The sequence below is a fragment of the Sporosarcina sp. YIM B06819 genome (assembly GCF_033485175.1).
Taxonomy (GTDB): Bacteria; Bacillota; Bacilli; order Bacillales_A; family Planococcaceae; genus Sporosarcina.
Genome location: NZ_JAWLIQ010000008.1, coordinates 115344 through 173014 on the forward strand (window position 1 = coordinate 115344; position 57671 = coordinate 173014).

The 57671-nt window shown below is 39.6% G+C and carries 48 protein-coding genes (2 of these 48 cut by a window edge); 6 read left to right on the plus strand and 42 right to left on the minus strand.

Annotated elements, in window-relative coordinates; genetic code table 11:
• The 15 genes from R2B72_RS06820 to R2B72_RS06890 form a co-directional block, all read right to left on the minus strand.
• Positions 1-498, minus strand: partial view of a metallophosphoesterase family protein gene (locus R2B72_RS06820; RefSeq protein WP_318615675.1) — the 5' portion only. 369 nt of this gene lie to the left of the window's left edge; 498 of the gene's 867 nt are visible here — the first part of the coding sequence; it begins with the start codon at positions 496-498; the stop codon falls past the left edge of the window.
• 44 nt (positions 499-542) lie between these two features.
• Positions 543-2288: a beta-galactosidase family protein gene (locus tag R2B72_RS06825; RefSeq protein ID WP_318615677.1), complete on the minus strand. Its 1746-nt coding sequence runs from the start codon at positions 2286-2288 to the stop codon at positions 543-545.
• Positions 2289-2375: 87 nt separating this feature from the next.
• Positions 2376-3521 carry a Gfo/Idh/MocA family oxidoreductase gene (locus R2B72_RS06830; RefSeq protein ID WP_318615678.1) on the minus strand — a complete coding sequence of 382 codons (1146 nt, stop codon included), beginning with the start codon at positions 3519-3521 and terminating at the stop codon, positions 2376-2378.
• Positions 3522-3551: 30 nt separating this feature from the next.
• A complete protein-coding gene (locus tag R2B72_RS06835) occupies positions 3552-5921 on the minus strand; it encodes a glycoside hydrolase family 95 protein (protein ID WP_318615679.1) in 2370 nt (789 codons plus the stop codon).
• A 152-nt stretch (positions 5922-6073) separates the two neighbouring features.
• Positions 6074-7132, minus strand: a complete 1059-nt coding sequence (locus tag R2B72_RS06840) for a Gfo/Idh/MocA family oxidoreductase (protein WP_318615681.1) — start codon at positions 7130-7132, stop codon at positions 6074-6076.
• 30 nt (positions 7133-7162) lie between these two features.
• Positions 7163-8425 (minus strand): alpha-L-fucosidase, encoded by a 1263-nt coding sequence (locus R2B72_RS06845; protein WP_318615683.1) that lies wholly within the window; start codon positions 8423-8425, stop codon positions 7163-7165.
• A gap of 310 nt (positions 8426-8735) precedes the next feature.
• Complete coding sequence (locus R2B72_RS06850) at positions 8736-10406, minus strand: DUF4091 domain-containing protein (protein WP_318615684.1); 1671 nt, start codon at positions 10404-10406, stop codon at positions 8736-8738.
• 143 nt (positions 10407-10549) lie between these two features.
• Positions 10550-14566 carry a glycoside hydrolase family 2 TIM barrel-domain containing protein gene (locus R2B72_RS06855; RefSeq protein WP_318615686.1) on the minus strand — a complete coding sequence of 1339 codons (4017 nt, stop codon included), beginning with the start codon at positions 14564-14566 and terminating at the stop codon, positions 10550-10552.
• A 353-nt stretch (positions 14567-14919) separates the two neighbouring features.
• Positions 14920-17004: a DUF5054 domain-containing protein gene (locus tag R2B72_RS06860; RefSeq protein ID WP_318615687.1), complete on the minus strand. Its 2085-nt coding sequence runs from the start codon at positions 17002-17004 to the stop codon at positions 14920-14922.
• Positions 17005-17043: 39 nt separating this feature from the next.
• Entirely contained in the window at positions 17044-19434 is a 2391-nt protein-coding gene (locus tag R2B72_RS06865; protein ID WP_318615688.1) for a glycosyl hydrolase, read from the minus strand.
• Positions 19435-19462: 28 nt separating this feature from the next.
• On the minus strand, positions 19463-20371 hold the full coding sequence (locus tag R2B72_RS06870; protein WP_318615689.1) for an ROK family protein: 909 nt from the start codon (positions 20369-20371) through the stop codon (positions 19463-19465).
• Between the two features lie 14 nt (positions 20372-20385).
• Positions 20386-22125 carry a class I mannose-6-phosphate isomerase gene (locus R2B72_RS06875; protein WP_318615690.1) on the minus strand — a complete coding sequence of 580 codons (1740 nt, stop codon included), beginning with the start codon at positions 22123-22125 and terminating at the stop codon, positions 20386-20388.
• A 142-nt stretch (positions 22126-22267) separates the two neighbouring features.
• The gene (locus R2B72_RS06880; protein WP_318615691.1) at positions 22268-22993 is read right to left on the minus strand and encodes a GntR family transcriptional regulator; all 726 of its coding nucleotides are present in this window, start codon (positions 22991-22993) and stop codon (positions 22268-22270) included.
• A 185-nt stretch (positions 22994-23178) separates the two neighbouring features.
• Complete coding sequence (locus R2B72_RS06885; protein WP_318615692.1) at positions 23179-24147, minus strand: sugar phosphate isomerase/epimerase; 969 nt, start codon at positions 24145-24147, stop codon at positions 23179-23181.
• A gap of 221 nt (positions 24148-24368) precedes the next feature.
• The gene (locus R2B72_RS06890) at positions 24369-25454 is read right to left on the minus strand and encodes a Gfo/Idh/MocA family oxidoreductase (RefSeq protein ID WP_318615693.1); all 1086 of its coding nucleotides are present in this window, start codon (positions 25452-25454) and stop codon (positions 24369-24371) included.
• Positions 25455-25704: 250 nt separating this feature from the next.
• Here R2B72_RS06890 and R2B72_RS06895 point away from each other — a divergent pair, with 250 nt between their 5' ends.
• Positions 25705-26688 (plus strand): LacI family DNA-binding transcriptional regulator, encoded by a 984-nt coding sequence (locus R2B72_RS06895; RefSeq protein ID WP_318615694.1) that lies wholly within the window; start codon positions 25705-25707, stop codon positions 26686-26688.
• Positions 26689-26797: 109 nt separating this feature from the next.
• Here R2B72_RS06895 and R2B72_RS06900 read toward each other — a convergent pair whose 3' ends face one another.
• The 5 genes from R2B72_RS06900 to R2B72_RS06920 all read right to left on the minus strand — a co-directional run bounded on the left by R2B72_RS06900 (position 26798) and on the right by R2B72_RS06920 (position 32690).
• Positions 26798-27556 carry a sugar phosphate isomerase/epimerase gene (locus R2B72_RS06900; protein WP_318615695.1) on the minus strand — a complete coding sequence of 253 codons (759 nt, stop codon included), beginning with the start codon at positions 27554-27556 and terminating at the stop codon, positions 26798-26800.
• 175 nt (positions 27557-27731) lie between these two features.
• Positions 27732-28715, minus strand: a complete 984-nt coding sequence (locus tag R2B72_RS06905; RefSeq protein ID WP_318615696.1) for a Gfo/Idh/MocA family oxidoreductase — start codon at positions 28713-28715, stop codon at positions 27732-27734.
• An 85-nt stretch (positions 28716-28800) separates the two neighbouring features.
• Positions 28801-29886, minus strand: a complete 1086-nt coding sequence (locus R2B72_RS06910; protein ID WP_318615697.1) for a Gfo/Idh/MocA family oxidoreductase — start codon at positions 29884-29886, stop codon at positions 28801-28803.
• A gap of 494 nt (positions 29887-30380) precedes the next feature.
• Positions 30381-31622: an MFS transporter gene (locus R2B72_RS06915; RefSeq protein ID WP_318615698.1), complete on the minus strand. Its 1242-nt coding sequence runs from the start codon at positions 31620-31622 to the stop codon at positions 30381-30383.
• A 147-nt stretch (positions 31623-31769) separates the two neighbouring features.
• Positions 31770-32690 carry a metallophosphoesterase family protein gene (locus tag R2B72_RS06920; protein WP_318615699.1) on the minus strand — a complete coding sequence of 307 codons (921 nt, stop codon included), beginning with the start codon at positions 32688-32690 and terminating at the stop codon, positions 31770-31772.
• A 1176-nt stretch (positions 32691-33866) separates the two neighbouring features.
• On the opposite strand from R2B72_RS06920, the gene R2B72_RS06925 reads away from it, so the two are divergent.
• The 5 genes from R2B72_RS06925 to R2B72_RS06945 all read left to right on the plus strand — a co-directional run bounded on the left by R2B72_RS06925 (position 33867) and on the right by R2B72_RS06945 (position 37074).
• Positions 33867-34856 (plus strand): Gfo/Idh/MocA family oxidoreductase, encoded by a 990-nt coding sequence (locus R2B72_RS06925; RefSeq protein WP_318615700.1) that lies wholly within the window; start codon positions 33867-33869, stop codon positions 34854-34856.
• A gap of 13 nt (positions 34857-34869) precedes the next feature.
• Complete coding sequence (locus tag R2B72_RS06930) at positions 34870-35802, plus strand: aldo/keto reductase (protein WP_318615701.1); 933 nt, start codon at positions 34870-34872, stop codon at positions 35800-35802.
• Between the two features lie 273 nt (positions 35803-36075).
• Complete coding sequence (locus R2B72_RS06935; protein ID WP_318615702.1) at positions 36076-36345, plus strand: hypothetical protein; 270 nt, start codon at positions 36076-36078, stop codon at positions 36343-36345.
• A gap of 261 nt (positions 36346-36606) precedes the next feature.
• Positions 36607-36774 carry a multicopper oxidase domain-containing protein gene (locus R2B72_RS06940; RefSeq protein ID WP_318615703.1) on the plus strand — a complete coding sequence of 56 codons (168 nt, stop codon included), beginning with the start codon at positions 36607-36609 and terminating at the stop codon, positions 36772-36774.
• Between the two features lie 57 nt (positions 36775-36831).
• Positions 36832-37074 carry a hypothetical protein gene (locus R2B72_RS06945; protein ID WP_318615704.1) on the plus strand — a complete coding sequence of 81 codons (243 nt, stop codon included), beginning with the start codon at positions 36832-36834 and terminating at the stop codon, positions 37072-37074.
• On the opposite strand, the gene R2B72_RS06950 is transcribed toward R2B72_RS06945, so the two are convergent.
• The 22 genes from R2B72_RS06950 to R2B72_RS07055 form a co-directional block, all read right to left on the minus strand.
• Complete coding sequence (locus tag R2B72_RS06950; protein ID WP_318615705.1) at positions 37071-37424, minus strand: hypothetical protein; 354 nt, start codon at positions 37422-37424, stop codon at positions 37071-37073. The genes R2B72_RS06945 and R2B72_RS06950 overlap by 4 nt on opposite strands.
• Before the next feature lie 21 nt (positions 37425-37445).
• The gene (gene rpsN / locus R2B72_RS06955) at positions 37446-37715 is read right to left on the minus strand and encodes a 30S ribosomal protein S14 (RefSeq protein ID WP_318615706.1); all 270 of its coding nucleotides are present in this window, start codon (positions 37713-37715) and stop codon (positions 37446-37448) included.
• A 56-nt stretch (positions 37716-37771) separates the two neighbouring features.
• The gene (gene rpmG, locus R2B72_RS06960) at positions 37772-37921 is read right to left on the minus strand and encodes a 50S ribosomal protein L33 (protein WP_318615707.1); all 150 of its coding nucleotides are present in this window, start codon (positions 37919-37921) and stop codon (positions 37772-37774) included.
• A 31-nt stretch (positions 37922-37952) separates the two neighbouring features.
• On the minus strand, positions 37953-39059 hold the full coding sequence (locus R2B72_RS06965; RefSeq protein ID WP_318615708.1) for a GTP-binding protein: 1107 nt from the start codon (positions 39057-39059) through the stop codon (positions 37953-37955).
• Positions 39060-39075: 16 nt separating this feature from the next.
• Positions 39076-40098 (minus strand): metal ABC transporter solute-binding protein, Zn/Mn family, encoded by a 1023-nt coding sequence (locus R2B72_RS06970; RefSeq protein WP_318615710.1) that lies wholly within the window; start codon positions 40096-40098, stop codon positions 39076-39078.
• 156 nt (positions 40099-40254) lie between these two features.
• The gene (locus R2B72_RS06975; protein ID WP_318615711.1) at positions 40255-41190 is read right to left on the minus strand and encodes a TIGR03943 family putative permease subunit; all 936 of its coding nucleotides are present in this window, start codon (positions 41188-41190) and stop codon (positions 40255-40257) included.
• Positions 41191-41198: 8 nt separating this feature from the next.
• Entirely contained in the window at positions 41199-42191 is a 993-nt protein-coding gene (locus tag R2B72_RS06980) for a permease (RefSeq protein WP_318615712.1), read from the minus strand.
• A gap of 64 nt (positions 42192-42255) precedes the next feature.
• Positions 42256-43215 carry a GTP-binding protein gene (locus R2B72_RS06985; protein ID WP_318615713.1) on the minus strand — a complete coding sequence of 320 codons (960 nt, stop codon included), beginning with the start codon at positions 43213-43215 and terminating at the stop codon, positions 42256-42258.
• A gap of 294 nt (positions 43216-43509) precedes the next feature.
• A complete protein-coding gene (locus tag R2B72_RS06990) occupies positions 43510-44274 on the minus strand; it encodes a dipeptide/oligopeptide/nickel ABC transporter ATP-binding protein (RefSeq protein ID WP_318615714.1) in 765 nt (254 codons plus the stop codon).
• Positions 44249-45319, minus strand: coding sequence for an ABC transporter ATP-binding protein (locus R2B72_RS06995; RefSeq protein WP_318615716.1), 1071 nt, complete (start codon positions 45317-45319; stop codon positions 44249-44251). Before R2B72_RS06995 ends, R2B72_RS06990 begins: the two co-directional genes overlap by 26 nt.
• A 21-nt stretch (positions 45320-45340) precedes the next feature.
• Positions 45341-46156: a nickel transporter permease gene (nikC, locus tag R2B72_RS07000; RefSeq protein WP_412177804.1), complete on the minus strand. Its 816-nt coding sequence runs from the start codon at positions 46154-46156 to the stop codon at positions 45341-45343.
• 41 nt (positions 46157-46197) lie between these two features.
• Positions 46198-47142 (minus strand): nickel ABC transporter permease, encoded by a 945-nt coding sequence (gene nikB / locus R2B72_RS07005; RefSeq protein ID WP_318615718.1) that lies wholly within the window; start codon positions 47140-47142, stop codon positions 46198-46200.
• A gap of 1 nt (position 47143) precedes the next feature.
• Positions 47144-48715: a nickel ABC transporter substrate-binding protein gene (nikA, locus tag R2B72_RS07010; RefSeq protein ID WP_318615720.1), complete on the minus strand. Its 1572-nt coding sequence runs from the start codon at positions 48713-48715 to the stop codon at positions 47144-47146.
• A gap of 951 nt (positions 48716-49666) precedes the next feature.
• Positions 49667-51127, minus strand: a complete 1461-nt coding sequence (locus tag R2B72_RS07015; protein WP_318615721.1) for an arylsulfatase — start codon at positions 51125-51127, stop codon at positions 49667-49669.
• 82 nt (positions 51128-51209) lie between these two features.
• Positions 51210-52601, minus strand: a complete 1392-nt coding sequence (locus tag R2B72_RS07020; RefSeq protein ID WP_318615722.1) for a leucyl aminopeptidase family protein — start codon at positions 52599-52601, stop codon at positions 51210-51212.
• Positions 52602-52697: 96 nt separating this feature from the next.
• Entirely contained in the window at positions 52698-53570 is an 873-nt protein-coding gene (locus tag R2B72_RS07025; protein ID WP_318615723.1) for a sugar phosphate isomerase/epimerase family protein, read from the minus strand.
• Between the two features lie 44 nt (positions 53571-53614).
• Positions 53615-54607 (minus strand): asparaginase, encoded by a 993-nt coding sequence (locus R2B72_RS07030; protein ID WP_318615724.1) that lies wholly within the window; start codon positions 54605-54607, stop codon positions 53615-53617.
• A gap of 17 nt (positions 54608-54624) precedes the next feature.
• Positions 54625-55050, minus strand: a complete 426-nt coding sequence (locus R2B72_RS07035; RefSeq protein WP_318615725.1) for an RbsD/FucU family protein — start codon at positions 55048-55050, stop codon at positions 54625-54627.
• 19 nt (positions 55051-55069) lie between these two features.
• Positions 55070-55963 (minus strand): fumarylacetoacetate hydrolase family protein, encoded by an 894-nt coding sequence (locus R2B72_RS07040; RefSeq protein ID WP_318615726.1) that lies wholly within the window; start codon positions 55961-55963, stop codon positions 55070-55072.
• Between the two features lie 64 nt (positions 55964-56027).
• Positions 56028-56801: a glucose 1-dehydrogenase gene (locus tag R2B72_RS07045; protein WP_318615727.1), complete on the minus strand. Its 774-nt coding sequence runs from the start codon at positions 56799-56801 to the stop codon at positions 56028-56030.
• Positions 56798-57613, minus strand: a complete 816-nt coding sequence (locus R2B72_RS07050) for a 3-oxoacyl-ACP reductase family protein (RefSeq protein WP_318615728.1) — start codon at positions 57611-57613, stop codon at positions 56798-56800. Before R2B72_RS07050 ends, R2B72_RS07045 begins: the two co-directional genes overlap by 4 nt.
• Before the next feature lie 32 nt (positions 57614-57645).
• Positions 57646-57671: the 3' portion of a UxaA family hydrolase gene (locus R2B72_RS07055; RefSeq protein WP_318615729.1), read on the minus strand. The gene runs 1135 nt beyond the window's last position; 26 of the gene's 1161 nt are visible here — the last part of the coding sequence; its start codon lies off the right edge, out of view — the gene reads right to left on this strand; it ends in the stop codon at positions 57646-57648.

The window sequence follows — 57671 nt, forward strand, 5'->3', positions numbered from 1 at the left end:
AGGTTGGTGTAGACATACAAAAATAGGTCCTGCTGATTGGGCATGTTTCTTCAACCTGGAATCCAACCAATCCAATTGTGTCTCCGATAATACAGCACAATCCTGAGTCGGTGATCCCATAGGTCCCGCACCTTCCGAGCCTAAGAAAATGAATGGAATTCCTTTCATTATTTTCTCGTAGTATACGCTGTCGACACCCGCGAATTTGAAATAGCGTTGGATAGCTGCCTCGTTGCCATCATTATTAAAAAATTCATGATTGCCGATTGCAAAAAAAGCTTCTTTTTGAAGATGTTCATCTAACAACTCTGTCAATTTTCCGTAGCTTTCTTCCCTACCATCATTAATCATATCGCCATTGACAATAATGGCATCATAGTCAGGCACTATTTGCTGCAAATCTTGTAGCGCATGTACGAGCTTTTGGTGAGCACCTACATCTTTCTCCGAAATATGAACATCACTAATTACTGAAAAAGAAAATATGGGTTTTGTCATGTATAATCCCCCTGTAAAGCTAGAACTTCATAAAATCCATTATTTTAGCCAAGCTTATGTGTATCTATTAACGAGATTTCTAGCTGTTTTGCCGCATGCAATTCAAAAATCACAATCTCGTTATCCCCTTTTTTTAACAGTGGACCTGGGAGATACAACGTTTCTTGTGGTCCTTTTTCCCAGTACCTACCGATATTGAAACCATTGACAACAACAAAACCTTTCACCCATCCTGGCAATTCCACAAATGTATCGCCAACTTCATTTACTTCAAATGTCCCTTTATAAAATACAGGGCCAGTTTGTTGTTCCTTGTTGTCATTAAATGAAAGGGATTGCAAATTGTCCATCGGTAAAGGATAGATCTCCCAATCGAATAAAAATTGATAGTCGAATCGGACCCCTTCCGTAATACCTTTTGGCTCATTCATCATCCGTGGTCCATAATTGATACGGCCCATATTTTCAACTAAAATATCAATCTGCACGCCTTCTTTTGGTACCGCAAAGGAAATGGTTTGATTCTCCCAGCGATCGATGACACCTAGATATTCCTTGTCGACAAACACTAGCGCACGGTCACGAACATGTTGAATGCTTAAAGGTGCCTTACTATGCGGTCCTTTTAAAAACGTACGATACAGTGTAAAACCGTAATCTTGCCCCAACTTCTCCATTGTTTCTGGATTAGCTTTTCGAATAGGATTACTAATCATTCCTAAAGCATCGAATAATGGAACCGACACTATCATCTTCACTGCACCATAATTCATTTTTGCAATCGGCTCTGGCAATTGTAATTCTCCAATATCTTTGTACTTGGCAATCACATCACGCACCGCAAGATATTTAGGCGTAATATCACCCGCTTCACTTACAGGGCAGTCATAATCATAACTCGTCACAGTTGGTTGATAATTATCTCCATAGTTAGCACCGTTATAAAAACCGAAGTTTGTACCACCATGGAACATATAAAAGTTAACCGAATCCCCGCGTTCCAGTATTTCATTTAGGGTATTAGCTGTATCAGCCGGTCCCCGTTCATGGTGCTCTTCTCCCCAATGGTCAAACCAGCCATTCCAAAATTCCATACACATATTAGGCGTGTTCGGGAAATTATGTTGCAGGACTTGGAATGCTTCCGTAGGATTTGAACCGAAGTTGGCTGTCGCTAATACTCCTTCGACAGTACCACCTTGAAGCATTAAGTGGGTAGGACCATCCGATGTAAATAGTAGAACATCGATTCCTCTTGCAATCATTGCATCTTTAATATAATTCAAATACTGTTTATCATTGCCGAAACTGCCATACTCATTTTCGATTTGCATGGCAATAATAGGTCCACCATTGGTTTGTAAAAGAGGCTTTAGTTTGCCAAGTAATACATCATAATAATTGTCCACTTTCTCTAAATATGGTTCATAAAAGGATCTTAATCTCATGTTACTGTCTGCCATGAGCCATGATGGTAAGCCTCCGAACTCCCATTCTGCACAAATATAAGGACTAGGTCTGACAATGACATGTAGTCCAATACGCCCCGCAATGCGAATGAATTCTTCAATATCGGCAATCCCCTCGAAATTGAACTGCCCTTCCTTCGGCTCATGCAAATTCCACGGCACATACGTTTCAACAGCATTAAACCCACAGGCTTTTAATTTGAGTAAACGATCTTCCCAATATTCAGGTACAACTCTAAAGTAATGAATAGCCCCAGAAATAAACTGGATAGGTTCGTTGTTTAAAATAAATTGACCTTCTTCAACTTTTAATTTTGTCAAAATGAACGACTCCCTTTAGTAGTTTTAGCACTTATCAAACAATCAATAGAATTATAGTAAGCAAATAAACACCTATAGCTCTTTTACTTATGATTCGTGTCGTCCTAAATCAATTTCCAACATTTTACCGCCTGATCTGATGGATTCTGTTGCCGCACACCCCACCGCAACACTCATACGTGCTGCAAAAGTAGTTGTAAGTGGTTGTTTATTGTGTAACACAAGGGCTATAAAATCTTGGCAAATACGAGGATCCGCGCCACCATGAGTTCCCGGTAAATCCTTCATGTTATACGTAATATCACTCATCTCATGCCATGATCCAGATTTTCTCGTTTTTACATAAATTTTATCATTCACATCATCATTTTCGAGACGCCCCTTTGTCCCAATAAACGTATAGTTCCGCGAGTAATCAGGTGTAAAATGGCATTGCATGTAAGACGCTTTAATGCCACCTTCTAATTCCATGATGACCATGCTATTATCTTCCACGTCGATTTCTTTCCTAAATGCGCATTGCGTCAGCCCCGTTAAACTAACTTCCGGACAAGTATCTTTTTTATTACAAGCTGGACAGTGTAGATCATTCGGCTGATCCCCACCATAGTAATCTAGACTTCCAAATGCAGATACTTTTGTCGCATAACTACTTGTCAACCAATGAATAATATCAAAGTCATGGGACGCTTTCTGAAGTAGCAGTGAGGTTGTGTTTTCCGCAGTTCCATGCCAGTCATGATAATAAAAATAGCCACCTAGCCCGACAAAATGTCGCACCCAAACTGCTTTGATATCGCCAATCACACCAGAATCAATAATTTCTTTCATCGTTTGATACATACTCATATAACGCATATTGAATCCAATCATGAGATGTTTGCCTGATTTCTTTTCCTCATCTAAAATACGGTCGCAACCTTCAACGGTTATAGCAAGTGGTTTTTCGCAATAGACGTGCTTACCCGCTTGTAGCGCTGCGATGACATGTTCTTCATGCAAAAAATCGGGTGTTAAAATGGCAACCGCATCAATATCTTCCCTGGCTAATAACTCGTGATAATCAGTTGTAACAAATGCTTCGTTATTCACGCTTTGTTTAAATTGTTCTAGCCTTGCGCGCGACACATCCGCCGCTGCTACAATTACCGAATCACCACTTGGTTTATGCCAGTATTCCATGATGGAACTCCTTCCACCAACTCCGATAATGCCCATTCTTACCTGTTTCATAAGGTTCTCCTTTTTTATCCAATAGGTTATTTAAAATCGTAGACTGTATGTTTGACCTTCACACATCTGCAGTGCTATCAATCCATCAACAGCGCCGACTTCCCTGTCTTGTTGCCCTTCTTCACGAAGCAAGACCGTACCAGTTGTTTTCAAAACAAAGCGATTAGTCGCTGTACATGTAACTGTTAGTTCACGTACTTTCATGCGATCCCAAACGACATCTATCTCAAATCCACCACGCACACGGACACCAGCCAATGTTCCTTTAGCCCATGTCGATGGCAGAGCTGGTAGTAATTCAACAAAGCCTTGATGCGATTGGACAATCATCTCAATGACGCCTGCTGTATAGCCGAAATTCCCATCAATTTGAAATGGTGGATGTGCACCAAGAAGATTTGGATACAATCCCCCACCAACAACAAATTCAATGTTCCCGCCAACGATGTTAAATAATTTTTGCAGCAAGCCATAAATTCGTTCTCCGTCTTTCAACCGCGCCCAAAGATTCATTTTCCAACCGAGACTCCAGCCAGTACCGTCGTCTCCCCGTATATTTAACGTTTGACGAGCTGCCTCTAACAAGGTACCCCCAAAAATTTGGTTACCTGGAAACACACCATACAAATGGGAAACATGTCGATGCTGCGGCTCAACATCAGCATAATCCTTCAACCATTCTTGTAATTGACCTTGTTGACCGATTTGCAGCGGATACAAACGCGCTTTCGCTGTCTTTACTTGATCAACCCACTCATCATCGATACCAAGAACTGCTGCAGCCTCTATACTATTTGTGAATAGATCCCAAATGATTTGCAGATCCATCATGGCACCTTTCGTCACAGAACCAATTTGACCATCTACTGATCGAAATAGATGTTCAGGCGATGTCGATGGCGACGTAAGTAGATAGCCATTACCATCTTCAACTAACCAATCTAGGCAAAATTCTGCTGCTCCTTTCATGATAGGGAGTGCTTCTTCCGCTAGAAAAGTACGATCTTGTGAAAACATATAATGCTCCCAAAGATGACGACAGAGCCATGGTCCTGACATTGGCCAAAAAGCCCAAATTGGATCTCCTTCTCGATCACCACCAACCGGTTCAGCATGTCTCCAGACATCCGTATTATGATGGGCTGTCCAACCTTTCATGCCGTAGCGTTCACGAACCATCTGGTGCCCATTCACGGATAACTCTTGAATCGCATGCAATAAAGGCTGATGACATTCAGCTAAATTCGCGATTTCAGCCGGCCAGTAATTCATTTCTGTATTGATATTTAGCGTATAGTTAGATGACCAAGGTGGTCGTGTCGAGTCGTTCCATATCCCTTGTAAATTTGTTGGTTGTGTCCCTTCCCGTGAAGCAGCTATCATTAAATAACGACCGTATTGAAATAATAGCTCCACCATTCCTAAATCATCCGTGCCAAATTTATGAACTCTTTCATCTGTATCAAGTGAGCTTTCAGCCCGTTCATGGCCAATAGACAGCTCAACACGGTCGAAAAGATTTTGATAATCTTCTATATGCGCTTGTTTTAAACGCGCATATGGTAGACTCATCGCCTTTGATAAACAAAGTCGATTTTTCTCCGTTAGCACATTGAAATCTTTACCCGGCTGCTGATTAAACCCATTAAAAGATGTCGCGATTGACAAATAGATAACGGCTTTCGTCGCATGTTGAATAGAAAGTTTGCCATAACATGATTCTACTTGTCCCCCCTCAACTGTAACACCTAGCCTACCTTCAAAATGGATGGCTTTACTCTCACCCATCTCTCCATAGTGAATCGGTTGCTCGTTGCTGTCATGATAAACAGGTGCACATCTTTCCGGGCATATGCCTTGTAATGCTAATTCTTCGTCCATATGTACCGTTTTGCTTTTCAATAAACTATCTAGTGTAATCATTACATTTAGTTGGTGATCTACAGAACTCGTTAATTCAATCGCCAATACTTGATGTGGCTGGGAAATAAAAGCCTCCCGTTTATACGTCACTTGTCCGACTGTATATTCGACACTCGAAAGTGCTTGTTTAATATCTAGCTCTCTCTTATAGCCCTTCGCCACTGCGCCATGCAAATATGTGATTGTTAGATCCCCTAAAGGCATGTAAGCTTGCGTATAAGGACCAAACATATTTTTAGTTTCATCAGCCGCCTGCTCATACTGCCCTTCATCAATCAACTTTCGGACTTTTTGAAGAGATTCTACATCCTGTTGCGGCGCTTTATTTCTTGGTGGACCTGACCATAAACTATCTTCATTCAATTGAAAGCGGTCGACCTCCACTCCCCCAAAGTGCATTGCGCCTATCCGGCCATTCCCCAATGGCAAAGCTTCTGTCCACTTTCCTGCTGCACGTTTGTATGACAGTATATTCATGTTATCTTCTCCCTAACGTTATCCAATATTGGTAGACCTATCGAATAAATGATTACAGCATTGCTTATGACTATAAAAGAAAAGAAAGTCTAGAAGTCGACTTTCTTTTCTTTTCAGCCATTATTTAAACAACTACCTTATTAGATTAGCCATTAGTCAAATACGATTTCTTGTTGTTTGTCTGCCGATTCATAAATCGCAGTTAATATTTTCATCATTTCTACACCATCATCAATGCCACCAATTGGGTCTTCTCCTGTTAGACAGCAGTTGACAAAATGGTTGATTTCATTTTGGAATGCTTCGCCAAATTCAAAATGAGGGTTACTAATCTGTGGCGAGCTATTCAAAATAATATCATTCGCTTCATGAACAATTGTTAAATTCGGTTCTACTTCTGCTCCACCTTTATCCCCAAAAATTGTGACTCCGCTTTGATCATTTTTGATATGCAAAGCGAAGCTGACATCTACCATTAAAGAGGCTCCATTGTCAAAACGGATTAAAGCATTGGCCAAATCCTCCACATTATTTTCCGGGGAATAATCAGCCGCTTTATAAAACGATAATGATTTTATGTTTGAGCGATTTCCAAGTTTATGGTACGTATTAGCACTGACTGATTTCACTTTCGGTCTGCCCATCAAATACCACGACAAGTCAATGACATGCACACCAAGATCAATTAGTGGACCGCCACCCGAACGTGACTTATCAGAGAACCAACCACCAGGATTTCCAAGTCTACGTAAAATGGATGCTTTTGCATAATAGATTTCACCTAACTTTCCTTGATCGATGAATTCTTTTAATACAATTGCACTCGAAGCATGGCGGCGAACATAGCCAACCATAAACTTTTTATCGCTACGCTCTGTAGCTGCTTTAATTTCTAACGCTTCCTCATGGTTCATACAAAGTGGCTTTTCACAAAGAACATGCTTCCCTGCGTCAAGAGCTGCGATTGAAATTTCCTTATGTGTATTATTCCAAGTGACAACACTAATCGCATCCAATTCGGGGTTTTTCAGCATTTCATGATAATCCGTATAGACATTCTCAATATCGTACGTTTTCGCCTTCGCTTGTGCTCGTTCTTCAATCAAATCACAGATGGCAATTAACTCGACATCGGGATTATTCTTATAAGCACCCAAGTGACTTTCTGATAATGAACCTGCACCTACAACACCAATTCTTAATTTTGACATTTTTTCCACTCCCTATAATGTTTTCGATTTTTAAAACTGCTCGCCTACATGATACAGTGACATTTCTCTGATGATAGGCTCACCATCACTTTTCGTAATTTCAAGCGTGACTCCTTTTACACGAATCGGCGGAACTCTGATAATCGCTTTATGCCCGATATTAATACCATGATAAATCGTCGTTGGCCGCTGCGTTTTCGCTGTCGTAACGGTAATGGTAAATTGCTGAACACTTTCACCATTCGTTAAATCTTCTTCTATTACAATGTGGTCTATCAAATGAGATTTCTCTCCCCAATACTCCCACTTACCTTCTCGCAACTGACAATCTTTTAATGTCGCAAGTGGATTAGCAAAACGTTTGCTGATGGCTGCTCCAAACTCTAGTAAACGTTGCTCATCCTTTTTCGGCAGTAACCCTTCTCGATCTGGACCAATGTTGAGGAGTAGATTAGCTCCGTGACCTACAGAGTGATAGTACAGACCCATTAACTCCTCTAAACTCTTCACCGTATGTTCATCGCTATCACTATAAAACCAGTTAGCGCGCATTTGCACATCACATTCCGCCGGCAACCATAGGTCTTTCGCTAATTGTTCTTGCTCATCTTTATAAATCGAATAATCAATATTATCGACAACATTCCAACATGGAATTGGTGCAATACCATCTTCATTGCCAACCCATCTAAAATCTGGATCCGCCATATTGAAAATCAAGATATTCGGTTGTAATGTACGAATCGTCGTCACAATGCGTTTCCAATCGTATTCATGCCCTTCAGATCCCGCACCATCAAACCACAACACTTTAATATCACCATAATTGGTTAACAACTCAGTAATTTGATTGACAAAATAATCGTCATAGGCTTTCGGGTCTTTGTTGCTGTAAAAATCTGCTGCACCGTCATAAGGTGAATAGTATAGGCCAGGCTTAATATCATACTGTCGGCATTGCTCGACAAATTCTCGAACGACATCTCCTTGTCCATCTTTCCACGGTGACTGTGCTACTGAAAAATCTGTATACTGAGAAGGCCAGTTGGAAAATCCATCGTGATGCTTCGCAGTCAACACCGCGTATTTCATGCCCGCTTGTTGTGCCGTTTTTGCCCATTGGCCACAATCTAAATTAGTTGGATTAAATTCGGTTGGAGACATGGATCTTTCATCAAAATCAACATACCCTTCATAAAAAGTCCGCAATCCAAAATGAATAAACAATCCAAACTCCCAATCTTGAAATTCAAGCTGTCTTGCTGTTGGTTTTAACCGTTGTTCTGTTATCATTGTCATCCTCCAAATAATGCAACATGGTCATAAGCGCTTCCAATTCCTCATAGTTATAAATGTTCAGTCTTTTGAAAGTGGAAATAGATTAATATGATACTAGCTTTATATACCAAATATTTATCAAACATCTCCTCCAATTTCCGATACAGTTCCTCTTGGGGAACCGCTTTCATCGAACGCTAATACTGCCAACTATTTGATGAAAGCCATCTCAAGGCAGTTAAGTTAATTAAACTAATTAACTTAATCGAATGATAATATAACATGGTGATTTTGCTTCGTCAATGGTTATCCGAATTTTTAATTATTAATCCGCAATTGCTTTATGTGCTTCCCAAATAGCTCGATTGACCTCTTCACGTTTTGCCAACAACAATTCACTGTCGCGAGGATAGTCTTTAAAAGTAATTGGGCTTTCTAGTGTCCCTTCAAGTAATTCGATGACACTTTCTCTACCGACTAATTTTTCTAGCAACTGCAATGCTCTTAAATCTTGTAGCACATCATAAAACACTTCTAATCGGATCGATTCAATCGGACCATCTTCTCCAGGATAAACTAGAAAAGAATCTCCTGATGGGAAACCTTTGTCTGCATCTGTATTGTTGAATGGATCGATTTGACTCTTTGACTGTCTTGAATACCAGAAGTTATAGCCCCAATGTAAGAAACCAGCAATATTAAATTTATAGAACTGCATCCCACTTATGCGGTTACGGGCAGATGGAAAACAGAAAAAACGATTGGATACTTCTTTGTATTGTGCACAGCAATAATACGTCCATAATTCGGGTACATCATGTTGTAAAAAATCTTCAAGACAATCGTTGGCAGGAATCGGCTTCTTCACAAGTCCTTGTTCATAAAATTGATAATCTGACAGAGCATCGATGATTGGGTAGTCAGATAAATAACGATGGAGTAAATCACTAGCCTTTTTATAAGCATCCAATGATTCTATACTCGGTTCGTCCGACACATGAAAATACACACGTTCTTCGAGTTGATGTAGTTTAATAAAATCAACTAGACTAGGCAAAAACTGCATCAAAAATTGTCGGTACTGTTCCCCTTGAGCTTCTGTTTCCCAACCAAATATTTTCTTTAATTGACCATCTTCATAGGCTACGATTTTTGGTGCATGCGCTACGCCCCACTGGGTAAACAGATGTGAAAACTCAATGTATTTAATTCCTCTTTCTGTAGCCATTTGGACCCATCGAAGTAACTTATCAAACCCAAAAGAGTAGTCGTCGCCATCTTTCTCTACATCCACCAATTGCACTGTCGGACGTTCTCCACCTATTTCAGTATCTAGTGGTAACGTAAATAATGGCGTTAACAACATATTCATCCCATGATCAGCCGCCGTCGCAACATATTGTTCAATCAGTTGCCAGTGTCTTTCACTGAATACCTCCACATCATATTGCGTTGCTATACAATCACTATGAAACCAATGAGTACAAGTGAGTTGCTGCTCTGGCAGCAATGCTGGGATCACTTCAAGTTCAAACGTTTCTTCTCCTAGTACATCTCCAGATGGTGATTCAAATAGTACGCTAATAGGATGTAACCCAGGCGATACGCCCGCGTTAAGTTTGACTGTCATCCACACCGCGTGCCATTGCTCATGAACGATAGACAATTGATTATTCTCTAATGGCAACAATGGATCTGGAAATAAACCCGGTGTTGTCCTTAATACATGTTCATCATGATCGGCATAAATAGGAAATTGTGAAGGTGCAAGCCCTACAGCCCTACTCGTTATCAAGTCTTGTAAATCACTTTCGATTCGGATGGTCAAATTTTCTACTTGCTTATCGTTTACGCGATAGGCAACTTGAAAAGAATAGGTTTCATTTAATAAAGCCGAAGCTTTGTTGAAAACTGAATCCACAATTTCCTCATCTGCAAATACTTTTGCCAATGAACTTAAACAACGTGTGTCCATTTTCTGATTTACTATCGTCATTATGATCATTTCCCCCTCAGACTATCATCACTTTTTTTGTCCCATAGCGGCTTGTATACATTTGCTAATATCAATTGTTTTAACTTTACATCAGCGTGTCACTCGAAGCACTCGCTGATGTAAAGACTAAAGTTCGAAGACAGTTATTCAGCGACGGAGAAATGAATTGCGTATACCGCCATTTTTTTACCGTCTTCTGATTTCACTAACACTTTAGCGGTTCCAGGCAATGTAACGGCAGGTATGATAGTCGTACTTGCATTGTCTTCTCCTGCGGCTGTAATGACTGGTATTTCTTTAAAACTTTGTAGTTTAACATAGTAGTCATAATTACCATCCCCGCCAACAAAATCAGCGAGAATATTTTTGTCGTCTATTTTAATAGTAGTAACTGCTGGCTCTATCTTCAGTTTAGGCCATTTCGAAAAGATTTTTAACTCTGTTATCGCAATAGCCATTCCAGCTTGTGCGGTCATATCCACTCGGATTGCAGATGTTTTCACCCTATCAAAGCTATGCATATTGGCTTGTCTTATTGCCGTTGTCGCAGGATTGCTTTGTAAATTCGCTACATCTATCCAATGGTCCCCCGATTTATACTGTATCTTATAAGAGGCTGGATAAGATGCATGCTGATCAGCATACCAATGAAGCTCAATATTATCGACATCATAGTCGACTGGTTCATAATCGCCAAAAGTTACCGATACCCAATCATTTGGACGATGTTCAAGTTGCCAATTTGTCCATCGATTATGAGGATGTTCGTCGTAAGATATCAAGTCATCATGAATAGCTTCAATTTTATCATTGGAAGATGCTTCTTTATTCGTAAAGGAGGCATCGACCTTTGGATAATCGTAACCATTTTTCGCCCTGCTAATATTCTGTTCACTACCGATTTCATCGGTCACCCTAATTTGTGCATTTACTGTCATATGCGTCGAGTCAACAAAACCATTTACAGTGAACAAGCCTACTTCTTTAAGTCTTTCCATAGGAACTTCATCCCATTTAACTGCCGATTTACGCTCTGTCTCGTCACTGAAATAGACGGTTACTTCTTGCGGTAATTGTGGCAATTGATTTTGCAGGACAGCTAATGTGATATGCTCCACCGCGATAGCTCGTCTAACCGTCACTTCCGCTATTGTTGTGAGGTCAGTACCTTCAATACGTCCCACGATCGAAAATTGATTTGACTTCCCAACTTGTTCTGCATCAATATCGTCCCATTGTACCTGAACATCTCTAGGCATTCCGACAGTATAATAAGCCTTAATAGTAGTTGGAAGTGAAGGTTGTTGTCCTTCGTCAACCGTCAAAGAAACAAATTCTAAACGCTCAATCGATTTCTTCACTGGATTTTTTCGAATCGTCACTAGCCATTTTGGTGTAGTGAAAAGAGCCCCTTTATGGCTAATTGTTGCTGTTATGTTCACTCGTCCTTCTTCAAGGGCATACAGCTTGTTATTGTCAATTTGAATAATCGGATTGTCAAATTCATAGATTGGTGAATTAGTTAAGACATCGATCCATTCATTGTTTTCTAACCGACCTTGGATAGTGAGCTCTATTATATCGTCCTCGACTATCTCTGCACGATCCGAGACAAGCTCAACAGCTACCAATTTGGATTCTTCACAATCCGCATCAGCAATCATCTGACTATCGCCTTGCGTCGTCACAATATGGACCGTATCTCCTGTAAGCCCTAGTGCAGATGCCTTCAATGTAATCGTGCCTGGTTGTTTACTCGATTGTACGATTGCAAGAGCCTTGCCGTTAAAGGCTTGTCGCTCATTTGCCTTGTATCTTTCAACGCTAGCTGCATCTCCATTGTCGACGCCCGCCAGTTGACCATTGCCTTCTATAGTAAATGACACCAAGTGATTAGCAGTTGGAACAATATGCCCTTCGCCATCTACAATATCAACAGTTATAAAAGATACATCCTTACCATCTGCACGAATGACTTGCTGATCTGTAGTTAATCGCACACCTGCTGGTTCGCCAGCCGTAATGATTTTATCTTCTGCAATGACCTGGCCGTGTTCGTCCTTACCGATTGCGGTTAATACACCTGGCTCAAAAGGTACTGCCCATTCCAGGTACGTAGCCCCTTCTGCTGTTTCTTTATAAGACGATCCCCAAGCAGTGCTCTTCACTACGTAACTTCGCTCACCTATGGATTGCCCATTTAACAATAAGTCAACAGTATGCGCATTGGTATACGCTAGCACTCGCACCGTTTCTCCTACTGTCCAGTTCCAATGAGGTAAAATATGTAACATTGGTTCTTTACTCCATTGGCTTTGATAATAATAATAAATATCCTTTGGAAAACCTGCCGTATCAACCGCGCCAAAATAGGAACTTTTCGCAGGGAACACATTGTAATACGGAGTAGGCTCGCCAATATAGTCAAAGCCTGTCCATATAAATTGTCCCGCGATATGCTTGAGGTCTCTGTCATATTTCCACGCATCCTCAGCTGTTCTACCCCACGCTACATAATCATTATCATAAGAGGATTGTTGCAAATCTGGGTACTGGGTGCTTTGATTAAAAGTATACGGATGTGTATAAACACCTCGCGAACGTGTTGCTGAAGATGTTTCGGCCCCGTAAATCTTCCACTCCGGATGTTGCTCGTGGTAACCTAAATAATTATTTTCACTGTAGTTCAACCCAACAATATCAACCGCATCGAAAATGTCTTTGATATGCTCATTAAGTGGTGTAACATTCACTTTATCTGCTCGCGTTTTGTCTTCCCCAATGGTAGTCGGTCTAGTTGTATCGATTTCTTTAATCCAACGAACTAAATCCTTGGCAATTGTAACGCCACTTTCGCTTGTCGTATCATAAATCTCGTTGCCAATTGACCACATAATAATGGAAGGCTCATTTTTCCCTCTATTGACCATTTCCTTCACATCATGTTCTGCCCAAGTAGAGAAAAACTGACTGTAATCGTACGTTTTCTTCGACTGATTCCAGCTATCGAAAGCTTCTTCCACCACTAACAAGCCTAATGCATTGGCGGCCTCTAGAAGCTCTGGCGAAGCCGGATTATGAGTAACTCGTATCGAATTGACACCCATGTCCTTCATGATTTGTAATTGCCGTTCAACTGCCCGTGCATTCGTAGCGGCTCCAAGTGCCCCCAAATCATGATGCATACAAACACCATGTAATTTCATATACTGGCCATTTAAAGAAAACCCTTCATCCGCATCAAAGTCAAAATACCGGACCCCAAATAGCGTTTCATATGTATCAACAACCTCTTCATTAACAACGACCTCGGTCACAAGTTTGTATCTGTAAGGGTTGTCAATCCCCCATAATTGCGGCGCTTCAATAACTGCATATTCTTCAAAATCGATGACCGCTCCCTCTGCTACACTTCTCTTTTCAGACCATACTGTTGAAACAACCATGCTAGCTGCATCATAGATAGTCGACTTCACTTTGATGTCTTGAAGTGCATCCGACTCATTATGAATCGAAGTCTTGATTGTTACATCAGCCCGGCCCAAAGCATAGGTCTGTTTGAGAGCAGGTGTTGTCACAAAAGTACCGTATCTTGCTACATGAATCGGGTCAGTGACAGTTAGATAGACATGTCGATAAATTCCGCTCCCTGAATACCATCGACTGCTTGGTTGCGTATTATTGACCTTGACCACCAGCACATTTTCCCTACCATCTAGGTAGAGTTTATCTGTAATATCATAGGAAAAAGCATTGTACCCAAAAGGATATTTCCCGATCAATTGCCCATTGAGATACGTAGTGCTATCCATGTAAACACCGTCAAAATCAATAGATATTCTTTTCCCTTTCATAGAGGAAGGCAATGTAAACGTTTTCCGATACCAACCAATTCCACCATCTAAGTAGCCTGCTTCATGTGTAGCGGGTGAATTTGGATTAAAATCTAACTCAACGCTCCAATCATGCGGTACATTTACTTGTCGCCATGTATCATCATTAAAAGTAAGCGCCGGAACGTTTGCAATACGTCCATCTACTTCCCGTTGAAAACGCCAACCATCATTAAAATCAACCCGTCTTTCGCCTTTATAAACAAAAGAGCCTTCCTCTTCAAACGAGCGCACACTTGCTCCTTTTACAATAGCCCCCATTGTCATGCCTAAATCCCCCTTCGTAATTTCTATGAAAGTATCAACTATCCTCATAAAACCACACTTAATTAATTTAACTTTCTAAGTACTATAATATCATTATTCATGGAATAATCTAGTGTTATTTGAACTATCACACATTTCCACAATCTCATTGAGAAAAAATTTTGCTGAAGTATGTGAATCTAGTGATAAATATGCTCTTTGTTCCCTGTCACCGCCGCTTCAATTGTCAACACATTCTTTCCCAAAATTCAATTTTCCGGATACAGTGTTTCGGATATTCATCCACAAGAATATTAAAATCGCCCCGATGCTTAGGAATAATTTTCCTCATGGCACCAGGGCGATGTAATCCTTTATTCAATTGCTAGTGTAGCACCAAAATGATAACAGATATCCCCTTCAAACCAAGCTGGGAAATTGGTTCCCCACACATTGTTAAATAGATTAATATAAATCCCATCATTCAATGAAGGCTGCGCATTATCAAATGTCAACAAGGATCTCCTACCAAAAGAAAACAAAGGAGCTTCTTGGCTACGAATCGCTACCCGTCCTTCTGTGCCAGAATACGTAAGTCCTTCTCTTGATAAAGCATGCATGCTGCGATTGCCGTTGACGACGACATTATAAGGAGAAATCGGTTCCCCTAACTTATGCATTTGCCAACGATACGGATTAGCAACCGACAAACTACTTTCCAACCAATACGCTTCTGGCATACGATTCGCTTGTTTATGTTCCCACTGCATGATGCCTTCAATCGTCTTTTTCTCACAATCGAGTAGGTAGCTAAGTCTAATCTTCTTTGGAATTCCATAGTTTTCTTCACAATGCTCTTCAAATTTCAAATCAAAATCAAACTTGACAAGACCATTATCCCGGCTCATATTTGATTGTTCAACATGCGGGTAGATCAGCTCATGTCTGATTTCGGAATGGGCTTCTATTCCTCGCTTCGCGAAATCGCCTAAAGCCCAGCCACTTGTCCACCTCGTCAGTCTACTATATTGACTTAAAAACCGAGTGAAATTTGAGAAATCGAAACGTTCGTACGAAAGCTCACCAAATCGTTTGCCTGCTTCAAGCATTGAAACTTGATTCACTTTCAGTTTTTGAATCCCACCTGTTTCAGAAAAAGCAAGTTCAAAATCCCCGAAGTTATACGTTTTCCCAATCACAATCGCCTCATTCAAAGGCATATCCACTATTGCGCTCGCAGCTTCAGCAAATTTTTCATCCGCCTGTTTCCGATGATCCACTGATAGTGAGTCGAGTGCTCTTTGAATATAATCTCGTTGCTCTTGCCAAGATGCTTCATAAAGCTTATAAGAACGTTTCGCAGCATCATCTGGATTATCAACATCCGTACTAATGCTTGCCATTAAATCGGCAAAATCCATTGTCCCTCGATTTCGATTAAATTCAATCTGATCCTTTTCGCGAGCCTTGTTAAAATCAGCAATGAGATAGTTCCTATAATCCGGTAAAAAGACATTACCGTTTCCGCCCCATGTATGCTCAGCTACTAACAAGAGTTGACCGGAAAATTGGTTGTATTCTTGACTATCTACTTGCATCGTTCCTTCTGCCAACCATTGCTCACGCAAAGCAAGCAACATTTCATATTGTGCTATCTTTAAAGGATCTGAACCGACCCCATGAATCCAAGAATCTGCAATTTCTTCTTCAATCACCGGTAAACTCGCTCGTTTGTCCCATGCTACTTGAGCAAACTCATCTAAACCTGACGCAACAAACTCGACGCCTGGATATTGTTGCTCTAGCTTTTGATACAATTCTTCCACCTCTTGCACATCTTGTGGAGGACCATAATTATCATGGCTATGAGCAAAGTATAGTAAATCATCCCAGCCCTCTCGTTCGAAAGTGGCACCATAGCTTTTCGCATAATGAACAACAATTTCGGAGCCATCCTTCGCGCGCCAAACAAACATTTCCGGTACATTCGGAACAGCCGAACTATCGTTTACCCCAATATGCAAATAGCGCAACCCTGCATTGGCCATTAAAGGAACCATTGCAATCGTATGACCAGGTATATCAGTCATTTTTGCGGCAATCGTTGTTGTCTGAAACTGTTGATCTAACTTTTGCGAAATCGATAGACCATAGTCGAAAAGTCGACGATCCATTAATTCGGTATGAACAGTAACAGGTAAACCGTGCCATTTAATGGTACCCGCTTTAATAGCCGTAACCATGCGTTCCTTATCCACTTCTGCAACATCTGAACTCGTTAAATAATAATCGATGAGCCATGAACCCGTTGTCCAAACAAATTTCCCTTGTAAAGCCTCACCAAGATCTAATGCTCGGGGTATAAATTCATTGACATAGTTCTCTACTACCTTTTCCGCCAAATCCGTAAATCCGATATCTAAATGGGTTTTAAAAACAATATGCATTTTTTTCTTCATAAATTATACCCCTTTTCATGTACAAAAATGACTGCCTCATTACGGATTAACAGCAAATGCTACTAATCCTTCATTCAACTCTTGACACTTTTCCAATAGCTGAAATTCATTTTGCGGTTGATCAGTCAAATACAATTGATAGTCAAACTCATAAAATCCTGACAAATCTACCTTGAAATTAGTTTCCCAGAAATTATTCATTGGCCATGAATAGACAAGCTCGTTATTTTTGTCATGTGTCTTTTCGCTACATAATTGAATTTCATGATGCTCCAAAGTGCCCAAAGTGATTAAAGGTGTATCTTTAATTGCTACTAGCAACGCTTTTTCTTGATTTTTAAAGGCTAAACCATTTTGCAATAAATAGAAGTCCGTATTCGTACCCGGCAACTGGTCTACTCCAGGTTTAAAAACAGTACCCGTTTTTTCAATAAATAGTTCACTTGCTTCACCAAGACTAAAAGGTAACGGGATATATAGATTTTCTGGATCCCATTCATTTTGTTTTTGAATGCGAACCGTCACAGCAATTTTAGGAGCCGTTTTATAAATTTTCAATATTACGGCATACATTTTAGTGCCTTCCAGTTGGAAATCCATCTTAATCGTCGTATAAAGTACGCCATCCGCCTCTTTTTTGATGTCTGTTAACACCGCCGCATGACGTTCTGCTATGCGACCTTTCCGATTGCGTCCCATTTGTCTTCGCACCGAACAAGCATCTGTTGTAATAGGTGTTTTTTCATAGACCCCCGCAAAAGGCGCATATAGTGCATCCGGATGAATAAGCTCTTTTCCACTATGCTTATCCTTCAAGGATTCGATACCCGTTTTATGATTAAAAGTGATACGATAATCAGTCGTTTCGACTACATGCGTATTAGCGATTCCCGCATAACCAGGATAAGGGGCTAAATCAGCAATTCTTTCTGTTCCGATATGTGCATGGTTCGGTGCTGCATTCGTTTCAATTGGTTGCACTCTTCGAACTTTCACCAAACGTTCTTCCCGAGGAGCTAAAGAAATAGCAAATTCGATATCCTTTCCTCCTGGCACATCATTCACCTGCGAGGCTAATACTTCATTCGATTGACAATCGACTACTTCAACAAAGCCATCTAATTTGAATCCAAAACCTTCACCATCTACAGTTTCCCAATATTTAATATGAACTTTCGTATAATCCGTTACGGGATGCCTGTGAGGATTGATCACTTTAAATACTTTTTCACGATCCGTTTGAAGCGAAACCTCACCTAGATTGCTCAATATCTCGTCCAAATTTTTGGAGATTAACTGATTGGCGTTTACTGCATAAGCACCTTTCCGATAATCTAAGTCATTCACTAACGTATTCCACGGCTCTCCCACAGAAGACGAATATCCCCACGTATGCTCTGCATACATCATAAGCTGATACTCCGCCTCTTGTAAAAACCTCGGATTGCCTAATTGATTGTTTGGATCTAATTTGTTTGATAAATTATATTTTCGTTGTGCATCCCGATAAATTTTAGTCGGAGCAGGCGTAGAGCCAACACCGTCCGCCCACCAGTCTGGCCAATCTCCTGCATAAGTAGGAATGTCAACCGTTTGATTTCGTAACACTTCAAAAAAGTGATTCAAAGTAACGAGTTCAACTTCAACTTGCCCATCATGCTTGGCATTCCACTGATGAATTACTTCCATCAATCGACCATTCGGTGGGGAATTGTCTGTCACAACACCAGAAATCATCGCCGGAGCAAAATCATACGGATAGCCCTCTTGCTCTAAATTATCGAAGTAACCGAAAATTCTTTTTTCCCTTTCTTCAAACTGTTCAGGCGTCGGAACCATCATAAAGTCATTTCCAATCTGGTAGTGATCCCCATTCCATACTAATACCTTATTACTTTGAGGTGTTTCCCACCAAAATGGCATTTGTTTTTTATATAAAGGAAACATACCGTGATGTGTATGTAAACAAGAAAACAAATTCACAATATTGTTTTTATGCATCGTCTCTGCGTAGCCCCAGGCAAAACCATTTATATCCGCAGTCATAGCCGAATTCAACGACAGTTGTTTGCTATCCGCATACTTTCTACATTTTTGCAGCATGTTATCTAAAACCCTATTATCTACTAATTCCGTCATATTTAAATAACTCAACGAAATATCAATTAAACCTGCTTTCACGTACTTCTCAAATTTCTTTTGATACACCTCATCACTATTCGCTAAAAATTGTTCAACTTGCCAAAAGTTTTCGCACGTCCACTTATAGCCCCGCCATTCCTTCTTGGTTCCATCTTCAATCGAATCCAATATATCAATCACTCGCTTGATAAAATCAACGTGATAGCGTTCAATTTTCTCCTGTCGATCCGTATAACCAATGTCCGTATGGGAATGATGAATTAAATATAACTTCCATTTTTTCTTCATAATACTTCCTCCATTCATGTATGTGTTTTCATGTAATCATTAGTCCTTTAAATGTACTGAGTGTGCCATTCTTACTTACCCTAATCTCCGGCATAAATTGCTCTGAAGTACTCTCCATTAATGCCGTCAAAATACCTGCCTTCATCCATTCCATGCTTTTACTAATCTGTCCTCCAAAAACGACACAATTCGGTTGGAATTGCTTAACATAGCCCTGCAAAGCCGAACCCACCATATATCCAAATTCATGGAAAACCTGTTGTGCTGGTTCATGACCTGCCGATGCTAATTGAGCTAGCAGTAAACCATCCATTCCTGGGAGCCCCATTTCGTCTGCTAGTGCTTGAAGGCCTCGTGCAGATAAATAATCATCGATTGTTCTTTCTAAAAAGGGATCCCCGTAAATCATCCCGCTGTCGTTTAAGCCATATTGTCCCTTCACAATCTGACCTTTTTCAATAAAGGTCGAACCACAACCTGTCCCAATTGTTAAGAAAATTGCTTTCATTGCTTGTTGAGCGGCTCCGTAACAATACTCCCCTATCGAAAAAGCAATGGCATCATTTTGAAAATGAACAGGTGTCGTCACGGGAAAATGATGTTCTTCCAACCATCCACTAATTTGTTGCCGGAGATCCACTTGATAAATCGCATCATATTTACGTAAGCCTTGCATCAAGCAAATACCTTTTGCATAATCAAACGGACCTGGAAAAGCAATTCCAACACCCAATAATTGTGCTTTTTCAACACGTATAAGTTGTAGGAATTCCCCGAAAATTTCGCTGAAATTTTTTAAGATGCTGATCTGGTCTTCATCCGAGCGTGCAGGATAACTTTTATTTCCTGGAAAATAAACTTCCTTTTGCTGATTCAAGAGATTTACTTTAATTTCAGTTCCACCAACATCTAGGCATAGATAATACTGTTTTGACAAATGTACTACCTCCTTCACGGTCGAACGAATGCTTTAATGGTCATCAGCTCTTTCCCAACACTTGGACCATGCGGCTTAATTTTGTACTGTTTTACTGATTCAGGAATAATAAAGGTTTCCCCATAATGCACAACAAAAGGTTCAAAACCGCCATCCATACTTTCGACAACAGCCTCATCTCCCTCAACCAAGTTCAACACATTGACACTACCATGTGTGTCGTGCATCACCTCGCCAGAAAAAGTATGTCTCCTCGTTTCAATAAATTCAGTTTTATGTAAACCGGTTCGTTCTTCCTTCCACACTTCATTCGTGGTCAATACTTCAAACGGATTTACTAGTTCTTGTTCCACCCAATCTTCATCGCGAGAAATCACAATATTTGCTTCTCCGTGATCTAAGTGAACAGGCCTTGGAACCCCGTCTAATCCTACTCGCTCCCAATCCCACAGCTTGAAAGTAAAGCGATTCGGAGTGGCACTAATTTCAAGTACAAGCGCATTAGCCCCCGAACTATGAATCGTCCCCGCTGGTATTGAGTAATGATCATGTTTTTTTACTGTCCGTTGATAAATATAGTCTTCATCAGGAAAGCGACCTTCCCCAGCTTCCGCCTGTCTTAACTGCTGCATTAACGCTTCTTTTTCTACTCCATTTTTAACGCCTAAATAAATGGTAGACTCTTTCTTCGCCTCGAAAATGTAGTAGCTCTCATCCTGCGTATAATGGGCTCCGAAAACATCTTGCACATAGTGTGTGAGAGGATGTACTTGTAAGCTAAGGTTTTGACCGCCCATCGTATCTAGAAAATTAAAGCGAATCGGGAACTGATCACCAAAACGTCCATAGACACGCTCACCTAATACAGGTATCGGATGGCAAAAGACTACATTACTAGCTGGAATCTCTATCCGTACATCTCCAAATTTCAAATACAAACTATTTTCTTCAGGAACTCCATCAAAGCTCCAGGCTAAATTCACTTTTTCTTGACCGACTCCAAAATTTTCCTGCATCCAATGCCCACCCCAAACACCCGGATCGAAAAAAGGCACTAAACGGAACGGTCTATTAGCTATCTGACGTAGAGCTTGATGATAGCTTTGCGCATCAATCATTTTAGGTTGATTTTTTTCATGCGTATCTAAGAAAAAACAAACCTTATGAAATAATTGCTTTTTTAATTTATCTGCCACACGCCAATCAAAGAAATAGCCACGCTTCACCATTCTTAAATGATCTTCTCCAAAATTATCAGCTTGCCAATTACTAAACTCGCCAGAAAGATACCGTTTTTGAATCTCCCATCTTGCTAAATCAGCATAGAGTAAAAGATCAGATTCAAACAGCAACGACGCGCCTACTCCATAGATGATGACTACCTCATCATTGGCAATTCTTGCTTCAATTTCAGCTCTCAATATATCCTGCTTTGCGCAGTCGATAAAATCCGAAAAATGATGGTTGCTCATGACACCAAAAATACGATCATCAGTGACATTCATTTGAACCATCTCAGCAATCTTGTCAGGTCCATAAAATTGTTGGCTAGCTTCAATCACCTGATTTGAAGCCAGTGGTGAAATGAGCTGCTCTAAAAGCTCCGCCTCGTCTACAGTCGGATAACATTCTATTGTTATGACATTAGCATGTAAACGTATCATCTCCAGCTTTATTTTTTGTACAATTTCCTCATAATTATCATAAGCTGGGCGTGCTTCTTTAATTTCTATTTCCGGAAAGGGATTATACATCATAAACCTCCTTCAAATACTTCGCATAAAGTTCATGTCACATGACTTTATGCTATACATTGTAGCATGTGGGGAAGTCTTTCATTGTCTTTTTTAAACCCTTACTAGACCTTGTTTTGGATGCCTTTGTCTTGTTTTTCATTTAAGTTAAGTCTAAATAATAGCGATATTTATTGCCTATATAAAAGCATTCCGTGTATTCATAAAACCCTTGGCTGACCTGCGAGGTAAAACGTACTCTTTTTAATACAGGATCCACTTCTTTAATCTTCAATCTTTTTTGTATGTCACGATTGGGTGCAATAGCTTCAATGTATTCCCTTTTTTGATTCACACTAATGCCTTTTGTGTTTAGATAATCATAGAAGGATGCATAATAATCCTTTGCCTCTAAAGAATAGTCCCGATTATTCACAATATAAGTAATGAAATAAGCAAATACGGATTCTTCATCTCCTCGGATTCGCTTTAAGATTAGAATTTCATCGCCTACTTGACAGTTTAAAAACTTCGAGAGTTTTTTATCAGCGTGAGACACTTCTACTTCAATATGAACTGTTTTTGCGTGTTTACCGCGTTCCTGTAATTCTCGGGTAAACCCTTTGACAATCGTAAAATGGTTTTCTTCTTCTTGAAATGATTTTTTCACAAAAGTCCCTTTTGCTCGTTCACGAATCAACAAATTTTCTTTCATTAATTCATCAATGGCCTTCCGAACTGTAATTCGACTTACATGATAAATATCACATAACTCCATTTCAGTAGGGATTCGTTCACCTTCTTGCCATTTTTCGGTTTGAATATTCAAGCGCATATCGTCAGCAATTTGAGCATATAGCGGATATGCATTCTGATTGTTTACTTTCATCTTTTGCACCCTACTTTCTTGTTTTCTCTTCCATCATTTTCTCTTTAGTTTCTTTCGCTATAAATTTATCATTACTGTCATCTTTAATCCATAACACAAAAACTCTATAGCAGTCTTTAAAAAAATCGAATGCGAAGTAGTAAGAGCTACTTTGCATTCGACCTATTGGTAGTACTATTTATTCTTTACGCCCACCACATATCCGTAGGCTGATCGTTAATTAAGACTGACTTTAAATTAGTGACTGCACGTGCAAATCCTTCATCTATGGACATCAATGGATCTTCATGTTCAATACTGACCACATAATCATAGCCATATGTGCGCAATGCACTCATAATATCAGACCATTCTTGAATGCTATGCCCGCACCCAACAGAACGGAATGTCCATGAACGTGTTTGCACATCTCCATACGGCTGCATGTCTGTTAAGCCATACATATTAACATTTTCTTGATCAATATACGTATCTTTTGCATGGAAATGATGGATGGCATTTTCTTTCCCTAAGATTTTGATTGCCGCAACCGGATCAATTCCTTGCCACCATAGATGACTAGGATCTAAGTTCGCACCAATAGCCGGCGATGTCAGTTCTCTTAGTTTCAGCATCGTATGGGGTGTATGTACTAAAAACCCACCATGCAATTCTAAACCAATCTTGACATTGTTTTCTTCGGCAAGCTGACCAATTTCTTTCCAATAAGGCACTAATTTTTGTTCCCATTGCCAAGTTAAGATATCACTATATTCTGTTGGCCATGGCGTGACAGGCCAATTTGGATATTTTGCATCTTCATGATCACCAGGCGTTCCTGAAAATGCGTTGACCACAGGTACATCTAACAGATTTGCAAGCTGAATTGTTTTTCTTAATGTTTCATCAGAAGCCTTTGCAAATTCAACTTCTGGTGAAATCGGATTACCATGACAACTAAACGCACTAATCGTTAAACCACGTGACTGTACATGCCCCATAAATTCTTTCCTTTTATCCTCACTTGCCAATAGCTCATCCAAATTACAGTGAGCATTGCCCGGATAGCCCCCTGTGCCAATTTCGACTGCTTGCAATCCAGCAGCTTGCACATGATCTAGCATTTCTTCAAATGTTTTATCGGAAAATAGTACAGTAAATACACCTAGCTTCATAATTATTTTCCCTCCAATTTTTAATATTCTTTATCAATAGTATTGAAATCGATTACATTAATTTTAATTGCAAAACTGTTAATTGTCAACATTCCTAGCACTTGAAAGACATTTATTTCCGAAAATACCAGGCTACTGTCTCCATTTATCGAGAGTGAAGCAGCCTGTTTTCTCTTGACATTTTTTTCAATGCACTTTATCCGTCGATTACAAACGTTTTATCATAATTCTGGAATATGAATTTCGACTTCTTTTCCTTGTTCCGCCGATCGTAGTATCCCATCAAGAATTGCTTGGTTATAGAGAATTTCCTCACCTGGAATAGGAGCAGGCTTCCCTTCCTTTATAGCGATGACAAAGTCACGTACCTTGGCATCGAAAATATTAATCTCATGTGCTTCTACTGGGATCTCAGTTTCTATATGTTGACCATCCTCATCCTGATACATATGAATGGAACCAATACCTCCATCCCACGCACCACTCCATGGACCACTACCCGCTGACGTTAACTTCAATCCAGCATCTTTTCCTAGGAAAATCGTAGGTCCAAGTGTATCCATATGCATTGCCCAAGATATTTTGAAATTAAGAATCGCGCCACCTTCCAAACGAATCATCGCAACACCAAAATCCTCAACTTCAAATTTATCGGCTTGAGGATGGTACTTTGGATTTGTTCCAAAATGATTCGATGTATAAGCAGAAACTGTTAATGGCCTCGGATGACCTAATGCATTCAGCGCTAAATCAAGAGAGTACGTTCCGATATCTACCATTGCTCCAGCACCCGCCAATGCTTTACTGACAAACGTGCCATTCGGCATACCGCGTCGACGACCTCCACCAACTTCTACGTAGTAAACATCTCCAAGTTGACCCGATTTAACAATCTCTGTTACTTTTTGCATATTGGGATCATAGCGAGGTTGGAAACCTACAGACAACATTTTGCCAGTCTTTTTAGCAACCTGAACCATTTCAATTCCTTGATCCAGCGTAACCGCCAAAGGTTTTTCAACTAACACATTTTTTCCAGCATTTAATGCATCAATGCTCGTAATATGATGAGCAAAATTCGGCGTACAAATACTGACACCGTCTATCTCTAATTCAAGCATCTGCTCATGATTCTCAAATGCTTGCGCTCCCTCAATTCCTAACTTATCAATGAATCCCTGTGCTTTTCCAGGTACAACATCTGCTACCGCTACAATCTGTACATCATCCATTGCTAGGTAAGCCCTTGCATGGCTCTCCGCAATGCCCCCACTACCAATAATGCCGATTTTAATTACTCTAGTCATACATTATTCCTCCAATAAATAGCTAAATTCTTATCCTATTATCCAGATAAGATCATCGAATTTAGTTTACTTGACCTCTATTTTAATGTCCAGCAAAAATATAATCAATCTTCTAATTTTTTCTTTTATATAGAAACCTCATTAGCAAACAATACTATCCATCGCTAATTTATGTTATAATTTTCTTGATGTAATGGAATGTAAACGTTTACCGAATTGCAAAAACTACATTATGAGGTGATTCTATTTTATGACGACCATTCAAGAAGTGGCTAAACAAGCAGGTGTGTCTGTTGCTACCGTGTCAAGGGTTATTAATACCCCTGGAATTGTGACAGAAAAAACTAGACATAAAGTTGAACAAGTTATTCAACAGTTAAATTATGAGCCAAGCGTACTTGGGCGTAATTTACGAACATCTGAAAGCAGATTACTGCTTGCACTTATCCCAAGTATTTCTAACCCTTTCTACACCGAAATTATTAATGGCATTGAAAACGTTGCTATTGAACAAGGCTATAATATTCTTCTTTGTGCAACGGACTCAAATCCCAATCGAGAAGATATTTACTTTAATCTACTAAAAAGTAAATTAGCAGATGGCATCATTTCAATGGATCCCACTGTGAATAAAACTAAATTACTTGAGCTGGCGAGTAGATATCCAGTTGTCCAATGTAGTGAATATGACGAGGATGGGAGCATCTCCTATGTAACCATTAATAATGAATTAGCCGCTTATCATGCGGTTCGACATTTAATAAAAATCGGGCATAAAAAAATTGCACTCATCAATTCACACAATAAATATTTATATGCACGTGAACGTCGCCGTGGATTTGAGAAAGCATTTAAAGAATTCGATTTACCCATTAATCCTGATTGGATATACAATACAGATAGCCTGGGGTTTGAACAAGGACAACGAGCCATGCGCCATCTGTTAACTGTCTCTGAAAGACCTACTGCTGTCTTTGCCGTATCTGACATACTAGCAATCGGTGCACTAAAAGAAATTAATAATAATAAATTGCATGTCCCTAATGATATCGCTCTCATCGGGTTCGATAAAATCAGTTTTTCAAATATGACCCACCCCACTTTAACGACGATTTCACAGCCAGGGTATACAATGGGATCAACAGCAGCAACTATGCTCATTAATAAAATTAAAGGGAAAGACGTGCAAAGTGTTGTCTTGGATCACGAATTGATTATTAGAGAATCTACATGACATAAAAAGGTTGTAGAAGTATTATTATACTTGCACAACCTTTTTGTTTTTCTAAAAGTCGTCATCCAAAAATCAAATTGAATCCGCTTTGCCTATAGAGCTATGCTAATTAGGCTTGTTTCATAATGCGCTTTAACTCTTTTGCATTTTGTGCAGCACTTTCTACTGGATCACCTGTGAAGTCTTCTTGTTCAACTACAAACCAATCCACATGATGCGTTCTACCTGCTGTAATCAATTGAGCAATATCCAACGTACCAGTGCCTAGTTCAGTCGATACTGGCTTTTCATCGACACGCTTTAGATCTTTAATGTGTAAAGATACACAACGATCCGCATAGTTCTTAATAATAGTTGCTGGGTCCAGTCCTGCATACGCGGCCCAAAAACAATCTAACTCCATTTTTACATGCTTGGGATCTGTGTTGTCAAATAATAATTCAAAACCAGATTTCCCGTCAAACTGCTCAAATTCAAATGCATGATTATGATAGCCAAATGAAAAACCTGCTGCGGCTACTGTCTCCCCAACTTGACTAAATAATTCAGCTGTTCGTTTGTAATCATCTGCTGTTGTACGCATATTTTCTGGTAGATATGGACAAATAAGCAGTCGATTCCCGATTGTATCATGGTAGTCTAATAAGCCATCCAAGTCATTTTGTAATTCTTCAATTTGAACGTGTGCACCCGCCGCTTGTATACCGACCGTATCCATTTTTTCTTTAACCTCTGTTGCAGAATGGCCAAAGAAACCAGCAAATTGAACACCTTCATACCCAAAATGAGCGACTTTCTCCAATACGCCAAGTAAATTCTGTTCAGCTGCTTCTTTAATAGAATACAATTGTAATCCTAAATTCCCCATGTCTTTTCCTCCTCGTAGTTTCCCTATTGATTGGCTGAAAAATAGCGCAAAAAAAGAAGAGAGAGATGACTAGCAAAGTAATTATAAACTTAGTTTATAAGTCATTTTGCTAGTCATACTCTCTCATTTTTCATAACTTCTTCCGTCCATCGTACAAAAGAGTTTGAAACAAAACTTATAGCTCGATTCGACGACCTTCATCGTGTGATTGCAATGCGGCTTCATTAATAAGTGTTAAATTAATAACATCTTCTTTTGTAATCGTTGGTGTTGCACCTGTTTGAATTGCATTTACCCATTGTTCCATAGGGGTTGGCAATCCAGGTAGGATTTCTGTCAACTCACCCGATTTAACTTTTGCACTATTGACGCGGACTTTGTCATCGCTGATAAACAATGATCCTTCTGTTCCGTATACTTCCAACTGGAATGGACTTCCATTACATACGAAACTTGTTTCAATAATACCAAGTGCTCCCGATGAATAATCGACTAATAATGCAGAGTTATCATCTACAGTTGTACTGATTTCTTTTTGGAGGCGTGCATAAACGCCAACTGCTTTTCCAGCTAAACGATTCGTCAAGTAGATTGGATGTGCACCAAGGTCCATCATTGCACCTCCACCAGCTTGTTCCTTATCATAGAAACGTGCTGGCAACCAACCATTCGTTTGCCCTTCTGCTGGAACACCACCAGCGTGAGCAAAACGACAACGAACCATTGTTACTTTACCAACCCAGCCATCATTGATGGATTTTTCAGCATACAAGAAGTTATTATCTGTTAGTCTTGGTAATGATACCATTAACTGAACACCAGCTTCTTCAACAGCTGCATAAATCTCTTCGCAATCCCTCACTGTAAATGCCAACACTTTTTCAGTGAAAATATGTTTTTTATGTTGTGCTGCAGCAATGATTACTTCTTTGTGCATATTTGTGGGAGTGCTGACAACAACTGCATCGATGTTCGGATTCGCCAAAACAGCTTGCAAATCTTGTTCAAATGGAACGTTTAGCTCTTTCGCCCAGTTTTCTCCACGTTTAGCATCTTCATCCCACACCATTTCGATAGATAGGTTATCATTGGCTAGAATATTACCCGCATAATCATCCGCATGGACATGCCATCTACTTAATACAGCTACTTTAATCATTTGTATCACTCACTTTCATTTTTTGTTCAGCTAAGTTTTTCACATAATTTCTTTTGTATCACACAATCTTTCAAACCGAAAGTGATTAGTCAAAATAAACAGCTTTACCTGTTTTAGCAGATTCATAGATTGCCTCTAAAATTTGTGTCACTACAAATGCTTCTTCCGGTTTAACAGTTGGCTCAGTGTCATTCAGGATACATTCAATCCACAAACGTGCTTCAAGGTCTGCATCACTTTCTGATCTTCCATCATAAAATGCAACTCCGCTAGCACCTAATTCTACATTTGTTGTATACAATTTTCCAAGGTCCTCACCATTAATGCGTAAGCCGCCTTTCATGTCTGCTCCGCCTTCTGTTCCACTTAGTGAACATTTTGCTTCGTCAACATCTAGCGTATTTAACGCCCAGCTTGCTTCTAATGTAATCGTTGCACCATTTTCCATCGTTATAAAACCAAATGCAGAATCTTCAACTGTGAATTTCTCCGGATCCCAAGGTCCCCATGCATTTGCTGCATTTTCTTTTTTACCGAGTTTATGGTGAACAGAACCCATAACCGCTTTTGGTTTGTAGTTGTTCATCATCCATAGAGTTAAGTCAAGTGCATGCGTACCGATATCGATAAGCGGGCCTCCACCTTGCTTCTCTTCGTCTAAAAAGACACCCCAAGTTGGAACAGCACGTCTGCGAACTGCATGTGCTTTCGCAAAGTAAATTTCTCCTAAATCACCACGACTTGTGATTTTATGTAAATGCTGACTTTCGGATTTATAGCGGTTATTATAGCCGATTGTTAATTTTTTACCTGTACGTTTTGCGACTTCAACCATTTCAGCTGCTTCTGCAGCTGTTTTAGCCATTGGCTTTTCACATAGAACATGCTTGCCTGCTTCCATTGACGCAATTGAAATTTCAGCATGAGAGATGTTCGGTGTTAACACATGAATAACATCAATTGATGTGTCTTTGAGTAATTCCTTATAATCCTCATACACTTTTGCATCAGCTATTCCATACTGTTTAGCCGCGCTTTCAGCTTTTTCTATTTCAATATCACAAAATGCAACAAGCTCAACCGTTTTTGTTAGTTTGCTTAGACTTGGAAGGTGTTTACCTTGTGCAATTCCCCCACAGCCAATAATACCAATTTTTAGTTTTTTCGTCATTTTTATTTCCCCCTTATAAATGTTTAGTTATTTATTATTAAATTCTATTGGGTTCTACCTAGTACTCACACTGCCTCATTCATTCGAATTTGTTTTTTGATCCCTCCTTTAAAGTTATACTATTGATAACTCTGCTTCCATACAACATGCATGGGATGTATGGGCTTTCATAACAATCCAAAAAGTATCACTTTGTAATCCGCATCTAAAATGATATCGATTACAATTGCAAACAAAAAACAAAAATCGAATTATTAACTTTCTGACTATCTTTTTTAATTTTTGCACGAAGCGAATCAATTGTCAACCAAAATAAAGAAATAAAATACACCTGATGGATACCCTAGATTTGAATTTCAGCTATATAGATCAAGGATTTCGCTGTATACAACAGTTTTTCGGTTTCATCTTACCTTCTATTCAATATAAATCCCAATACCTATGATTTATACTTCATTCAATGTAATCCATCCTCAAGAAAGCCGACTTACTCTTTAAGATGCCGAATAGAAGGTGTTATCGTTTACACGTTGCTGCCGATATTCTCTAGACCAAAAAACGAGTAAACAAATTAGGAGAATACCCGTGGCCCAATATAGCCAACGAAGCCCTATAAAATTAATCACCAAATAACTGATTAACGGTCCTAGTGCTGAGCCAAGATCGAGAACTAGCGTGTAATAGGTCATTGTTTTAACGGATGAAAAATCACTTGATAAATCCACTGCAAGCGAATCACTCGTTGTGATTAATAAAGTAGAGACAATTTGAAATATAAAAATCACCAGAACGAAAACAATAAATGGAATTTTAAGTGGAATAATCAGCAAACAAATAATACCAACTAGCAACGCAAATCGTAACAGGGGTATTCTGCCGAACCTTTGATCCGACAACTTGCCAAAGAATGGTGCTAGGAAAGGATCCATCCCCATTCGAATCGATTGTAACACCCCCGCAACAGCAACAACACTAATTGTATATGTCAAAAAAGTAATATTGTCCCCAAATTGATATTCAACAACTTTACTTACTGTCGAAGAAAATATTCCGTATACAACAAAAGCTACGAGTAAACCGTTTAATAGTACTGCGACAAGTTTTTTTCGATTAACACCAATCGTCGAATGTTGCTCTTGTTGCCCCTGTTTATTCATTTCGGACCCACTAATCGTATTAGGTACATATCGAATGACAAAAGGGATGCTGCAAACTCCCAAAATCGCAAAAACGGTCGTGATTGTTTGAATACCCACTATTTCCGTAAAGAGACCACCGATTAACATACCAAATAATGCACCTAAACCCCAAAGACCATTATATAAGCCCATAAAATGCCCTCTTGTTTTTCGGTCACTGCATGCAATCACAGTTAAGTAACCACCTAAACGAAGAAATGACCAGGCAATCCCCCATAAAATTCGCGCAGCAAGTAGTAACCAAAAACCTTTGAGGACACCGTAGGAATAGGTTGAAATAACCGCTATCACTACTGCAATCAATAAACCTGTTCTTTTATTAATATTTTGATAACACCAACCTACTAAAGAATTAATGGGTAGGCGGATAATTCGATTCGCCGAAAGTAGCGCACCAATTTGCCATAATGACGTCAGCCCAAAAAACTTCCAATAAATCGGCATAACAATAAACAACATTTCGTTGCCCAATAAACTTACCGCAGTAATCAAAGCAATAATCACAATAGGCTTTTTATCTGCCACTCCATTTTCCATACGATTATTCGTACTTCCTTTCAAAGCCTATTTAAAGCATGGTAATAGGCTTTTGAATTGAATAACTATTTTCTGTGTAAACGGGGGCTGACCGAAGCCATCCCCTCCCTAACACCCTAGAAGAATCAATAAGATAGCTATAGTTTGTTAGTTTACTTTATGCGTATGGCTATAACGAGAGGTGACTTCCCCATTATCTTGGCGAATCCAAGATTCAAAACGGTGCTCGCCTTCGAACAACTTAATCACCCTAGCGCCGCGTTCCAATGCCCCATACACATTGTAACCAGCACTGCGACCATAACATAACGATATCCCGTGGAGCTCTCCACAATAATCATTATCATGATCATGCCCTACAAAAGTACCCATGACGTTTTCGGCTTCAAGAATGGCAGCAAATAATCCGCTATTGACTTGCGGACTACAAACCTGCTCCAATTTATGCCCGGAAACTTTTCCAACTTCCAGGACTTCTTTATATTCTGGTAACGGGATATGGAAAAAGGCTAATGCTGGAAGCTGCTTTGTCGATGCATCGGCATACTTCCGGGATTCAGCAGTAAACCAACTTACTTGATCTGAATGAATCCACCCGTAATTCCCAATATTTTTCGGGGCATAAGCTCCAGAGTCTAAAAAATATAATACGGCTCCTTCTTCTTCATTTGCTGATTGAACAGTGAGCGTGTAGTTGCCTACCCCATGTATATTTTCTGGACCTCGTTCAGCGATGGAAAGTTCATAGCCTTTTTGAATTTCGAACAATTCTTCTCGTGTAATATTGGCTTCAGAATCATGATTGCCGTAAACAATAGCAAATGGGATACCCCATTGAGAAACATAATCTAATACCCTACGATACGACTGATCCGAACCCTCCGCTTCACTCCAAATAAGATCTCCCGTAATGACAATCAAATCAGGCATTTCATGTTGAATAATTTCAGTGATTCCTTTAAATGTCCGAACATCCGCCGGATTCCCGTCATTAGCTCCTATATGCAAGTCTGTTAATTGAACAATTTTAAATGAACCATCTTGTCGAAACGCTAATTTTGATGTCATCGTCTTATCTCCTTTGTGGCTAATCTGATAATTGATTTACATGACAATGTATTACTTAAATAGCAATAAAGTATTCTATAAATTTCACTCCGGTATTTAATTGTTCAACCTATAGAATTGGATACAATCATTTTGATGGGACTAGCAATTATAATGATGATATCGATTACACTATTTTTGCAACGGCACATAAATCAATAACTTATTTTCCCATTCATTCTTACACGAATTATTTGAATAGTCAACCCGTTTAACAAGTGTATTGATTAACTAAAAATAACTTAATTTACTACTAGGCACTTCGTGTACAGTTGCTTCTGGATCGCTTTTGGTTGAACGACTTCTATACAACAACCGTGCTATTTTTATGCATAGGGATGCGACTGCGCCGCATCCCTATGCATTTCTTTCGGTAATCGTATGGTGGTCGTTCACCCGCCGCTCTCCAAAAACGCAGATACTCGAAGTGCTAATGCTTTTTGGGAAAAGGGAATAGAGGGTTTCTGAACTAGAGAGGGCCGCCAAAGATACAATTTTGGCGGCTGAATCTTTTACCATGGTCTTTTCTATTTTTATTTTGAGAAGTGTCACTTTTTTTAAGCTTGCAAAAAGTAAAGTAGGAATACCTTGTACATAGTACAAAAGTGCCCGAAATTGCATCTTCGGGCACTTACAATCTTTATAAAAAGTCCTCTATTCTTTTCTTTCCAAGTAGCTGCATTTTTCACTTAAGCATTGTAGGTACGCGACAGACAACTATTCATAACAAGATGACCGAAAAAAGTATGGCTAGAAATGACGAAGTCGTTTCTAGCCATGCTTGCTCCTCGTTAATTATGTCTTGAATATTTCGCCGAAAGCGAACCGGAAATGATTTAGTGAAAAAGGTGGTTTTCAAGCTTTCCTTTACTATGAACTATACAAGTAAATGGTTAATCAACAAACATGCCCGTTTAACAACTAAGGACAACTTTAAAAATCTTTCTACCAACATTCCTGTTGACTACTGCACCTATGGTAGACAAATTTTACTACAAGTTCTAAATCGATTGCCTCTTTGCCTATTAAAAGTATAACAACTAGTATACTTAAAATATATCCACTAATCTGAATAATTCACACTTTCTTCATCTTGCGGATGCTATACTGCTTTTAGCATAAGGAGGCGTTCTAGATATGACTGTTCAGAAAGTTCGTTGGGGCATTATGAGTACAGCAAGTATCGCAAAGCGTTCTGTGATTCCTGGGATCCAGGAATCGAAACGCAATATCGTAGAGGCTGTGGCTAGTCGTTCATTGACGACTGCCCAAGCATTCGCACAGGATCTCGGGATTCCGAAAGCCTATGGAAATTATGAAGAATTACTGGCTGATCCTGAAATTGATGCCGTTTACATCCCACTTCCAAATTATTTGCATAAGGAATGGACACTGAAAGCTGCCGCGGCGGGCAAACATATTTTATGCGAGAAGCCCATCGCATTAGATGCAATAGAAGCTGCTGAAATGGCTGAAGCTTGCCAACAAGCTGGAGTCATTTTGGCGGAAGCTTTTATGTATCGCCATCAAAAAAGATATACAGCCATTAAAGAGAGGATTGCAAATGGCGACATTGGAGATGTGCGTGCTATACGCGGAGTGTTCACATTTAACGGTGCTGGCAATGCTGGCAATATCCGCTTCACTAAAGAATGGGGCGGCGGATCTATTTATGATGTAGGCTGTTATCCAATTAGTGCTGCTAGATTCTTACTAGATGAAGAGCCTTCAGCAGTAACCGCCCATGCCCTATTCTCCCCGATTCACGGGGATGTCGATATGATGGCTTCCGGAATGATGGAGTTTTCCAATGGCGTGGCGCTGACATTTGATTGTGGGATGTGGGCTGAATTCCGTAATGAGCTCGAAGTTGTCGGAACAGCGGGTAGAATTGTAATGAAAAATGCCTTTATTGGCGATCAATCATATGAAGTCATCAAAGGTGGGCAAACAGAAATCATTGCTGATGATAATCAAAATTCCTATGCACTCCAAGCAGACAGCTTTGCCGACAGCGTACTAGATGGCAAACCTGCTCTTTTCTCAATGGAAGATATTGTGAACAACATGAAAGCTGTAAAAGCCACACTTGAGTCAGCCGAAAGGCATGAACGAATTCTTTTATAACTGGAGGATAGACATGCGAAGCATTCATATTGATAATGTGGAACAAGCCATAACAGGACTTGTGATGGGAACGGATTACTTTACACCAGACATCATGGACAACGTGACAGAAGTATTAGAGGATTATATTAAAATCGGCGGCAACATTCTAGATACAGCTTTTGTTTATGCAGGCGGGAAAAGCGAACAAGCCATTGGTATTTGGATGGAAGAAAACAAACGCCGTGATGATGTATTATTGCTGACAAAAGGAGGCCATCCCAATGAACATGGTCCCCAAATCAACAAAACAGCCATTGATGAAGAACTGAAAATCAGTTTGGACAGGCTGCGAACAGATTCTGTTGAGCTGTATGCCCTTCATCGTGATGACCCTACTGTACCTGTAGGCGAAATACTGGAAATATTAAATGAGCATGTAGAAGCTGGTAAAATAGGTGCTTTCGGAGGCTCTAACTGGTCCATTGAGCGACTTCAAGAAGCCAATGACTATGCAAAGAAGCATGGATTAGTCGGTTTTTCCTTTAGTAGTCCTAACTTAAGCCTTGCAAAAGCGCAAGCACCTTATTGGGCGGGTTGTGTATCCGTCGATGATTCTATTCTGGCCTGGCATGAACAATCCAACCTTCCTATTCTCTCATGGTCTGCGCAAGCACGTGGCTTTTTCACGGGGCGTTTTACGCCAGAAGATCGATCGAACGAAAACCTGGTGCGAGTATTTTATAACGACGCTAACTGGGAACGCTATCGTCGGGCAGAGCAGTTGGCAAAAGAAAAGGGTGTGGAAACCATCCAAATCAGCTTAGCCTATGTACTCAATCAATCATTTCCAACCGCTGCAATTATTGGACCACAAAATCATAAAGAAATGGTGTCCTGCCGAGAAGCCGCCAATCTTGTCTTAACAGAAGATGAAATTATATGGCTTGACCTGCGAACGCTATAAACAAAAAACATCAAACATACCCGAACTCTAGTACTCTACACCATTTGAGTATGTTGTTCGACTATGTAGCACTCTATAGCCTACGACTTTCTCCAGCGTCTACTGGTAAAGATCTTTCTATTAGATTACAAATCTATTTAAATAAAATCAGCACCTTATGCTACAGTTAATTGGAAAACTTATTAAAATAATTAAATATGAGGGTGAAGTAAATGAATGTATTAGCAGTAGATATTGGTGGAACATCTATATAGATGTGTATGATAGATTGCAATGGACAAGCATCTACATTTTAAAAAAATTGACTCTGAAGCAATGAAAGGCGGACAACACTTAGTTGATAATTTCATGAAGGTTATCACTGAAACGTATACAGGATTTAACGCCATTGGAATCAGTACGGCTAGTCAAGTTAATAGTGAAGAAGGCACTATTCTTTATGCAAACGAAAACTTTTCTGGCTATACAGGCATGAATGTCAAAGCATTGTTTGAAAATAACTTCGGTGTCACCGTGCAGGTTGGCTACAAAACATCCGGTTAGCATTTTTTCTTATGCCAACCGGATGTTTTGCAATTTTAATAATATCTTCGCCAATAATCAAACCATATATTTCCCAATCCAGTAATACCAACACTTTCAGTTTGCTTATTTTTTTATCAGTTCTAACTAAAAATTCTATAATCATTGCAATTAAGGTTACCTATAACTTTTAGCAATTTTATTATATTTATTTTTTCAGCACTTCCTTTCGCTTTATATTCTTTATATGCTTTATATCTGGCGCTTATTGAATTTTCCCACATGCTAAACAGGGACCTCAGACCAACCCGTTTATGGGGTTATGATGGAACATTTCCGGGTTCTATAGTCAAAGTGATGACGAATAAAAAAGTGTATGTTAAATGGATGAACGATCTGCCCAGCAAGTTCTTTCTACCTATTAATACACGATTCAAGGGTCCGAAATAACTCTTCCATAGGGTAGAAGCGTTGTAGATTTACATAGAGGAAGAACACCTGCCCATAGTGACGGTTACCCCAAAGCATAGCTCACAAGAGATATATACGTATCCGAACAATGAGCGAGCCACAACGTTGTGGTATGACGACCACACGATGGGAATTCCAAGATTAAACGTTTATGCGGGAACCGCGAGCTTCTATCTCATTCGCGACTTTCAAGAACAAGTCCATTCCGATTTCCACCCAGTCACATTAAATGATGCTAATCATGTTCATACCTCTTTACGCTACAATCGATTCTATTAATTGATTAACAAAAATAACTGTTTCTTTCCACCCTCATTAGCCTTTTGCTGTAAGTGATCTGTATAGTCAATCCATTTCAATCTTTTACATCTTATTTCAACCTTTTCGGTTAACTCTATTTCAATAGTGTTGATCAGACGAACCACTTTATTAATAGGCAAATCAAAATGGCGGCCTGCAAGCTCGTACGGAGAGTATTCCACTAAAATATTAAGAAAATGATCCGGTGTATCTGCACTTTGGACCAAAAAATCTTCTATCTCGATGACAAACTGATACAGGTTCCTTCTTTCTTCCGACAGATTTTTAACCTCGCTTCTTAACAAAGACGCCATTAGACGCTCATTCATTTCCCACACCTCAGATAATTTTTACCAACTTGCTTTTTTAACACCTGGTAGTTGACCTTTATGTGCAAGCTCTCGGAAGGCAATGCGCGACATGTTAAATTTCCGCATATATCCTCTTGGTCTTCCCGTCAATTCGCACCGGTTTTTCAACCGTGTCGGGGAAGAGTTCTTAGGTAGCTTATTTAAAGATTCATAGTCACCTTTCTCCTTCAATTCTTTACGAAGTACCGCATAATGAGCAACCAATTCCCGTTGCCTTTTGTCTTTCGCCACCTTGGATTTCTTCGCCATTCTATTTCCACTCCTTAATTAGTAATCATTCCGATTTAAAAACATTTAAATTTTTTTTACTTTGTTTCTCTATGAAGTGTGACTTTTCTCAAACGCGGGCAGTATTTCTTTAATTCAATACGCTCGGGATTATTGCGTTTGTTTTTTGTCGTGACATAATTGCGATCTCCTGACTCTGTACAGGCCAATGTAATATTCACTCTCATAACTTACTCCTCCTCTAGGTTAAACTCTGATTTAGAAAACAGGCAATGGGTCTGCTAAACTTGCCCAATCTTGTATTAATTCTTCTTCTGTAAGTAAGCAATTGTCCAAGCCTTCCGTAATTTCCGACTGATTCATTCCAATACCAATTAAGACTAATTCATTCATTTTTTCACCAGATTCTTCATCCCAAATTCCGGCTCTTTCAATCCCTAAAGATGGACCCGCCTGGGAAATTAAAACCGCAATATCATTGCGAGTAGCCAACCAAAGAAATCCTTTTGCACGGACAACTTCAACCGGCCATTGTAAAAGCCAATTCCTTAAGCGCTCCGGATGAAATGGTATTTGACTCCGGTAAACAAACGATGCGATTCCATACTCTTCAGTCTCGGGAACATGCTCATCGTTCAGCTCTTTGATCCATCCAGCACCGTGACTCGAGGTCTCAAAATCAAACAATCCTGTGTCAAGCACTTCACTTAGTGCTAGTTGGGATTGCACCGTTTCGATGACCTTCGCATCAGGGTTTAACGCGTGAAGAACTCCTTTCAACTCGCCTACCTTATCCTTAGGAATTAAATCCGTCTTGTTCAGCAACAGCACATTAGCAAATTCAATCTGGTCGATGAGCAGATCAGCAATCTCCCGTTCATCGTCTTCCGTGGCGGCCTCTCGCCGTTCAAGTAAAGTTTCTCCAGAAGTGAAATCTTGCCAAAATGCGTTGGCGTCTACAACGGTAACCATTGTATCTAACCGACAAAGCTTTGACAAATCGATGCCCAGTGTTTCGTCTATATAGGTAAATGTCTGTGCTACCGGGATCGGCTCACTGATCCCCGAAGATTCGATGACGATGTAGTCAATATCACCAAGAGCTGCCAACTTTTCCACCTCGAGAACTAAATCCTCTCGAAGCGTGCAGCAAATACAACCATTTTGTAACTCCACCAATTTTTCTTCTGTGCGTGAAAAACCACCCTGTTTAATCAAAGAAGCATCGATATTCACTTCACTCATATCATTGACAATGACAGCGACTTTCAGCTCGTCGCGATTGCGTAAAATATGATTTAATAAAGTCGTCTTCCCGGAACCTAAATAGCCACTTAACACCGTGACGGGTATCCTTTTTTTCATTTCCCCACTCCTCTCTTTAATTATTTCCCAATGCTTCCGCAAGTGTTGCAATATTGTATTCCATCAAAGATAAATAATCCGCTTTATTTTCCACATCCTCAATTGTTAGAACACCAAGATTATGCAACATCAATGAATCCGCTCCAATTTCCTTTCGAATGACGTCAGTTAGTTTAGAGGAGACGTTTTGTTCGAATAAAACATATTTCACGTCATGCGCTTTCGCGTATTCAACGAGAGAGGCCAGTTCCTTTTGTGAAGGTTCACTTTGCGAATTTAATCCGGCAACCGCTACTTGTTCAAGGCCATACGTATCAGCAATATAACCAAAAGCTGCGTGTGAAACGAAAAACGTTTTTAAAGATGCGTTGGAAACCATATCTTTAAAATTTTGGTCAAGTACGAGTAAATCCTTCTTTAGTGCTTCAAAGTTTTCCTCAAATGCATCCTTTTTGTTAGGAGCTGCCTCGATGAGTGAGTCTTTAATTGTTGTTGCAAGCTCTATACTTAGTATAGGAGAAATCCACACATGAGGGTCGAATTCCCCATCATAATGGCCACCATGTTCATCCCATTCATGTCCGTCCTCTTCGTGATCATGGCCTTCATGATCATCTGATTCATGTCCGTTCTCTTCGTGATTATGTCCTTCGCCCAGCGACTCTTCGGAGATATCATCAGCGACTGCGACCATTTTGACCTGTTCGCCTTTCATTGTTTTCTCGGCATTCTCCACAAATCCTTCAAGCCCAAGTCCGATATAAAAGAATAAATCTGAATCAGCGAGTGCTATCATATCCTTTTGCGTAGGTTCAAATGTATGCTCATCAGCCCCAGGTGGATAAATCGAGTGTACATCGACCGCGTCCCCACCAATCCGCTCCGTGAAATATTGAAGCGGGTAGACAGTTGTATAGACGGTTAAAACGTCTATGTTTTCTTCCGGTTCTATTTTCTCTTTCATCTGCCCTTTGTTGCCGCATGCTGCAAGCAATAGTAGTGCGATAACTGATAAAATAGAAAAAAACTTTTTGTTCATTGAATTTATTCCTCCTTAGCTCCTGTAAATCGTAATCATTACGATTTGAATACTTGTTTATAATACAAGAGAGTTTTAAAATTAGCAAGTAATTTTATTTCATAATCAATTCTAAATAAAAATAGCCCCTGTTGCCGAACGCAACAAGGGCTATGTCTAATTGATATATGGATTTTCAGGCTCTTCTACCTTCTCTATTTCCGTTATCTGCAAGTGAGGATAATCCCAATCATCTAGGTTTATTTTCGATAAGTAGCCAGTTGCCCTAACCCATTCATCTTCCTCCACTTCAAACATTTCATCCATCGTCGACAATATTCCATAGACTGAAGCATCTGCAACACAGCAAGTGATTCCGAATCGTGCAATAACAAACTGATTCTCTTCCAATTCAGGATCCTTGTATACAAATCCAACGATTTCTATTTCTTTACCGATAAATGAATCTAGATAGGCATAGATACTATTTGTGATATCCAGATATCGCTCCTCACTCACAATGATTTTCTTGCTTGCTAACAATTCATCCTTCAATTCATCTAGATAATCTTGAGAATAATCGTCTTCGTAGTAAATGTCTTCATCGCTCTCTGTATTATCTATAAACTCTTCAGAAATGTTGGCCTCGATTTCTGCTGTGTCAACAAGTGGATCAGTCAAGTCAAAAGAAGTCCCCTTTTCATCATCGTTTACGAATGACGGTGGGCTGTGTAAAACTGATCCATAGACGATTCCTCTTTTTGCAACAATTGAACTATCCAAAACGGTCTCAGGAAACCATAATCCCGTCAATACAGGTAAAATAAATATAAAGTATATGATAAAAGTCTGTAAAGGTGAACCGGTTTGACTATGGCTAAAACCACAATTGCAGTATAACTCTTCACTATTTTTCGATCCACTTCTCCATAATTGCATTAGCCCTAAGACAAGTAGAATCACAAGTGCAAAATAAGAAAAGGGAACCATTTTAGGAGCAATATAAAAAGTGATGTTCCCAGAGACTAGCAATCTAAATAATAGTAGAAAAAAACCGAGTAATATAATTCCTCTAAACAAAGCATGAGAACTGTAATCCCGTTCTTCCTGCATAACACACCTCACATAAACAAGTATTGATAAATTAAAATAATTACATACACAGAGATTGTAATAATTGTCATTAGTCCTATAACAAATTTAGCTCGAAAGTAAGCAAATAGCATAATCGTACCTTTCAAATCTAGCATTGGTCCATAAATTAGAAATGCAAGAAGTGAGCCAGCCGAGAATGTATGTGCGAACGAGGATGCTACAAATGCATCTGCTTCGGAGCAAAGCGATAATATGAATCCAAAGCCCATCATAACAAGAGGTGACATCGTGTCATTGGCAGCAAGGCTTACCAATAGATTTCTATCAAAGAAAGTCTGAAATAAGCTGGCAATCATCGCACCCATGATCAAAAATTTTCCCATATCAAAGAATTCATCACTTGCATGATAAAATACAGACTTTATTTTAGGCACCTTTCGCTCAATCGTCTGTAAGGGACTATCCAACAGTTCCTCTGTTGTCCACTTTAATTGATTACGATTACGGTAGAAGGCATATATGAGACTACCAATTACAATAGCCAATACAAACGCCAATCCCATCCTAGCATACGCAATTGCTGGGGTAGATTGGAAGGCGTAATAGGTAGATGCAAAGACAATCGGGTTTAATATAGGCGCTCCAACGATAAAAATTACACCTATATGCAACGGCATTCCTTTTTTCATCAATCTTCTTATCACTGGAATAATGGCACATTCACAGACAGGGAAAATCGCACTTACTAGTACAGCTGGTATGATGGCAACAATAGGATTTTTAGGAATAAAACGTTGTACGGCCAGTTCAGACACAAATGTTTGAATTAAAGCGGATGTAAAAACTCCTAGAAAGACAAAAGGTAATGCTTCTAAAACGATGCTCAAAAAAATGGTATTTACATACAACATGCTTTTTGGGATAGCCGCTTGTATTTCTGTGAATCCTATTGATAAAAATAAATAAAGGAGCACCGCTACGAGAAGTAAGCTCACCCATAAACTTCGATTTCTTATCACGAATCGTACTCCAATCTCTGTAGTATCCTTAACTTTTGTAAAGCGAAACGCAAAAATATCATGATTATTGCTTTACAAGTTTCAAATGGTCTTTTATCTGCTCCAAGCTAAGCCCCATACCTATTAAAATAATAACGGGTTTTCGATTTAAAGTAGCGGGGACTGGGGTAAATGTTACCCTTCTCGAAGCATATTGAAAACTATAAAGTTGATGTAGTCCTTCGATTTCAATGAACCCTTTGCCTCGTAGGACATTGGCCGGAAGATGTTTCAGCCATTGTTCAAATTCTTTCTTTTGAACGACAGGCAAGTCCTCTAATTTAAGCGCCTGCAATGAAGAGTGGTGGGGGTGATGATCACTATCCAAAGACGTTTTTCCAATTGAGAAGGAATGAATTCGCTTTTCAAAAAGTAATTCAGCATCCACTTTACCAAAGAAACATTCTACAATCGTTTTTTCTTGTTGCAATTTTTTTGTGATTTTTTGTTTAATCTTTGCAAGTTGATTGGAAGGAACAAGATCTGTCTTATTTAATACCAGTAGACTTCCACAAATCATTTGTTCATGCATTAAATTACGGACTTCTGTTGAACTGGAGAATATACTTTGATACTCCAAATAATGACTAGCATCCAAAACTGTAATAATAGACATTAAGTCAAATTGTTCATTATATGGATGACTTAGAAGAACTTCTTGGATTTCCATCGGATTGGCTACTCCGGTTCCTTCAATCAATAAAACATCGAGCGGGGACTGTTCCATCTCTATTATTAACTCGTTCATTGTTTCTTTTAAATCATCTTGAATCGTACAGCAAATGCAACCGTCTAACAGTTCAAATACCTTTTGATTTTCAAATAAATGACCTTCTACGTTTGTTTTGCCAATTTCATTTAAGATAATGCCCGGCTGTAGACCTTTGTTTTTGCAATGCTTTAGCATATTTAATAACACAGTAGTCTTGCCACTCCCGAGGAATCCGCTTAGTACATATACAGGGATCTTTTTACTAGAATTCATAATACTACTCCTCTCAAGTTAGTCTTCGTTTTTATCGGCCCTACTAATCTGTTATTTGTTTCCACAAACTGTTAGCGATAATAGGGTAAAAGCTAATTAAATTGAGGTTTTGTCAATGTAATTAATTTCTCTTATACCTTACGAATAGTAATCATTACGGTTTGCGTATCAATTATCATATAAGAGTGTTTAATAATTAGCAAACGAATTTGGCTTATTTTGCGTATTTTATTTGAAAAATTTAAAATAATGCTTATTTTAACAACAAAAAAATAATAAATACATAATACACCCTTAACTTTCAACCGTTACTTCTACAAGCGTTTTGGTATATGGATGACGTGTATCTGAAAAAAGATCCTTTGATAAGAACAAGTCAACCAACACCCCTTGTTTAAAAACGGCAATTCGATCACACATATATTGTACGGATGCCATATCATGTGAGATAAATAAATAGGACATATTAAATTCTTTCTTCAATTCCTTCAGCAGGTTTAATATTTGCGCTTGGATGGATACATCTAAACTGGATGTGGGTTCATCACAAATAAGTAAATTGGGTTGAAGGCTAATTCCTCTGGCAATCCCTACTCTCTGTCTCTGACCTCCGCTAAGCTGATGAGGGTACCGTTCTAGTAAGTTTCTGTCCAAGCCCACCTTTTCAAGTAGAATTCCCGCCATCTTTTTCCTGTCATTTCTTACTTCCTTTAAAAATGAGGGAACCACATCAGGATAATTTTCCAAAGGTTCAATAATAGACTTCCAAACAGGAAGCTTAGGATTTAAAGATGCCAATGGGTCCTGAAACACAACCTGAACATGGCGCCTAGCCTTTCTAAGCTCAGCACCTCTTAGCTCTTGAAAATCAACGTCATTTAGGGTGATTTGGCCTCCGTCTGCATGTTCAAGTCCTACTATCAATTTAGCCATTGTACTTTTTCCGCTTCCGCTTTCCCCAATCAGACCAAGAGACTCGCCTTGTTGCATCTGAAAAGTGATTTCGTTTAAAACAGGAGTCAGGCGATATGATTTAGAAACATTTTTTACTTGAAGCATTTGTATCATCAGCCTCCGAATCCTTAGCGTGACAGGCAATCCAATGAGAATCCCCTACTGATTTCATTTTTGGTAAAATGCTACACTTTATAAATGACTTGGGACACCGATGAGCAAACGCACATCCCTCTTTGGCAACTAATCCAGGCTCTCCTGGTATAACAACTAATTTCTCTGGGACAACCCTACTTAAGACAGGTCTTGCTTGTAATAGTAGCTTTGTATACGGATGAAAAGGGTTTTTCCGAATCTCATTCGTCAAACCCTTTTCAACGATCTGGCCTCCATACATGACTGCTATTGAATCCGTTCTTTTTAATACATGATTAAGATTATGTGATATTAGAAGAACCGCACAATTATATTCTTTTTGAAGATCAACAAGTAAATCTAAGATAGTCTCACTGGTAAGCACATCAAGAGCGGTCGTCGGCTCGTCTGCAACAATAAGAAGGGGTTGAAACATTAGCGCTGCAGCAAGAGCAGCTCGTTGAAGTTGCCCCCCGCTAAGTTGATGCGGATAGCTGCTGAAAACCTGATTCGCTGGCAGTTTCACACGTTCGAGCCATAGTAGAGCCTTTTTCTTCGCATCTTGTTTACTAATTTTTTGATGACTACGGAGCGCTTCGATAAGTTGCTTTCCAATTTTAATGAAGGGAGTAAAACTTCCTTGATAGTTTTGGAAAATATAAGCAATTTCATTCCCGCGAAGACGCCGCATGTCTTTTTCAGAAAGATTTATTAGTTCTCTACCATGAAACTTTATTTGTCCTTCTGTAACCTTTAAGGACTTAGGGAGTAAACCTAATAAAGCGCATGCTGTTAAACTTTTTCCGCTTCCACTTTCTCCAACGAGACCCAACATTTCGCCAGGTTTTATGGATAAGTTAATGTTCTTAACCAATTTAATATCTTCTTTTTTCTTCGTACCAAATGATGAAATAGAAAGATTCTTTATTTCCAGCAAAGGAAGGGATTGCAATAGAAATTCTCCCTTAACAGGCTCATTTGTTGGTTTTCGTGAGAAATCAACTAATGTCGTCACCTTGCACCTCCTTTCCCTACGTTATATGCTTTTCGAATCAAGCTTATCTCTTAAGCTCTCTCCAATTAAATTACACGATAATACGACAATGATAATGGCCATTCCTGGGTAGATCATTAATTCAGGAATGGTTTGAAAATATGGCCTGCCGTCACTTAGCATCGCCCCCCACTCTGGAGCAGGAGGCTGAGCGCCAAGTCCCAAAAAGGACAGAGAAGATATAATTAATATCACTTTTCCAACATCAAGCGTTGCAAGCACAAGCACTGGAGAAATGATTTGTGGAAGCAAATGCCGCGTAATAATCTTCCATGTTGGGCATCCACCGACCCTCGCTGCTAATACATATTCTTTTTCCCGTTCTGATAGGACGATTCCTCTGACAACTCTGGTATAGCTAATCCATTTCACTAACACAACAGAGATCATCAAATTCGTTAAACTAGGGCCTAAGAAACCCGCAATTGCAATTGCTAATATAAACTCCGGCAATGCAATCAATCCATCTGCCATTCGCATCACAATTGAATCTAATCGTCCACCAATATATCCTGATACTAACCCGATAGGAATGCCAATCAAGATTACAGTTGTAATGACTAGCACTGTAATTCCTAGCGTCGCTTGAGAACCAATAACGATTCTGGAAAAGATGCATCTCCCCATGTGATCGGTCCCAAATGGATAGGTTAAGCTGGGGGAGGAAAGTCGCTCTGCCATATTTACCATATAAGGATTATTCGGTAAAAAAAACGGGCCAATGGCTGTAATCATCACAATCGTAATGAGCAAAATGAGACCAAGTAACGCTGCTGGAGACCAGTTTTTCATTTTCATGACTGTCAAATAAGTTTTTTTGAAGAATGCATAAAAAAACCTCAATTGCTTCCCTCTTTTCCTTGCTTAATGCGCGGGTCTATCAAGTAATACGATAAATCTACGAGTAGATTCACAACTACTACGAATACGCCTGTTAGTAGCACATACCCTTGAATTACAGGATAGTCACGGTTAAAAATCGCATCTACTGCCATGTTTCCTAGTCCTGGCCAAGAAAATATGTTTTCAATTACCACAGCTCCGCCTAGCAAGCTTCCCATGCTCAAACCAAAAACCGTAATGACAGGCAGTAGAGCAGCTCTGAAAGCATGGAACCAAAGAATACGCCATTCTTTCACTCCTCTTGCTCTTCCAGCCTGAATATAATCTTTCGAAAAGCTTTCAATAAGTCCTGCCCTAATAAGCCTTGCATAGACAGCAGCCAATGAAAATCCTAAAGTAAAGCAAGGTAAAATCATTTGAGCGAAAGAGCCCATGCCGTTTGACGGTAGGATTTGAAGCTTTAAAGCAAAAAGATAAATCAGCATCAATCCAAGCCAAAAGCTTGGAATTGATGCTCCTATCAGCGCAAGTAATCTGCTAATTTGATCTGGCCATTTTCTAGGAAAACGTGCTGAAATTATACCAAGAGGAAGAGAGATGCTTACCATGACCAAAAGAACCCCTGTTGTTAACTGAAATGTGATTGGCAAACGCTCCATCATTTCGTTCCATACTGGCTTTCCACTCATGTATGAAGTGCCAAGGTCTAGCTTAAACAGACCGTACATCCACTTACCGTACTGAACATAGACTGGCTGATCAAAACCAAGTTCACTACGGAGTTTTGCTTGATCCGCTTCTGTTACCATCATTTCATCCGCATTCAATATCGACATAACGGGGTCTCCTGGAGCAAGCTTTATTAATCCAAAGGTAAAAATAGACAAGATGAATACCACTATCACTAATTGGAAAATTCGCTTTCTAACCAGCGATAACACTTTATTTCACATCCATTGTATGGGTTAAAATATAATACTCTTCTGCTGTCGGAATCCAGTTTTTAATTCGGTCATTCACCCCGACAATTATATTAGGATATACGGCATAGCTATGAAGAACTTCCTTATTAATAATAGTTGCTGCATCCTTGGTCAACTGTGTTCTTTTATCCAGATCTCTTGTTTTATTCAACTCTTTAATTACTTCATTCATTTCTGGAAGATTAATTCTCCCTACATTTAGAGCCCCTGTTTCTGTGAATGCGGTGTTCAGGAAGTAGCTTCCATCTCCTCGCGGTGACGTGTTGTTACTGTAAGTACTCATATCCCAACCTTTGTTTTCAACAAGATGTGTATCGGCATTTTCAACTGTTTTTATTATTATTTCTATCCCAGCTTTTGCGCAATCTGATTGAAAAAGTTGCGCAATTAAGGGCAGTTCTGGACGTGCTTTATATGTGATAAGCTCAAGTTTGAGTGCTTTTCCATCCTTTTCCATCTTGCCGTCAGCATTTTCTGTATAGCCTGCTTCAGCAAGCAGTAATTTCGCTTTGTTAAGATCCAATTTTTTCACAGCATCATCGCTTCCAAAAGGAAGATCGCTGTTAAACGGCCCATTAGCAGGAATAGCATGGCCAAGCATAATATCATCTGCTATGCTTTTTCTGTTAATTAATAAATTAAGGGCTGCTCTTACTTTTACATCCTCGACTTTTGAACTCTGTTGATTATATAATATGAAATGAGATCTAAGACCTGGTACAGATTTAACTGTAAGTTCTTTATCCTTCTCAATTACTTCTATGCCTTCAGCAGGAAGGTTATAAACAACGTCTGCTTCTTTTGCCTGAAAAGCAAGTGCTCGTACGTTTGCATCTTCATTAAATTTAATTGTTGCCTCATTAATTTTAGGTTTCCCCGCCCAGTAGTTGTCATTTTTAACAACTTGGACTTCCTGATTTGAAGTAAATTTTTTCACTGAAAATGGCCCTGTTCCAACAGGTGAATTCCTAAATTTCTCTTGACCCATTTCTAATTCAGCTGCAGTATTAACAATCGATGTATATGGGTTTACAAGTTCAGACGGAAGAGCAGGATAAGGCCCTGTTGTTGTAATTGTAAGGTTTTGTCCATCCGCCTCCATTGATGCGATTTTCAAAGACTCCCCAAGAGATTCATTGATAGCGATGCTTCTTTCAATTGAGGCTTTAACTCCAGCCGCATCAAGTTTGTCCCCGTCTTGAAAAGTTACGTTATCGCGAATTGTAAACTCCCATGTCGTGCTGTCCAATGTTCCCCACTTTTCCACGAGCCATCCTTCAATATTCGAGTTTTCATCCAATTTCAGCAACGTCTCCGTTATACCTGCACGAATAGGAGTAAAGCTAGTATGAGGATCTAAACTGGCGGACTTAAAACTAAAGATCATGGTTACCTTTTTATTCTTCTCATTCATTTTCTCTCCTTCTGAATCTGAGTTGCTATTTTCAGCTGAGCAACCAGATGCTGCGAAGATAAATAAGCATATTAATAATGCCAACAAACTTTTTGTATTAAAACTATTTTTTTTCATTTCATCAACCACCCTTGCGTTTTTTAAATCGTAATCATTACTGTTTACAAAGTTGAATACTACCCTTTTTCATTAAAATAGTCAATTGGATTATGAATTTAATTTTTCTTCACTAAAAAAACTTAATTGTATTAGTTCTTTACAAGACTTACATCAAGAATGAAAATCGTACTGGATAATCATCGAGCAGAGTATTCAAAAAGGTTTATTTCAAACTCAAAGTGCTTGACTGTTTTTTATTGTTCACATAAATATATGATAATTCATATGGGGTTATAGCTTTTTTCTGAATCAAATTTATTCGGTTCATATAATCAATTGTACAAAATACAGTTCTTTACCAAATATAAAAAAGCACCTCAAGAGAGATGCTTGTTCTTCCGAAATATTCCTACCTTAAGCTTTTATATGAATAATTAACCAGTCAATTAGCCACACAACAATAAGTGATAACCCCATCAATAGAAAAAAATTCCTAAATGACTGAATCAATTTCATAATCAATCAAGCAGCCTCAAAATCCGAACAAGGTTGATTTCCACTCCAGGCGGACGCGGGCTTGACTTCAGCCAATCGAACAGCGTAGGGTTCGATTGGCCGTATTTCTGCGTTCTTTGCGGAAATTAAGGCATCCTGCTCTCAACGCTTCGCTTTTATTCGCAAAAGCCGTTCTTCGTGACGGCTTTCGCAGGAGTCGCCGCCTTACTCTCCAATCAACGAAGGTGGAACTTCATATTTACGAATATTGAAATTCATAATCGTATAATCGTTCGCCTTTTTAATCGAAATAGGTAATTATGAAATTTATTCATTTAGATATCATTTAAATTTAGGTATTGTTGCACACTTCTCGAAATATGGAATATTTTTAAAGTTTAATTCCACCTATAAATAAATTAAGTATATCCTTGCCAGAATGACAAAAATATACTTAATTCACAGTTTTCATTGTCAAGTTAACGCATGGGCTAGCGTCGATTTCACTGCCTTGCCAACGAATAATGACTTGCCATCAGAATAGCCTTCCTCCCGACCAGCTAACTCCTGTATCAACTGCTCTCTTCGCACTTGAATACGTTGTACATAATCAGCTTCCTGTATACGGTTGGTCAATTCTTTAGGATCTTTTATTAAATCGAAAAACTGTTCTTCCCCTGTTTGCGAATACCAAATATATTTCTCCTTACCATTCGTAATACACTGGTACGACTGATTGCCAAGCGTATGTTCACCATGAATATATTCACGCCACTGAACATCTTGTTCTTTTCTCACTAATGGTAGCACACTTTTTCCTTCAACTGTATCTGGAATCGCGATATTTGCCGCACCAAGCAATGTAGGCATAATATCCCTTAGTTCAACAACTTCTTCTAGCCTGCTATTTTTCTTCATGGATAAATGGTTACCGGGATCGGCCAATATGAAAGGTACATTCGCACTCCCCTCATAAGGAAGACTCTTTCTAAATAAATTATGGTCGCCCAACAACTCACCATGATCAGATACAAATAATATAATCGTATTATTATAAACACCATACTCTTGCAACGCGTTCAAAAAACGACCAATTTGATGATCCACATGGGTGATTAACGCATAGTAGGCTGCTTGTGCACGCTGGAACCGCTGTTTAGGGACAAGCCCTTTCGCTGTCACCGGATTCAATCCTTCTCGGCTTCGATCATTAGTATCTGCCCAATCCCCCAGAGGCGGGTCTGGTAAATCCATGTCGCGATACATATCGTAAAATACGGATGGCGGATCAAATGGTGGATGGGGCCTGACATACGACATTTTCAAAAAGAAGGGCTTGGAAGGATCACGACGCCTTAGAAAATCAATGGATTGTGTAGTTAACCAGTTTGTCGGATGTAATTCTTCTGCCAAATGCCAAGGTCTAGCCATAGTTGAAGAGTTACAATCAAGACCAAGGTCCGACAAATCTACATGACCGATTGTTCTATCACGCATCCAGTTCAAATAATCATCCACAGAATCAGCTGATTCCATTGTTTTTGTATTAAACTTAAAACGATTATAATGCATATACCCATCATGTAATATGACATTATGAAAGCCACATAAACTGCGCGTGGGATAGACATGCATTTTCCCAATACTTTGTGTATGATAACCTGCCTTGCTAAATTCATCAGCTAGGGTATTTTCATATTTCCATGGTACCTTATCTTGATAACCTACCCGTCCTGTCGATGCTTGGGACATACCCGTTAAGATACTTGCCCTTGCCGGTACACAAGACGGCGTAGCTGCGTAAGCATTCGTGAACAATACTCCGTCTCTCGCCAGTTGGTCCAAATTAGGTGTGTCTACAACTGGATGATCCATGATACTCAAACAATCTGCACGCATTTGATCGACTTCAATTAACAATATATTTGGTTTCATATCGGATGTCCTTTCGACTTTATATGATTAGAATTGGGAATAGTTCGCTATTTAACTAAAACAAGATGTTGTAGCACCTACCTCATCGCCCAGCAATGCAGGAGATTTCACTGCGAACAATTTCTGCTAGCAGACGCACACCAAATCCTGCGGCTCCAGTAACATAATAACCTTCTTCTTTCCATGGGCGAACTGTATTGGCCATGTCAATGTGAATCCATTTTTTATCTTCCTCTACAAAGTTTTGTAGAAATACTGCCGCGGTAATGGCGCCACCAAATGGCGATGTGCTCATATTATTGACGTCTGCTGTATTACTATCAATATAGGTTTGATAGTCACTCGTGATTGGCATTGGCCAGACGTAATCACCTGTTTGTTCACCAAGTGTTTTGTAGGACCACAAGTTGTCTTCTTGATTACTAAATATACCCGCTGTTTTTAGACCAAGTGCTTGTCCAATTGTGCCAGTTAATGTGGCGATATCAATAATGGTGTCTGCACCCATTTCTTGTGCATATAGAATACCATCTGCTAAAACAAGTCGACCTTCCGCATCTGTATTCCCGACCTCTACGGTGAGTCCATTGCGATACGTTAGGACATCCGATGGTAAATAGGAATCTTTGCCAGCAACATTTGTAACTAGCGGTAAAATTGCGGTGACATAGACAGGGCTATTCGAATCTGCTAGCAGCTTCATTGCACCTACGACTGCCGCGGATCCCCCCATATCCATCTTCATTTCACCAATATTACTACCCGTTTTCACATTTGTACCACCTGAATCGAATGTGACACCTTTACCAACCAATGCAATATGTTTCGTATCGTTATTTTTCAATGTTAATATCGCCACTTTAGGCGGATATTGACTCCCAGCACCTACAATGGCAGTTGGCTCAAATCCTCTTGCGATTAACTGATCCGTTTCGATGATTTCTACACTAACAGCCGTTTGATGAAATAACTGCTGTAATGTATCTACATAAACTGCAGGTGTTAATTTATTTGCGGGTTCATTACACAGATCACGTGCTACACTGACTGCCTCTGCTCTAATTTCCCCCTGTTTAACAGCTACCTCGTATGTTGCTGACTCAAATTGTAAGCGAACTTCCTTTTTCGGTTGCTCTTTTTTATACGTTAAAAATGCATAGCCACCAAGATGCCAGCCTTCAACAAAGGCGGTGACTACTTCATCGATTTCGAGGTAGTTGCAAGAGCTATGCAAGATGCCAAAGTCGATTGTGGCGGTCGTATAACGAGCATACTTTTGAAGTGCTTGTCTCAGCTTGCCACCCAAAAATCGAATGTCTTCCGTTGTCAATTTAGCCTTCTGGACACCTACAGTAACATACATTTCTCCAGCTACCTGGATATGCGTAACTTCACCGAATGCAACCATTTCTTCATGAATGATAAAACCCATATCGGCTTCGCTATTGTTCAGAGGAACTAGCGTAGTATTCATCAAAATCTCCCCTATTCTACTGTGATTAGTTAAGATACTAGATACAGTTTCACCCCAGGGTTGTCTGCAACCCCTGGGGTGATTTGTTCGTATTTGTTAGGCTTCATCCCAAAGACGTTTGACATTATCCATACCAATCTTGGATGCCTCTCGACATTCTTCCATTCCTTCAAACTCCACTGTAATATACCCATCATAGCCAGAGTCTTTAATCAGTTTGACAATTTCTCTTATATTGATATCGCCTTGTCCGACAATCGAACCGCGCAAGTAATTATCATTGGCTGTTCTAAACCATTTCCCTGCACCCGGGTCTTGGAAGTAAGGACGGACATAAAAATCTTTGAAATGAACGAGTGATGCATACGGCAAGTTCTTCTTGACACCCACAATTGGATCCTCATCCACACATAAGAAGTTACCGATATCTAGTGTTGTTTTAAAGTTGGGTCTATCAACGGCTTGCAAAACACGCTGAACTCGATCACTATGTTGAACGGCCGCGCCATGATTTTCGATTGTTGTCGTAATGCCGAATTGTGCAGCATAGTCCGCAATTCGACGACTACCTTCAACAATTTTCGGCAAACTTTCCTCAAAGTGAGCAATGGTCCTTTTTTCTGGTGGCAATGTAAATGCAATGACATCATGACGCATATGCTTGATGCCCATTCGGTTGATAAGATCAACATGTTCTTTCAGTCGTTCAACTTCAGCCTCGAATTCTTCTTCTGTATCGTGTACAAAGTTACCTGGTAGTGAGTAATTGGACAGCTCGATGCCAACTTCTTTTGCTTTTTCACGTACTGCATCTGCCAATTCCAAATTATCTACCAATGTGAAGCCATATGGCACAATTTCCATATGCTCTCCACCATTATCAGCAATCCACTGCACAACATCTAGTACGTCCATTTCACCTGCATTGATAGCATCTAATAAACTATAAGTACTTAATCCGATTTTCATGGGGTCATTCTCCCTTTAGTAGATAGTAGTATACCAAAAAACGTTTACAAAATAACACTTGTTTCTCCTATTGGCTTACCGCTATCATTCAAAATGGCTGTTGAACGAATAGCTAGTAAGCTAGCTATGGTTTCCTTATTACTGTAGTTTAATTTCTCTAATAGCTCTGCCACTAACACAGGCCAAACGAGTTCAGAACCACTTAACACTTTAAGTGCAATACTAATCCGTTCTTTTTTGAGAGCAAGACAATAGACTCCTTGCGCGCCACCTTTGGCAATAATATTTGGGTCTTCTAGCAATACTGTGCAAATAAAATTATGTGAGGCAACAATTTCAGGATGCGCATGCATGACTTCACTAATTTGAATAACGGCTTGTTCCGTTTGTGGATCTCCGATTAATTCAGGAGCAACGAATTTCAAATACGAAATGGCCATATTTCGAAGTGGCACACCGTAAACTGGCGCTCCGCATCCGTCCATTCCCTTATGAATGTTTTCAATTGGCGTCTCGGATAAATTGACCAGTTGCTGTAGAATTTCCTGCTGTAATGGATGGTCCGGATCATCATAGCTACTGAGCTCATGCCCCTTTTCTTGTGCATATGCCAAGAATCCTAGATGTTTTCCTGCACAATTATGCAGTAATTTCCGCTTCGACTTATGGTCCCAAACATATTGTTCTTTTGGCCCTTCATTTAATGGATAACTAGCTCCACACACCAGTAGTTCCTCTGACAATCCTAGTTTGGCCATCAAACTTTCAAGCGCTTCCTGATGATATTTCTCACCACGTTGTGAAGCTGTGAACAATGCAGCTTCCTGTTGTGTCAATTGGTATTTTTCAATAACATCGGTCATGAAAACGGGAAGTGCTTGGATAGGTTTCATAGCCGATCTATAAAACACATGACTGTCAATATTGCCTTTTTCATATATCACTTCTTTGTTATCATTGATGACACAAATAATACCTTGGTGGATGTTTTCTACTTTCCCACCTCTGAGCTCTTCTACAATTACTGGATAAGTCATTCGTTACACCTCGCTGATTAGATAACACCTTTTTTCAAAATGATATTGCCATAAAGAGCTTGTTCACTTGTGGCCACAATTGCATAGGCATTTTTTGCTCGTTCATAAAAATCAAAGCGCTCGATATACGCTAGTGGAAACGTCTGCTGACATTGTTGATGAATGATGTCTTCATACTCTCCCCAAATAACGGGTTCTACTGGATCACCCGCCACTACAGCCATACAGGCAGCTGGATAATCGACGTACGTATCCAAAGGAAAAAGAGCCAATATTGCAGTGAGTAGTTCTGCTATGCCATGCCCATCACATCGGATTAGACGTTTTGCATGGCTGGCAGATGGAAAATTTCCATCCGCCAGTACAATTTCATCACCATGTCCCATTTCCATTAATGTCTTTACTAAGTCAGGTGATAGAATAGCTGGAATTCCTTTCAGCATAGCTGGTCAACTCATTTCTTTAGTTTTCCGCTACAAAACGATTTGTAAGCGTACCTAGTTTTTCGATTTCTACTGTCACGATATCGCCTGGTTGGATATATACACGCTGCTCTCTCGGAAGACCTAGTACTACGCCTTCAGGTGTCCCTGTTAAAATAAGATCACCAGGCTCTAATGTCATATAATCGGAAATATAGCTGACAATCTCTGCACAAGAGAAAATCATATCCGACGTATTCGAGTTCTGTCGTAGATCCCCATTGACATATGTTTTTAAAGATAAGTCATTCGGGTTGTCAATTTCGTCTGCCGTCACAAGATAAGGACCAACTGGGCTGAACTTATCACAAGTTTTCCCAAGTAACCATTGTTGCGTTCTCATTTGCAAATCGCGTGCAGATAGATCATTCACTGCGCAATAACCAAAGACATGATCCAGTGCATCTTCTTGTGTAACATACTTCGCTTTTTTCCCAATGACAATCCCTAATTCCACTTCATAATCAAGTTCTTCAGTCATTTTTGGAATCTCAATTTCACTGTTATGTCCGGTTAATGTATTATCAAATTTATTAAACAAAATCGGTACTTCTGGATAAGGTGCTTTGGTTTCATCCGCATGTCGACGGTAATTCAAGCCCACACAAATAATTTTATGTGGCTTCGTGACAGCTGGGCCCCATGTGATTTCGTCTGCATCCACACAAACCGCTTGGCCATCTGCTAATACAGTTGTAATAAACGCTTGAAGCTCTGCTACTTCAGCAGCAGTAGCAGAAATGACAGCCATGATATCCGTCTGGATTGTTGTATTTCCTACTTTTTCCGCTGAAGCGGCTACATCAACGATGCCTTGTGCGGTTTGCACACCTAATTTATGTATCCCCTGCTCCTCAAATGTCAACAACTTCATCTAAATAACTCCCTTTCCTGTTCACATACCTAATCATTTCTGATGCAGGCAGATATTTTTTTCATTAAGCATTTTTTCCAAAAACGACTCCACCATCAATATACAATGGTGATCCCATCATGAACTTCGACTCATCCGACCCCAAAAATACAGCAGCGGCCGCCACGTCTTCCGGTTTGCCTAATTCACCGCTTAACTGTCTTGTTTTAATACCTGCAATAGCCTCTTCCGGATCACTATAAGCGGTCTTCAAATAGTTCTCAACGAAAGGAGTTAAAATCGTTCCTGGCAATAATGCATTGACTCGGATGTTATAAGGTGCATAATCGACTTGCATTGCCTTTGTCAGTGATAAGATGGCTCCCTTTGTAGCAGAGTACAAAGCTCGCTTCGCTAATCCCATCTCAGCTGCACATGATGACATGTTAATAATGCAACCACTTTTGCGTTCCATCATGTGTGGCACAATATATTTAGACGGTAAATAAACCCCTTTGACATTGACACTCATGACTTTATCCCATACGTCAGGCTCTACTTCATCCAAACGCCCTACATTGCTCATGCCCACATTGTTAAATAAAATATCAATATGCTTGTACTCTTGAATCGCATATTCTGTTAACGCTTGAACGGATTCAGGATTGGTCACATCTGCATGGAAAAAGGATGCCTGACCGCCATTATCCTTTATTTCAGCAACAGTTTGTTCTCCATTTTCCTGTGAGACATCATTAACAATGACATGAGCGCCTTCTGTTGCATAGAGCAACGCAGTGGCTCTACCTATGCCACTGCCCGCTCCTGTAATTATTGCAATTTTACCTGCTAGTCTCATAGTATTAGCTCCCGTTCTGCTGCTAGATGATCTTCAGGTTGCGCTGCTTTAACCGTTAACCCACCATCTACCATCAATAAGTGACCATTGACTTGCATCGCTTCATCAGATGCTAAAAAGACAACTGCGTCTGCCACTTGTTTTTCAGTACCCAATCGTTTCATCGGATTTGCTTGAATTTCTTTGGCAAGGATCTCTTCATCTTGCAGATAATCATGACACATGTCTGTCGCGACCGTACTTGGTCCGACTGCATTGACATTAATATTATATTTTCCAAGCTCAATCGCTAATGCTTTTGTCAAGTGGCTCGCAGCCGCTTTGGATGAAATATAATGAGGTATAACAGGGCTTGTGACCAATAAACTCGCCGTTGACGTGATGTTAATAATTTTACCGTACCGTTTTTCAATCATCTTTCTAGCTGCGCGCTGTGAAGTTAAGAAGATTGACTTTACATTCGTTTCGTATGTGCGGTCCCAGCTTTCTTCTGTGAGGCTCATAAACGGTTCGAAAGGTGCGATTCCAGCATTATTCACCAGTATGTCAATAGAGCCAAGCGTTGTTTCAATAGACTCAATCATAGCGTCTACTTCTCGTTTAATACCTACATTGGCTTTGACAACCATTGCTTGTACTTGATAAGTTTCTTCTATATAAGTCTTTAATTCTTCTGCTTTTTCAAGTGACCCTGGTGAAGTATAGTTGATGGCAACATGTGCCCCTTCTTCTGCTAATCGTTTAACAATGGCAGCACCAATACCTCGGCTACCTCCAGTGACTAGTGCCACACGTTTTGCAAGTCTATTCAACGCAATTCCTCCTACTATGAACTCACTGTTTTTTATAAACTAATACCAATTCTGCTAA

Coding starts and splice junctions, on each gene's coding strand:
- R2B72_RS06830 (WP_318615678.1), bottom strand. CDS start 3,521: ATGAAACAGGTAAGAATGGGCATTATCGGAGTTGGTGGAAGGAGTTCC.
- R2B72_RS06835 (WP_318615679.1), bottom strand. CDS start 5,921: ATGAATATACTGTCATACAAACGTGCAGCAGGAAAGTGGACAGAAGCT.
- R2B72_RS06840 (WP_318615681.1), bottom strand. CDS start 7,132: ATGTCAAAATTAAGAATTGGTGTTGTAGGTGCAGGTTCATTATCAGAA.
- R2B72_RS06845 (WP_318615683.1), bottom strand. CDS start 8,425: ATGATAACAGAACAACGGTTAAAACCAACAGCAAGACAGCTTGAATTT.
- R2B72_RS06850 (WP_318615684.1), bottom strand. CDS start 10,406: ATGACGATAGTAAATCAGAAAATGGACACACGTTGTTTAAGTTCATTG.
- R2B72_RS06855 (WP_318615686.1), bottom strand. CDS start 14,566: ATGACAATGGGGGCTATTGTAAAAGGAGCAAGTGTGCGCTCGTTTGAA.
- R2B72_RS06860 (WP_318615687.1), bottom strand. CDS start 17,004: ATGAAGAAAAAAATGCATATTGTTTTTAAAACCCATTTAGATATCGGA.
- R2B72_RS06865 (WP_318615688.1), bottom strand. CDS start 19,434: ATGAAGAAAAAATGGAAGTTATATTTAATTCATCATTCCCATACGGAC.
- R2B72_RS06875 (WP_318615690.1), bottom strand. CDS start 22,125: ATGTATAATCCCTTTCCGGAAATAGAAATTAAAGAAGCACGCCCAGCT.
- R2B72_RS06880 (WP_318615691.1), bottom strand. CDS start 22,993: ATGAAAGTAAACAATCAGAATGCATATCCGCTATATGCTCAAATTGCT.
- R2B72_RS06885 (WP_318615692.1), bottom strand. CDS start 24,147: ATGAAGCTAGGTGTATTTACTGTACTATTTTCCGATAAAACATTTGAA.
- R2B72_RS06890 (WP_318615693.1), bottom strand. CDS start 25,454: ATGACTAGAGTAATTAAAATCGGCATTATTGGTAGTGGGGGCATTGCG.
- R2B72_RS06895 (WP_318615694.1), top strand. CDS start 25,705: ATGACGACCATTCAAGAAGTGGCTAAACAAGCAGGTGTGTCTGTTGCT.
- R2B72_RS06900 (WP_318615695.1), bottom strand. CDS start 27,556: ATGGGGAATTTAGGATTACAATTGTATTCTATTAAAGAAGCAGCTGAA.
- R2B72_RS06905 (WP_318615696.1), bottom strand. CDS start 28,715: ATGATTAAAGTAGCTGTATTAAGTAGATGGCATGTCCATGCGGATGAT.
- R2B72_RS06910 (WP_318615697.1), bottom strand. CDS start 29,886: ATGACGAAAAAACTAAAAATTGGTATTATTGGCTGTGGGGGAATTGCA.
- R2B72_RS06915 (WP_318615698.1), bottom strand. CDS start 31,622: ATGGAAAATGGAGTGGCAGATAAAAAGCCTATTGTGATTATTGCTTTG.
- R2B72_RS06920 (WP_318615699.1), bottom strand. CDS start 32,690: ATGACATCAAAATTAGCGTTTCGACAAGATGGTTCATTTAAAATTGTT.
- R2B72_RS06925 (WP_318615700.1), top strand. CDS start 33,867: ATGACTGTTCAGAAAGTTCGTTGGGGCATTATGAGTACAGCAAGTATC.
- R2B72_RS06930 (WP_318615701.1), top strand. CDS start 34,870: ATGCGAAGCATTCATATTGATAATGTGGAACAAGCCATAACAGGACTT.
- R2B72_RS06935 (WP_318615702.1), top strand. CDS start 36,076: ATGGACAAGCATCTACATTTTAAAAAAATTGACTCTGAAGCAATGAAA.
- R2B72_RS06940 (WP_318615703.1), top strand. CDS start 36,607: ATGCTAAACAGGGACCTCAGACCAACCCGTTTATGGGGTTATGATGGA.
- R2B72_RS06950 (WP_318615705.1), bottom strand. CDS start 37,424: ATGAATGAGCGTCTAATGGCGTCTTTGTTAAGAAGCGAGGTTAAAAAT.
- rpsN (WP_318615706.1), bottom strand. CDS start 37,715: ATGGCGAAGAAATCCAAGGTGGCGAAAGACAAAAGGCAACGGGAATTG.
- rpmG (WP_318615707.1), bottom strand. CDS start 37,921: ATGAGAGTGAATATTACATTGGCCTGTACAGAGTCAGGAGATCGCAAT.
- R2B72_RS06965 (WP_318615708.1), bottom strand. CDS start 39,059: ATGAAAAAAAGGATACCCGTCACGGTGTTAAGTGGCTATTTAGGTTCC.
- R2B72_RS06970 (WP_318615710.1), bottom strand. CDS start 40,098: ATGAACAAAAAGTTTTTTTCTATTTTATCAGTTATCGCACTACTATTG.
- R2B72_RS06975 (WP_318615711.1), bottom strand. CDS start 41,190: ATGCAGGAAGAACGGGATTACAGTTCTCATGCTTTGTTTAGAGGAATT.
- R2B72_RS06985 (WP_318615713.1), bottom strand. CDS start 43,215: ATGAATTCTAGTAAAAAGATCCCTGTATATGTACTAAGCGGATTCCTC.
- R2B72_RS06990 (WP_318615714.1), bottom strand. CDS start 44,274: ATGCTTCAAGTAAAAAATGTTTCTAAATCATATCGCCTGACTCCTGTT.
- nikC (WP_412177804.1), bottom strand. CDS start 46,156: ATGAAAATGAAAAACTGGTCTCCAGCAGCGTTACTTGGTCTCATTTTG.
- nikA (WP_318615720.1), bottom strand. CDS start 48,715: ATGAAAAAAAATAGTTTTAATACAAAAAGTTTGTTGGCATTATTAATA.
- R2B72_RS07015 (WP_318615721.1), bottom strand. CDS start 51,127: ATGAAACCAAATATATTGTTAATTGAAGTCGATCAAATGCGTGCAGAT.
- R2B72_RS07020 (WP_318615722.1), bottom strand. CDS start 52,601: ATGAATACTACGCTAGTTCCTCTGAACAATAGCGAAGCCGATATGGGT.
- R2B72_RS07025 (WP_318615723.1), bottom strand. CDS start 53,570: ATGAAAATCGGATTAAGTACTTATAGTTTATTAGATGCTATCAATGCA.
- R2B72_RS07030 (WP_318615724.1), bottom strand. CDS start 54,607: ATGACTTATCCAGTAATTGTAGAAGAGCTCAGAGGTGGGAAAGTAGAA.
- R2B72_RS07035 (WP_318615725.1), bottom strand. CDS start 55,050: ATGCTGAAAGGAATTCCAGCTATTCTATCACCTGACTTAGTAAAGACA.
- R2B72_RS07040 (WP_318615726.1), bottom strand. CDS start 55,963: ATGAAGTTGTTGACATTTGAGGAGCAGGGGATACATAAATTAGGTGTG.
- R2B72_RS07045 (WP_318615727.1), bottom strand. CDS start 56,801: ATGAGACTAGCAGGTAAAATTGCAATAATTACAGGAGCGGGCAGTGGC.